The sequence below is a fragment of the Bacillus sp. CPT56D-587-MTF genome, from assembly GCF_058792335.1.
Window position 1 is genome coordinate 3,598,492 of record NZ_JBYTEF010000001.1, and the last position, 57,671, is coordinate 3,656,162.

General features: G+C 34.6%; 50 protein-coding genes, 8 pseudogenes and 1 riboswitch (2 of these 59 only partly in view). Of the genes and pseudogenes, 23 read left to right on the top strand and 35 right to left on the bottom strand.

The window, feature by feature from the left end; translation table 11 throughout:
• A protein-coding gene (gene pdhA / locus AC3WVZ_RS18415; protein ID WP_000536895.1) for a pyruvate dehydrogenase E1 component subunit alpha crosses the window boundary here: on the bottom strand, window positions 1-399 show its 5' portion. Its footprint begins 717 nt before the window's first position; only the first 399 of its 1,116 coding nucleotides appear in the window; it begins with the start codon at window positions 397-399; the stop codon falls past the left edge of the window.
• 514 nt (window positions 400-913) lie between these two features.
• Here pdhA and AC3WVZ_RS18420 point away from each other — a divergent pair.
• Window positions 914-1,060: a YjcZ family sporulation protein gene (locus AC3WVZ_RS18420; protein WP_000274562.1), complete on the top strand. Its 147-nt coding sequence runs from the start codon at window positions 914-916 to the stop codon at window positions 1,058-1,060.
• A 146-nt stretch (window positions 1,061-1,206) separates the two neighbouring features.
• On the opposite strand, the pseudogene AC3WVZ_RS18425 reads toward AC3WVZ_RS18420, so the two are convergent.
• A pseudogene (locus tag AC3WVZ_RS18425) lies at window positions 1,207-2,576 on the bottom strand (IS1182-like element ISBth7 family transposase); the annotation flags it as partial.
• Window positions 2,577-2,819: 243 nt separating this feature from the next.
• Between AC3WVZ_RS18425 and def the strand changes: the two are divergent.
• Entirely contained in the window at window positions 2,820-3,374 is a 555-nt protein-coding gene (gene def / locus AC3WVZ_RS18430) for a peptide deformylase (RefSeq protein ID WP_000957048.1), read from the top strand.
• 60 nt (window positions 3,375-3,434) lie between these two features.
• Here the strand turns inward: def and AC3WVZ_RS18435 are convergent, their stop codons facing one another.
• Window positions 3,435-4,208, bottom strand: a complete 774-nt coding sequence (locus AC3WVZ_RS18435) for a Cof-type HAD-IIB family hydrolase (protein WP_000998268.1) — start codon at window positions 4,206-4,208, stop codon at window positions 3,435-3,437.
• 547 nt (window positions 4,209-4,755) lie between these two features.
• Between AC3WVZ_RS18435 and AC3WVZ_RS18440 the strand changes: the two genes are divergently transcribed.
• Both AC3WVZ_RS18440 and rnjA read left to right on the top strand, forming a co-directional pair.
• Window positions 4,756-4,968: a DNA-dependent RNA polymerase subunit epsilon gene (locus tag AC3WVZ_RS18440; protein WP_000576435.1), complete on the top strand. Its 213-nt coding sequence runs from the start codon at window positions 4,756-4,758 to the stop codon at window positions 4,966-4,968.
• Window positions 4,969-4,972: 4 nt separating this feature from the next.
• On the top strand, window positions 4,973-6,640 hold the full coding sequence (gene rnjA, locus AC3WVZ_RS18445) for a ribonuclease J1 (RefSeq protein WP_233935244.1): 1,668 nt from the start codon (window positions 4,973-4,975) through the stop codon (window positions 6,638-6,640).
• A 43-nt stretch (window positions 6,641-6,683) separates the two neighbouring features.
• Here the strand turns inward: rnjA and AC3WVZ_RS18450 are convergent, their stop codons facing one another.
• From AC3WVZ_RS18450 to AC3WVZ_RS18495, 10 genes are all read right to left on the bottom strand, one after another.
• Window positions 6,684-7,349 (bottom strand): potassium channel family protein, encoded by a 666-nt coding sequence (locus AC3WVZ_RS18450; RefSeq protein ID WP_000504032.1) that lies wholly within the window; start codon window positions 7,347-7,349, stop codon window positions 6,684-6,686.
• An 82-nt stretch (window positions 7,350-7,431) separates the two neighbouring features.
• A complete protein-coding gene (locus AC3WVZ_RS18455; protein ID WP_001167324.1) occupies window positions 7,432-8,298 on the bottom strand; it encodes a cytochrome c oxidase assembly protein in 867 nt (288 codons plus the stop codon).
• Between the two features lie 246 nt (window positions 8,299-8,544).
• On the bottom strand, window positions 8,545-9,675 hold the full coding sequence (locus AC3WVZ_RS18460; protein ID WP_000218672.1) for an N-acetyldiaminopimelate deacetylase: 1,131 nt from the start codon (window positions 9,673-9,675) through the stop codon (window positions 8,545-8,547).
• A gap of 63 nt (window positions 9,676-9,738) precedes the next feature.
• A complete protein-coding gene (dapD, locus tag AC3WVZ_RS18465) occupies window positions 9,739-10,461 on the bottom strand; it encodes a 2,3,4,5-tetrahydropyridine-2,6-dicarboxylate N-acetyltransferase (protein ID WP_000783241.1) in 723 nt (240 codons plus the stop codon).
• A 71-nt stretch (window positions 10,462-10,532) separates the two neighbouring features.
• On the bottom strand, window positions 10,533-11,417 hold the full coding sequence (gene ccpC, locus AC3WVZ_RS18470; RefSeq protein WP_002026259.1) for a transcriptional regulator CcpC: 885 nt from the start codon (window positions 11,415-11,417) through the stop codon (window positions 10,533-10,535).
• 175 nt (window positions 11,418-11,592) lie between these two features.
• On the bottom strand, window positions 11,593-12,036 hold the full coding sequence (gene cbpB, locus AC3WVZ_RS18475) for a cyclic-di-AMP-binding protein CbpB (protein ID WP_000623579.1): 444 nt from the start codon (window positions 12,034-12,036) through the stop codon (window positions 11,593-11,595).
• A 168-nt stretch (window positions 12,037-12,204) separates the two neighbouring features.
• Window positions 12,205-12,396, bottom strand: a complete 192-nt coding sequence (abbA, locus tag AC3WVZ_RS18480) for an antirepressor AbbA (protein WP_001188692.1) — start codon at window positions 12,394-12,396, stop codon at window positions 12,205-12,207.
• Window positions 12,397-12,516: 120 nt separating this feature from the next.
• On the bottom strand, window positions 12,517-13,035 hold the full coding sequence (locus AC3WVZ_RS18485; protein WP_000348488.1) for a ribonuclease H-like YkuK family protein: 519 nt from the start codon (window positions 13,033-13,035) through the stop codon (window positions 12,517-12,519).
• A 74-nt stretch (window positions 13,036-13,109) separates the two neighbouring features.
• Complete coding sequence (locus AC3WVZ_RS18490) at window positions 13,110-13,259, bottom strand: hypothetical protein (RefSeq protein ID WP_000440540.1); 150 nt, start codon at window positions 13,257-13,259, stop codon at window positions 13,110-13,112.
• 241 nt (window positions 13,260-13,500) lie between these two features.
• Window positions 13,501-13,737, bottom strand: a complete 237-nt coding sequence (locus tag AC3WVZ_RS18495; RefSeq protein ID WP_000055151.1) for a YkuJ family protein — start codon at window positions 13,735-13,737, stop codon at window positions 13,501-13,503.
• A 233-nt stretch (window positions 13,738-13,970) separates the two neighbouring features.
• Here AC3WVZ_RS18495 and AC3WVZ_RS18500 point away from each other — a divergent pair, with 233 nt between their 5' ends.
• On the top strand, window positions 13,971-14,207 hold the full coding sequence (locus AC3WVZ_RS18500) for a glutaredoxin family protein (protein WP_000717875.1): 237 nt from the start codon (window positions 13,971-13,973) through the stop codon (window positions 14,205-14,207).
• A 103-nt stretch (window positions 14,208-14,310) separates the two neighbouring features.
• Window positions 14,311-15,680 (top strand): annotated as a pseudogene (locus tag AC3WVZ_RS18505) (IS1182-like element ISBth7 family transposase); the annotation flags it as partial.
• Window positions 15,681-15,858: 178 nt separating this feature from the next.
• Here the strand turns inward: AC3WVZ_RS18505 and AC3WVZ_RS18510 are convergent.
• From AC3WVZ_RS18510 to fadH, 3 genes are all read right to left on the bottom strand, one after another.
• Window positions 15,859-16,347, bottom strand: coding sequence for a DUF3993 domain-containing protein (locus tag AC3WVZ_RS18510; protein WP_001233804.1), 489 nt, complete (start codon window positions 16,345-16,347; stop codon window positions 15,859-15,861).
• A 182-nt stretch (window positions 16,348-16,529) separates the two neighbouring features.
• Window positions 16,530-17,747, bottom strand: a complete 1,218-nt coding sequence (locus AC3WVZ_RS18515) for an EAL domain-containing protein (protein ID WP_000564306.1) — start codon at window positions 17,745-17,747, stop codon at window positions 16,530-16,532.
• Between the two features lie 255 nt (window positions 17,748-18,002).
• Window positions 18,003-18,767 carry a 2,4-dienoyl-CoA reductase gene (gene fadH, locus AC3WVZ_RS18520; RefSeq protein ID WP_000660913.1) on the bottom strand — a complete coding sequence of 255 codons (765 nt, stop codon included), beginning with the start codon at window positions 18,765-18,767 and terminating at the stop codon, window positions 18,003-18,005.
• 232 nt (window positions 18,768-18,999) lie between these two features.
• Here fadH and AC3WVZ_RS18525 point away from each other — a divergent pair, with 232 nt between their 5' ends.
• The 3 genes and pseudogenes from AC3WVZ_RS18525 to AC3WVZ_RS18535 form a co-directional block, all read left to right on the top strand.
• Window positions 19,000-19,857: a metallophosphoesterase gene (locus AC3WVZ_RS18525; protein WP_002026257.1), complete on the top strand. Its 858-nt coding sequence runs from the start codon at window positions 19,000-19,002 to the stop codon at window positions 19,855-19,857.
• 97 nt (window positions 19,858-19,954) lie between these two features.
• Window positions 19,955-20,191 (top strand): hypothetical protein, encoded by a 237-nt coding sequence (locus AC3WVZ_RS18530; protein ID WP_030027733.1) that lies wholly within the window; start codon window positions 19,955-19,957, stop codon window positions 20,189-20,191.
• Window positions 20,192-20,439: 248 nt separating this feature from the next.
• Window positions 20,440-21,809 (top strand): annotated as a pseudogene (locus tag AC3WVZ_RS18535) (IS1182-like element ISBth7 family transposase); the annotation flags it as partial.
• A 133-nt stretch (window positions 21,810-21,942) separates the two neighbouring features.
• On the opposite strand, the pseudogene AC3WVZ_RS18540 reads toward AC3WVZ_RS18535, so the two are convergent.
• Both AC3WVZ_RS18540 and AC3WVZ_RS18545 read right to left on the bottom strand, forming a co-directional pair.
• A pseudogene (locus AC3WVZ_RS18540) lies at window positions 21,943-24,052 on the bottom strand (polyphosphate kinase).
• Window positions 24,053-24,161: 109 nt separating this feature from the next.
• Entirely contained in the window at window positions 24,162-25,736 is a 1,575-nt protein-coding gene (locus AC3WVZ_RS18545) for a Ppx/GppA family phosphatase (RefSeq protein ID WP_002198132.1), read from the bottom strand.
• 141 nt (window positions 25,737-25,877) lie between these two features.
• On the opposite strand from AC3WVZ_RS18545, the gene AC3WVZ_RS18550 reads away from it, so the two are divergent.
• Complete coding sequence (locus AC3WVZ_RS18550) at window positions 25,878-26,336, top strand: YkyB family protein (protein WP_000804864.1); 459 nt, start codon at window positions 25,878-25,880, stop codon at window positions 26,334-26,336.
• Window positions 26,337-26,367: 31 nt separating this feature from the next.
• Here AC3WVZ_RS18550 and AC3WVZ_RS18555 read toward each other — a convergent pair whose 3' ends face one another.
• Both AC3WVZ_RS18555 and AC3WVZ_RS18560 read right to left on the bottom strand, forming a co-directional pair.
• Window positions 26,368-27,030, bottom strand: coding sequence for a YkyA family protein (locus AC3WVZ_RS18555; RefSeq protein ID WP_000922498.1), 663 nt, complete (start codon window positions 27,028-27,030; stop codon window positions 26,368-26,370).
• A gap of 614 nt (window positions 27,031-27,644) precedes the next feature.
• Window positions 27,645-28,298: a diguanylate cyclase domain-containing protein gene (locus tag AC3WVZ_RS18560; RefSeq protein ID WP_000680820.1), complete on the bottom strand. Its 654-nt coding sequence runs from the start codon at window positions 28,296-28,298 to the stop codon at window positions 27,645-27,647.
• 162 nt (window positions 28,299-28,460) lie between these two features.
• Here AC3WVZ_RS18560 and AC3WVZ_RS18565 point away from each other — a divergent pair, with 162 nt between their 5' ends.
• On the top strand, window positions 28,461-28,694 hold the full coding sequence (locus tag AC3WVZ_RS18565) for an SPP1 phage holin family protein (RefSeq protein ID WP_000939448.1): 234 nt from the start codon (window positions 28,461-28,463) through the stop codon (window positions 28,692-28,694).
• A gap of 31 nt (window positions 28,695-28,725) precedes the next feature.
• Here the strand turns inward: AC3WVZ_RS18565 and AC3WVZ_RS18570 are convergent, their stop codons facing one another.
• Complete coding sequence (locus tag AC3WVZ_RS18570) at window positions 28,726-29,232, bottom strand: hypothetical protein (protein ID WP_079004393.1); 507 nt, start codon at window positions 29,230-29,232, stop codon at window positions 28,726-28,728.
• 411 nt (window positions 29,233-29,643) lie between these two features.
• On the opposite strand from AC3WVZ_RS18570, the gene AC3WVZ_RS18575 reads away from it, so the two are divergent.
• The 3 genes from AC3WVZ_RS18575 (at window position 29,644) to metE (ending at window position 34,634) form a co-directional block, all read left to right on the top strand.
• Window positions 29,644-31,185, top strand: coding sequence for an MDR family MFS transporter (locus AC3WVZ_RS18575; RefSeq protein ID WP_000449910.1), 1,542 nt, complete (start codon window positions 29,644-29,646; stop codon window positions 31,183-31,185).
• 89 nt (window positions 31,186-31,274) lie between these two features.
• The gene (locus AC3WVZ_RS18580; RefSeq protein WP_139846722.1) at window positions 31,275-31,832 is read left to right on the top strand and encodes a PadR family transcriptional regulator; all 558 of its coding nucleotides are present in this window, start codon (window positions 31,275-31,277) and stop codon (window positions 31,830-31,832) included.
• A 197-nt stretch (window positions 31,833-32,029) separates the two neighbouring features.
• Window positions 32,030-32,217, top strand: a riboswitch (cobalamin riboswitch).
• Window positions 32,218-32,345: 128 nt separating this feature from the next.
• Window positions 32,346-34,634 carry a 5-methyltetrahydropteroyltriglutamate--homocysteine S-methyltransferase gene (gene metE / locus AC3WVZ_RS18585; protein WP_001007608.1) on the top strand — a complete coding sequence of 763 codons (2,289 nt, stop codon included), beginning with the start codon at window positions 32,346-32,348 and terminating at the stop codon, window positions 34,632-34,634.
• A gap of 38 nt (window positions 34,635-34,672) precedes the next feature.
• Here metE and comJ read toward each other — a convergent pair whose 3' ends face one another.
• Together comJ and nucA are read right to left on the bottom strand one after the other, a co-directional pair.
• Window positions 34,673-35,062: a competence protein ComJ gene (gene comJ / locus AC3WVZ_RS18590; RefSeq protein ID WP_000424030.1), complete on the bottom strand. Its 390-nt coding sequence runs from the start codon at window positions 35,060-35,062 to the stop codon at window positions 34,673-34,675.
• A 36-nt stretch (window positions 35,063-35,098) separates the two neighbouring features.
• Window positions 35,099-35,533 carry a DNA-entry nuclease gene (gene nucA, locus AC3WVZ_RS18595; protein WP_000811494.1) on the bottom strand — a complete coding sequence of 145 codons (435 nt, stop codon included), beginning with the start codon at window positions 35,531-35,533 and terminating at the stop codon, window positions 35,099-35,101.
• A 226-nt stretch (window positions 35,534-35,759) separates the two neighbouring features.
• On the opposite strand from nucA, the gene AC3WVZ_RS18600 reads away from it, so the two are divergent.
• Window positions 35,760-36,509 carry a DUF3967 domain-containing protein gene (locus tag AC3WVZ_RS18600; protein ID WP_233936591.1) on the top strand — a complete coding sequence of 250 codons (750 nt, stop codon included), beginning with the start codon at window positions 35,760-35,762 and terminating at the stop codon, window positions 36,507-36,509.
• A 38-nt stretch (window positions 36,510-36,547) separates the two neighbouring features.
• Here the strand turns inward: AC3WVZ_RS18600 and kinB are convergent, their stop codons facing one another.
• Window positions 36,548-37,822 (bottom strand): sporulation sensor histidine kinase KinB, encoded by a 1,275-nt coding sequence (kinB, locus tag AC3WVZ_RS18605; RefSeq protein ID WP_000420370.1) that lies wholly within the window; start codon window positions 37,820-37,822, stop codon window positions 36,548-36,550.
• A 310-nt stretch (window positions 37,823-38,132) separates the two neighbouring features.
• Here kinB and AC3WVZ_RS18610 point away from each other — a divergent pair, with 310 nt between their 5' ends.
• Together AC3WVZ_RS18610 and AC3WVZ_RS18615 are read left to right on the top strand one after the other, a co-directional pair.
• Window positions 38,133-38,333 (top strand): hypothetical protein, encoded by a 201-nt coding sequence (locus tag AC3WVZ_RS18610; protein WP_000929278.1) that lies wholly within the window; start codon window positions 38,133-38,135, stop codon window positions 38,331-38,333.
• Window positions 38,334-38,455: 122 nt separating this feature from the next.
• Window positions 38,456-39,619 (top strand): aminotransferase A, encoded by a 1,164-nt coding sequence (locus tag AC3WVZ_RS18615; RefSeq protein ID WP_233935245.1) that lies wholly within the window; start codon window positions 38,456-38,458, stop codon window positions 39,617-39,619.
• Between the two features lie 107 nt (window positions 39,620-39,726).
• On the opposite strand, the pseudogene AC3WVZ_RS18620 reads toward AC3WVZ_RS18615, so the two are convergent.
• The 5 genes and pseudogenes from AC3WVZ_RS18620 to AC3WVZ_RS18640 form a co-directional block, all read right to left on the bottom strand.
• Window positions 39,727-41,096 (bottom strand): annotated as a pseudogene (locus AC3WVZ_RS18620) (IS1182-like element ISBth7 family transposase); the annotation flags it as partial.
• 129 nt (window positions 41,097-41,225) lie between these two features.
• On the bottom strand, window positions 41,226-42,248 hold the full coding sequence (gene malR, locus AC3WVZ_RS18625; RefSeq protein WP_000219053.1) for a maltose operon transcriptional repressor MalR: 1,023 nt from the start codon (window positions 42,246-42,248) through the stop codon (window positions 41,226-41,228).
• A 269-nt stretch (window positions 42,249-42,517) separates the two neighbouring features.
• The gene (malD, locus tag AC3WVZ_RS18630; RefSeq protein ID WP_001022608.1) at window positions 42,518-43,360 is read right to left on the bottom strand and encodes a maltosaccharide ABC transporter permease MalD; all 843 of its coding nucleotides are present in this window, start codon (window positions 43,358-43,360) and stop codon (window positions 42,518-42,520) included.
• Entirely contained in the window at window positions 43,361-44,662 is a 1,302-nt protein-coding gene (gene malC / locus AC3WVZ_RS18635) for a maltosaccharide ABC transporter permease MalC (protein WP_001194993.1), read from the bottom strand.
• A gap of 76 nt (window positions 44,663-44,738) precedes the next feature.
• Window positions 44,739-45,998: an extracellular solute-binding protein gene (locus AC3WVZ_RS18640; protein WP_000709923.1), complete on the bottom strand. Its 1,260-nt coding sequence runs from the start codon at window positions 45,996-45,998 to the stop codon at window positions 44,739-44,741.
• Between the two features lie 323 nt (window positions 45,999-46,321).
• Between AC3WVZ_RS18640 and AC3WVZ_RS18645 the strand changes: the two genes are divergently transcribed.
• Window positions 46,322-48,082, top strand: a complete 1,761-nt coding sequence (locus AC3WVZ_RS18645) for an alpha-glycosidase (RefSeq protein ID WP_000471782.1) — start codon at window positions 46,322-46,324, stop codon at window positions 48,080-48,082.
• Window positions 48,083-48,122: 40 nt separating this feature from the next.
• Here the strand turns inward: AC3WVZ_RS18645 and malL are convergent, their stop codons facing one another.
• Window positions 48,123-49,799: an oligo-1,6-glucosidase gene (gene malL / locus AC3WVZ_RS18650; RefSeq protein ID WP_000415175.1), complete on the bottom strand. Its 1,677-nt coding sequence runs from the start codon at window positions 49,797-49,799 to the stop codon at window positions 48,123-48,125.
• A 262-nt stretch (window positions 49,800-50,061) separates the two neighbouring features.
• Between malL and AC3WVZ_RS18655 the strand changes: the two genes are divergently transcribed.
• Window positions 50,062-51,162 carry an ABC transporter ATP-binding protein gene (locus AC3WVZ_RS18655; protein WP_000818931.1) on the top strand — a complete coding sequence of 367 codons (1,101 nt, stop codon included), beginning with the start codon at window positions 50,062-50,064 and terminating at the stop codon, window positions 51,160-51,162.
• A 64-nt stretch (window positions 51,163-51,226) separates the two neighbouring features.
• Here the strand turns inward: AC3WVZ_RS18655 and AC3WVZ_RS18660 are convergent, their stop codons facing one another.
• The gene (locus tag AC3WVZ_RS18660) at window positions 51,227-51,736 is read right to left on the bottom strand and encodes an SDR family NAD(P)-dependent oxidoreductase (protein ID WP_000218413.1); all 510 of its coding nucleotides are present in this window, start codon (window positions 51,734-51,736) and stop codon (window positions 51,227-51,229) included.
• A 71-nt stretch (window positions 51,737-51,807) separates the two neighbouring features.
• Window positions 51,808-51,897: a hypothetical protein gene (locus AC3WVZ_RS18665; RefSeq protein WP_000145638.1), complete on the bottom strand. Its 90-nt coding sequence runs from the start codon at window positions 51,895-51,897 to the stop codon at window positions 51,808-51,810.
• Window positions 51,898-52,201: 304 nt separating this feature from the next.
• Between AC3WVZ_RS18665 and AC3WVZ_RS18670 the strand changes: the two are divergent.
• Window positions 52,202-53,571 (top strand): annotated as a pseudogene (locus AC3WVZ_RS18670) (IS1182-like element ISBth7 family transposase); the annotation flags it as partial.
• 133 nt (window positions 53,572-53,704) lie between these two features.
• On the opposite strand, the gene AC3WVZ_RS18675 reads toward AC3WVZ_RS18670, so the two are convergent.
• The gene (locus AC3WVZ_RS18675; protein ID WP_000769080.1) at window positions 53,705-54,160 is read right to left on the bottom strand and encodes an RDD family protein; all 456 of its coding nucleotides are present in this window, start codon (window positions 54,158-54,160) and stop codon (window positions 53,705-53,707) included.
• 131 nt (window positions 54,161-54,291) lie between these two features.
• On the opposite strand from AC3WVZ_RS18675, the gene AC3WVZ_RS18680 reads away from it, so the two are divergent.
• Window positions 54,292-54,723 (top strand): DUF3997 domain-containing protein, encoded by a 432-nt coding sequence (locus AC3WVZ_RS18680; protein WP_000758789.1) that lies wholly within the window; start codon window positions 54,292-54,294, stop codon window positions 54,721-54,723.
• A gap of 29 nt (window positions 54,724-54,752) precedes the next feature.
• Here AC3WVZ_RS18680 and AC3WVZ_RS18685 read toward each other — a convergent pair whose 3' ends face one another.
• Together AC3WVZ_RS18685 and AC3WVZ_RS18690 are read right to left on the bottom strand one after the other, a co-directional pair.
• A complete protein-coding gene (locus AC3WVZ_RS18685) occupies window positions 54,753-55,514 on the bottom strand; it encodes a hypothetical protein (RefSeq protein ID WP_000973899.1) in 762 nt (253 codons plus the stop codon).
• A gap of 118 nt (window positions 55,515-55,632) precedes the next feature.
• Window positions 55,633-56,279: pseudogene (locus AC3WVZ_RS18690) on the bottom strand (DUF4184 family protein); the annotation flags it as partial.
• 215 nt (window positions 56,280-56,494) lie between these two features.
• On the opposite strand from AC3WVZ_RS18690, the gene AC3WVZ_RS18695 reads away from it, so the two are divergent.
• Together AC3WVZ_RS18695 and AC3WVZ_RS18700 are read left to right on the top strand one after the other, a co-directional pair.
• On the top strand, window positions 56,495-57,247 hold the full coding sequence (locus AC3WVZ_RS18695; protein WP_000568006.1) for an AAA family ATPase: 753 nt from the start codon (window positions 56,495-56,497) through the stop codon (window positions 57,245-57,247).
• A gap of 129 nt (window positions 57,248-57,376) precedes the next feature.
• Window positions 57,377-57,671, top strand: a pseudogene (locus AC3WVZ_RS18700) (IS1182-like element ISBth7 family transposase) (its annotated part continues 1,075 nt past the right edge of the window); the annotation flags it as partial.

Genomic DNA, 57,671 nt, shown 5'->3' on the forward strand with positions numbered 1-57,671 from the left:
TTGGTTACCCATGAAGTGTCCACGAGAGAATAAGAATGCTTGGTATAATGGTAATCCGTGCCATACTAATTGTGGTACATCACGGTATCCTGGTAAGATGAAGTCTTCTGCTTCAAGTGCGAAATGACTTGCTAATTGAGAAGCTTCTTGTCCAGCTGTAGGTGCGTAGAAACCTAAACGTCCTTGACGGTTTAAAGAAATAGAACGTTGATCTAATACGCGAGTATACACCATACGACGCATTAATTCTTTTAATTGATCATCAGATAATTCAGGCATAGCTGCTTCATTCACAACTTCACCGTTTTCATTTAAAATTTGTAATGTTTCAAATTGAGCTGCGATAGCTTTCATTTGCTCATCAACATTAAATAGGGTCTTTTTTGTTTTAGTACCCATTCCGTTCACCTCTTCCTCTCTTGAACCATATTCTGAAACGCTTTCACTGGCTATTTTCCAGTTTAAAAAGCGCAACGATGTAAACCAACATGTTTGTATGTCGGTTGAGAATAATTTTGTGTACCTAACAATCTGTACTAATGTTTTTTCAGAAACATATTAATACAATCTTGATCACGTTTTTTAGTTTACAACTATTCTAATTACGATGTCAATTACTTTGAATACGTTTTTTTATAAATAATATGCAGGTTTCTACTACACAAACGTGTTTTTATTTTTTACATCTGTATTAGTAAGCATTGACCTACTGTTATATTATTCCCTTTTTCACTTATTTTTTCTCTTAGAATAATATGTAAACGATTTAATTCTCTTTAGTTTTTCTCTCTTCGTAACAAAAATATACAAACTACTCTTCCTTTTTTAGGTAAATACCTATACATTTCTACCCTCTCTTCCATACATTATAGTAACCGCAGTATTAGCGGGAAATGATAAAGGAGGTCATCTCATGTACGGATACTCATATTGCTATCCAACTTGTTCATATCCTTCCTACGGTTATGGCGGTTCTTGTGGCGGGTCTGGACGCGGCTTCGCCTTAATCGTTGTGTTGTTTATTCTTTTAATTATCGTTGGTGCTGCTTGCATTCGCTAATTGTAAAACGAAACAACTATGGAAAGAAAAAGACGGCTTTGCCGTCTTTTTCTGCAGAGTGTTGGGAAACCCTTTAGGGTTCCCAACACTCTGGAATCTTTTTTGATTTTAGCGAATAAAAACAACATAAAATAATAGAATTTTAAAAAATAGCCCTCCACCTGACCCTTTTTGGTCAGGTGGAGGGCTATTTTTTTCATGTTTTGACAAGCTGCGGTGAGATAAGCTTGCATTTGGACAGACTTCAGCCCTCGAAACCGGGCATAGCGGTAGCCATGTAGTTCTTTGGCGTCTGCAAAGCTTCGCTCTATAGTGGAACAGCGTACTTTATACAACCTTTTCCCTGTAGCTGTTAGCTTGTTTTTTCTAGCAATATCCTTATATTTCTCCCACACATGATGAGTGATAACTTTTTGTTTTTGTTTCTTTGAAAAGCACACCTCACGTAACGGACAAACAGCGCAGTCTTCTGGATTCGATTTGTATTGACGGTATCCTTCACGATCAGTTGTTACATATTCTAGAATACATCCCATCGGACAAGCGAAAACATTCATTTCTTCTACATATTTAAATTGGCTTTTCGGTACTTCTTTATTCCGTTTTCCAAATCGGCGATACCCCATCACCATAAATATATTCCGTTCTGATAGTTTCTTACAGATATATCCTGTAAAATAGCCAGCATCAAGGGCAACAGCTTCTACTTTGAAGTCGAATTTATCAATCTGAGCTTGGAGGCGTGCTAAATACGGCTCGGAATCTGCCATATTTCCAGCCGTTACATAGGTATCTGTAATAATATTGTACTTCGCATCAGTCGTACGATGATCCAAGAAATGAAAACCATTTGGTTTTCCATCTCTCATTAAAAATCCACTATCTGGATCCGTTGTACTTATACGAGTTTTTTTGGTAGGGGTATCACTTTCCTTTCTAGGTTTTAATTCTTTTTTCCATGTACCTCACGATCTTCGATTACCGCAGCTTCTAGCTCGTCTATATAAAACTTTGCTTTTTCTTTTTTATATTTATGTACAAATTTATTTTTATTGGCATTGGCCTTAATATGTGTAGAATCTGTCATCAGTGCACGTCCTCCTACCATCCGGTGCTCCGTCGCTTGTCTCACAATCTCATCAAAAATTTCTTCGAAAATATTTGTATGAATAAAACGAGTACGACGATTCCAACTGATTGTAGAGTGATCCGGAATAGTATCCGATAGAGAAAACCCTAAAAACCAACGGTAGGCAATATTCGTTTTAATTTCCTTTTCCAATTGACGCTCAGAACGAATACCGTAAAAATATCCAATAAACATCATCTTAAATAAAACAATAGGATGAATGGACGGGCGTCCATTGTTTTCACAGTAATAAGGGCGTAACTTCTCTTCAATAAAATCAAAACTAATTGTCGCTTCAATTGCACGAAGGAAATGATCTTGTGGAACCAACTCTTCTACAGAAACAGATACACGCTCATCACGATGATTTTTTAAAGCACCCATCATAAAAAATCTCTCCTTTTCCTCTTTTTTATCAGTGTTGACACATAAAAAGAGGTTCAGACACAAAAACAGGCTGTGGAGAAGACTTTCTCCACAGCCTGAGAAAAAGACGGCTTTGCCGTCTTTTTCTGTTTATCACATACATAACTACTCTATAATAGAACGATTTCCAAAATGCCTTCCCTTTCTTGCCGATGACTTTTTCCATCTCCTTTGGTAGACTAAAGAGGAAAGGAGAGATTACATATGCTTACAATGAAAGATGTTATTCGCGAAGGAGATCCTATTTTGCGCAACGTTGCAGAAGAGGTGTCCTTACCGGCAAGCGAAGAAGATACAACTACCTTAAAAGAAATGATTGAATTCGTAATAAATAGCCAAGATCCTGAAATGGCTGAAAAATATAGTTTACGCCCTGGAATCGGATTAGCGGCTCCGCAAATCGGTGTTTCAAAAAAAATGATTGCAGTTCATGTAACCGATGCGGATGGTACATTATATAGCCATGCATTATTCAATCCAAAAATCATTAGCCATTCTGTTGAACGTACATATTTACAGGGTGGTGAAGGCTGTCTATCTGTAGACCGCGAAGTACCTGGTTATGTTCCTCGTTATACAAGAATTACAGTAAAAGCAACTTCTATTAACGGAGAAGAAGTAAAATTACGTTTAAAAGGTTTACCAGCAATCGTATTTCAGCACGAGATTGACCATTTAAATGGCGTTATGTTCTATGACCATATCAATAAAGAAAATCCTTTTGCCGCTCCTGATGATTCCAAACCTCTAGAGCGATAATAATAAAAAGGCGGAAGTTAATCTTCCGCCTTTTTATTATGAAATGGGTTCCATATTCACTTATAGCAATCCAGCCCACTTTAGTCCATGATATATACCGTCTTCATTAACATCCTTTGTCACATGATTTGCAAGTTTTTTCAAGTCTTCATGGCCATTTCCCATCACAATACCTGTGCCAACGGCTTCGATCATTTCTAAATCATTTAAGCCATCTCCAAATGCATACACTTGATCACGATTAAAACCTAACTTTTCAATGTATTTCTCAATTCCTTTTGCCTTAGAACCACCATTCGGAATGATATCCATTGAATATGCATGCCAACGAATAAAATGAAAATCTGGATAATGATTAATAAACTTTTCCTCTTCATTTACTTCACAAAAAAGTAGTGTTTGATAAATATTACGTTCCTCATAAAAATTAGGCTCATATGCTGGATGCTCAAAGTTTAAGCTTCCAAAGCCTTCTTTCACATAATCATGATATTCCACTGATGCTCTCATATCTTGATGGTCAAGATATACAAGTGGATATCCTTCTTGTTTTGCAAACTGAGTAAACTTATGTAAAGCATCTGGATGTAACGGATTATTAAATATTACCTCATCTTCAAAGACAACATATTGTCCATTAAAACTAACATAATTATGTATATCAAGTTCCTTACGAATATCTTCGAACATAAATGGCGCGCGCCCTGTCGCAATTGCTACATGTACACCTTTTTCTTGTAACTGTTTTACTGCATCTCGTGTAGATTGCGGAATTTTTTTATCATGATCTAATAATGTTCCATCAATATCAAAAAAGACAATTTTATCATTCATTTGTCAAAATCCTTTCTGAGACTCTATATTCCTATTTTGAATATCACTTTTCAAATTCTAAAAAAAAGTATAACATATTAAACATCTGTGAAGAAAGCGTTCCCTTTCTGACCTTATTTGTAAACTTTGCATATATATATTAGTAAAACATGTAGATACTTGTTCGGATGAATTTTCTTTTCCATTCTTCCTCATACTATACCTATAACTAACGGCTACTGATCGTTACTATAGAATAACTTTCACTGTATGGGAAAGGACAAGATTCACCATTCACTTTTGTCCTATCTCTTATATCAGAGATAGAGTTTTCACTAGTAATAGGCATGTTTAAAATAAGGAAAGGAAGGAGTAATCATGCTGAAGAAGCTGAAGAAAAAGCTCAAGCGTTATTTAAATGGTCTAGTCCGTAAAAAGACAGTCGCTTAAATTGTGCCCATTTCGGGCTTTTTCTTCATTCTCATTCGAAAAAACATGAAAATCGTGACTGTTTGCTTTATAATAAGTAACAGATAATGCAAAACATAGACAAGGAGAGGTTTTCCAAATGATTTTTAAAGTATTTTATCAAGAAAAATTAACTGAGGTTCCAGTACGTGAAAATACAAAAGTTTTATATTTAGAGGCTACGTCTGAAAAGGATGTTCGTACAAAATTAAATAAGTTCGCATATAATATCGAGTTTGTTCAGTCTGTTACTGGCGCTCATCTTGAATATGAAAAAGAAAACGCTGATTTAACATTAGCGGAAATCGTATAGCGATATGAAATTTCTAAAAAACGACCAAGTTGCTGTATTTGCTCTCGGTGGGCTTGGTGAAATCGGTAAAAATACATACGCTGTTCAATTTCAAGATGAAATTATTATAATTGATGCTGGAATTAAATTTCCAGAGGACGAACTTCTCGGAATCGATTATGTAATACCAGACTACACTTATTTTGTGCGAAACGAAGATAAAATTAAAGGGTTATTCATTACACATGGTCACGAAGATCATATCGGCGGAATCCCTTACCTATTACGTCAAGCGAACATTCCAATTTACGGCGGAAAATTAGCAATTGCACTCATCAAAAACAAATTAGAAGAACACGGCTTACTTCGTAAAGCAAAACTTTACGAGATTCAAGAAGATGACGTTATTAAATTCAAAAAAACGTCTGTATCCTTCTTCCGTACAACTCACAGTATTCCAGATTCGTACGGCGTTGTTGTGAAAACACCTCAAGGTCAAGTTGTTCATACAGGTGACTTCAAATTTGACTTCACACCAGTTGGTGAACCAGCTGATTTAACAAAAATGGCTGAAATCGGTAAAGATGGCGTACTATGTCTATTATCTGATAGTACGAACAGTGAAGTTCCAAACTTTACTATGTCTGAGCGTCGCGTTGGTGATAGCATTCAAGACATTTTCCGTAAAGTAGAAGGACGGATTATATTCGCAACCTTTGCATCAAATATTCACCGCTTACAACAAGTTGTTGAAGCTGCTGTTGAAAACAACCGTAAAGTAGCTGTGTTTGGTCGAAGTATGGAAGCAGCGATTGAAATTGGACAAAACCTTGGTTATATTCGTTGCCCGAAAGATACATTCATAGATGCATCTCAACTAAACCGCTTACCAGCTAATAAAGTTGTTATTTTATGTACAGGTAGTCAAGGTGAACCGATGGCAGCACTTTCACGTATTGCAAACGGTACACACCGCCAAATTCAAATTATTCCTGGAGATACAGTTGTTTTCTCTTCTTCACCAATTCCAGGAAATACAATTAGCGTAAGTCGTACAATTAACATGTTGTACCGCGCTGGCGCTGATGTAATTCATGGGAAACTTTCAAATATCCATACAAGTGGACACGGTGGACAAGAAGAACAAAAATTAATGTTACGTCTAATTAAACCGAAGTACTTCATGCCAATTCATGGTGAATATCGTATGCAGCGTATGCACATGAACATAGCAAATGATTGTGGCATCCCTGAAGAAAATTGCTTCATTATGGATAATGGCGATGTTCTTGCTTTACGTTCGGATGAAGCTAGCGTAGCTGGAAAAATCCCATCTGGTTCGGTCTACATTGATGGAAACGGTATTGGAGATATTGGCAATATCGTATTACGCGATCGTCGTATCCTTTCTGAAGAAGGACTTGTAATTGTAGTTGTAAGCATTGATATGAAAGAATTTAAAGTTGCAGCAGGACCTGATATCATCTCACGCGGTTTCGTTTACATGCGTGAAAGTAGCGATTTAATCAATGATGCACAAACATTAATTACAACTCATTTAGAAAAAGTAATGGAGCGTAAAACAACACAATGGTCTGAAATTAAAAATGAAATTACAGACACATTAGCTCCATTCCTATATGAGAAAACGAAACGCCGTCCAATGATTTTACCAATCATTATGGAAATATAAGAAAAAGGACAATGCCATGAAGGCATTGTCCTTTTCTTTTCTCTTATCTTAAAAAGTGTTTAAATCGATCCACTTCATCGTCATGACCAATGACAATTAATATATCTCCTGCTTGAATATTCTCCGTAGCTCGAGGGGATACGATAACTTCTTTGCCTCGTTTAATTGCTACAATATTCAATCCAAACTTCGCACGAATATCTAATTCAATTAAAGAGTGCCCATCAATTTTTTTATTCGCAATAATCTCTACAATACTATGCTCATCTGAAAGCTCAAGGTAGTCTAGCACATTGCTTGATGCAATATTATTAGCAATCCTTTTTCCCATATCACGTTCTGGATGCACAATATGATCTGCACCTATTTTACTTAACACTTTTTCATGATAATCATTTTGAGCTTTTACAGTAATATTTTTTACACCCAACTCTTTCAAAATCAAAGTCGTTAAAATACTTGAATTTAAATTATCTCCAATAGCAACGACTACGTGATCAAAATTTCGAATACCAAGGCTTTTTAATACCATCTCATCTGTTGAATCTGCAATTACAGCATGCGAAGCTATATTTGCAAATTCATTAATTTTATCCTCATCTGAATCGATTGCCATTACTTCCATTCCTAATTGAGCTAATTCTCGGCAAATACTTCCACCAAAGCGACCAAGTCCAATGACAGCAAATTCTTTTTCTTTCTCACCCACGGGAATTCCTCCAATAACTTCAAGTACTATTTATTTTCAGTGTAACACACTTTATATGCGTCACAAAAACTGTAATTAGCTCTTATTTTTGTTTTTGTATATAAAAATATTGTTGCAAGTAAAAAGCGATACCAACAAGTAGCATAGCAAATACAAATATATTTCCAAAAGAACTAAATGTTTCAAAAACGAATAATAATGTTTCTTGACCAAAAAAGGCAAATAGAAGCTGTGTGAATGCAAATAACAACGCCCATATGTAATGATGTTGATGGAATAAATAATGCGTTGCACCTAAAAAAGCAATAAACGAAAAGATAAAGATCCACCAATTTTCTAAAAATAGTTGCCAATTAGAAAATTGATATCCATTTACTAATATCGCAATAAGCGCGATAACTACCATCGTCGGCACACTCCAAAATAATGCCCGTCCTCTAAAGAAACGAGTGCCTTTAACATCTCCTTTTTCATGTGCAATATATGTTAGTACTACTGTGCTTATATACAAAACAGAAAGAATTGTTAAAACGATAATAAGCCAAAAATGTAATTGATAATATTCATGCTCTATATTTGTCACGATTGCAGCTAACATGCACGGAATTAACATTCCCGTCCAACCATCTACTTTTCTTTCATTCCAAAAGACCGTATTACCAATCCTTATTCCTAACAACATAAAAATAATGATACCCAATACAAATAACGTAGTTTTATTCCCTACTAAACTCGTTGAAAAAGCAATTAATCCAATAAATAAAAAGAGCACAAACCCATTCATAATTTCTAGTACAGGTGATAAATATCTCTTCACCCATTTGTATGTTTCGTCATATTCATTATTATCTACTAGACGATAGGCATAAAAACTTATCCCAAAATAAACCGCCGCAATAATAACGTACGCATATAAGACGAAACATAAAATCGCACTGCTAATTTGCACGTAATTCCCCACCCTTTTTTCTATGTTTCACATTGATTTTACACACTTTTCATACTAAAAGTAAACATATATAAGTTAGTCAAATAATTAATAATGAGCAGTGGCTAACCCCCCTGCTCATTATTAAAACAGTACAATTAACTTTAATTCTTCCATTTGTATGTCAATGTCTAAAATCAATCTATACGAGCGTTACTTACACCTCAGAACAAAAAGTTTTTTGGAACCTTCAAGAAAGTGGAAGTTTTATTTTCTATTCCCTTTCCACTTTACATATTGGCTTAAAAATGTAATTGCCTTTTCAATCACTTCTTCGTCTGGTTTTAATTTTGCATGATGTAAACCATATTCTGAATTTACTCCAAGCCAAAACATAAATCCAGGGATTTCTCGAAGCATATAACCAAAATCTTCACCCGTCATTGCCTCAGTACATGTAATAACATTCATATCAGTTTGTTTATGTACAAATTCCATAAACTCTCTCGTTAACTCTTCATGGTTATATACTTGATGATACATTGCTCCGTAATCTATAATCGCCTCACACTGGAAAGAAGCTTCGATACCTGCAACAATTGACTCAATTCTGCTTTTCACACGCTTCATTGATTCCACTGATAATGTTCGAATCGTTCCTTCTAAACGAGATTTTTCTGCAATAATATTTTGAACCGTACCACCAGTAATTTTCCCGATTGTAATTACTGCACTATCAAGAGGATTTACATTGCGACTAATAACGGATTGAAGCTGTGTAACAAGATGACTCGCTGCAACAATCATGTCATTTGCAGTATGTGGATAGGCAGCATGGCCACCTTTCCCTTTTAAATCAATATATAATTCTGAAGTATTGGCAAATAACAGTCCTTCTTTCGTTGCAATTGTCCCCACAGCGTATTCTGGTGCAATATGAAGACCAAGAATTATATTTGGTTTCCATTCTTTTAACTCTTCACTTTCTAACATAGGAAGAGCACCGCCTGGTCCTTCTTCTGCTGGCTGGAATAGAAATACAAGGTCATCATCTATTCTTTCGCTCACAGCTTTCGTTAGAAGGCCTAAACCGATTGTTGTATGTACATCATGGCCACATGCATGCATCATTCCTTCATGAATAGAAGCAAACTCGTATCCAGTTTCCTCTGTAATTGGTAAACCGTCTATATCTGCACGATAACCTATTATTTTTTCGGGATTTTTTCCATTTACTTTAACGATTACACCCGTTTTCCATGTCTTCACTTCCACAAATTCATGAGAAAGTGTTCCTATATAATCTAAAATATACTGTTGTGTTTTCCATTCCTTAAATCCGATTTCTGGAATTCTATGTAGATCTCTACGAATTTGGACAAATTTGCTTACTGTCATTTTTGCACCTCTATCTATAAAAAGCGTAAGAGCCCATTTACGCTCTTACGCTTTTTTTACTTTTTATTTCTCTGGGTTTAATTGACGAAGCTCTTGTTTAATTTCTGTTTTTGCTTTTGTCTTCTCATCAATTTCTTTAATTACACGTGCTGGAGTACCTGCAACAACTGTGTATGGAGGCACATCTTCTGTTACAACAGCTCCCGCTGCTACAACTGCACCTTTACCTACTGTAACACCCTCTAAAACAACTACATTTGCACCGATTACTACATCATCTTCAACGATAACTGGTTTTGCAGAAGGTGGCTCAATAACACCTGCAAGTACAGCACCTGCACCTACGTGACAGTTTTTACCGACTGTTGCACGTCCACCAAGTACTGCGTTCATGTCGATCATAGAACCTTCACCAATTACAGCACCAATGTTAATTGTTGCATTCATCATAATTACAGCGTTGTCACCAATTTCAACATGGTCACGAATAATAGCACCTGGCTCGATGCGAGCTTTAATACCTTTTAAATCAAGCATTGGGATTGCAGAATTACGACGATCGTTTTCTACAACGTAGTCAACGATGTGCTTATTATTCTCATCAAGAATTGTCTTAATTTCAGACCATTCTCCGAATAATACACCTGATTTTTTATTCACAAATGCTTGTACTGTTTCAGGGAATGTTACTTCTTTTAAATCCCCTTTTATGTATACCTTTACAGGAGTTTTCTTTTCACTTTTTTGAATAAACGAAATAATTTCGTTAGCGTCCATCATTTTCATTCTTGTTGCCTCCTAAATCCATTTATAATGTTACTCTACCAAACGAAAGAGCGAGTAGCAAGATAATAATCTTATTTTCCCCTTTGAATTTCTTCTATAATTTCTAAAAATGCTTGTACTTGCTTCAACTGCCTTGCCGAGTCACTTGTTAACAACCATGTTTCTCTCGTCAGTTGAACAGGTGTTTTATACATATTTTCCTGTACTTCCTTTAAAACAGTAGAAGGTAAAAGGGCATAACCTATACCATTTAAAACAAGTTGTTTACATGTTTCAATTTGGTCAACTACAATCGTTCGCTTAGGCGGATTAGAAAATAAACCATACCACCAATTTTGTATTTGTCCATAATAAGTCGAGTCACTTTTAAATTGAATGAACGGCCTATTTGTTTCTTTTAACATCGAAATATCTTTTATTTCTTTATCAACTAAATACAGTTCATCTTCAAATAATTGTTGCTTCTGACCTTTATATTCTTGTGTTCCCCTCAGTATAGCAACATGCACGTCTCCTTCATAAAACTGCTTTTGCACTTCACTACTCCATCCAGTAAACAGCGATATCTTTACAGAAGGATATTTATGCACAAACTTTTTCAAAACAGGAGGGAGCCAATATTGACCAATAACTGATGCAACAGCTATTTTTAACGTTCCATGAGTTTCCGTTCTGAAAACAGCCAGCTCACTTTTTATATCTTCTTCCCTTTGCAACATTTCTTTGGCATAATTTGCAACTTTTTCCCCTTCAGGTGTAATTGTCAATCCTTTTTGTGAGCGAATAAAAAACTTCATTCCCCATTGTTTCTCCATAGATTGTAATCGTTGACTCAGCGCAGGTTGGGAAACAAATAAACGTTCCGCCGCTTTTCTCATATTTGATTCCTGAGCTAACACAACCATCATTTGAAAATCATCAATTTGCAACTTTCTCCCTCTTTCCTTAGCTTCCATACACCTTATTTCAATAAGCTTTTCATCCTTAATTTACCCGAATGCTTTCATTCAGAAAATACAATTGTCCAGCACAAACTTTCCTTATGTTTTCTTTTTAAATATAATACATACACAAGTGATATGCACGAAAAAAAAGTGACTTCTTCGTTTCTATGAAGTCACTTTTTTCACTTTATCGATTATGTTGCCTTACTTTCTTATTCAACAATTTTAAAATAGCCCGACGTGTTAAAATCCCCTCAAAATAGCCTTCTTCATTAACAGCGCAAATAAAAGGATGATCAATTGTCATTTCTAAAGCCTTTGCAAATGAATCGTCTAATTTAAGAACAGGTATATCTTCTTTCATCACCTGCTCTACTTTCATATCATCGAGCCTTTCAAACTCAATACGTTCTAATCCTAACATACCATCTAATATCATGGCAGTACTAATCAAACCATGTAGTTTATACATTGGATCTAAGACAGGTATCGCTGAATATCCAGATTTTACAAGAACGAGTAAAGCATGTTCTAAACTATTTCCAATTTGGACATGAGCTACTTTTTCCGATGAAATCATTAAATCCTTCACAAGAATTTGTTGAAATTCGTCTTTCGGAATACTAATCATATTACATCCCCCATTTTCCCTTTTTCCTGCTTATGTTCACAACTCTATTCACATTTTATGACAGCGTTTTCATATTATTATTTTGTCCTAAATTTATTTCAATAAAAATACAATCACACAGCTATTTTAGCATACCGCACAAAAAAAAGACTACCATTCCGGTAGCGCTTAATACCCTTTATTTTTTAATCTGTAAAATAACCTTGTGATTTTTTTATATTGCATCACATCTGTCTGTTTCAAACCATTCTCAATATCTGTAAGTTCCACAGCTAAAATTTCACTTGCGTAATTTTGCTGAAATAAAATATCTAGTAGTAAACTTTCTTCTTCCTTCGTTAAAACAACTTCCCTTTGCATATACCCCTCTCCTTACACTCGCATCGTTACTCTTATTATATAAAAAATTCAACCTATTTAATAGATGTAATATTCAGTTTTCGTTTAAAGATATGTAACAATCGTACACATACAAAAAAATCATTTCGTATATCGATTTGCATAGCTAAACGCCGCATAAGCATCCGGCTTAATTTTTGCAGTTAATCCCATCGCCCGAATTTTTTCTGTCATATCTAAAATAAATTCTTTTGTTAAGCCATCATTCCCAATGTCTAAATGAATTTCCATTATGAATCCAGCCCCATCTTGAGCATAAGGATGCAATAACTCCCATATTGTTTGTATATGAGTAGGCGTAAATAGACATGCGATTTCTTGACTAAACTGCGTTTCTAAATATATTTTCTCACGTAAGGTCGCTGGCTTATCTTTTACTGATTTATGGTGTAAACAACCCCAGGCACCTTTTCCAACACGATGAATATGGATTGCTGTAATAAACCTCGTATCCTTTTGATGCGCTTGCGAGTCTGTCCCAATGGATAATCGATACAAATTTCGCGGATCCTTTTCAATGAAACTACAAATACGGTTAAAGACCATATCAAAATTTAAATGTCTCTCTGAAACATTGTAAAATTTATGTGCACCGTCCACAGAGTCACGTCCTTTCAATTAGACAGACTTTTCGTATTCTCATTGTATGGGACAAAAACTAAAATTATAACTTCCTATCCTTTATTCGTTTCAATATTTCGAATTACAAAGTGACAAACTTGGCACGTATAAATTACATTTTGATTAGATTGAGCCGTTAATACATGAATAATCTCAGCAGAACTTTGACAATTAGGACAAATCACAACTGGTAAACGTTCCATACGATAACCTCCTAGTTATATTTCTCCCGCTATTTGCAAAACCCAGAGATAGTGAGAAGTTTAGCTTCACATATTCACCCGGTTGACGGGACTAATTATCCACATGGATAAGCAAACTTGCACGGATTAAATTTTCATTTTAATACCATTGTAGGAAAAATAAAAAACTTCTATACATTATGCTAGAAAGTAATAGAACTAAAAAAGGTACTGCCATGTGGCAGTACCTTTTTTATATGTATCAAGAAATGATATCGTAAATCTCAATTGCAACCATGTCGATATTATCGAATTGATATACTTGAGGTTTTTCACCTTGTTGATACACTTCTAACTCATACATTTCACTTTTATCGAAAAATTTCACGCTACATTTGCGCTCACCGTTCACTTCAAAATAGCGTTGTGCTACTTCACCGCTTTCAGCTTGTTCTTGTAGACTAACAAGTCGAGTTAAAATTCCTTGGAGTAGAGACATGAAATCTCTCCTTTCTCTGATCTTCCTACCAATAGGTTTTACAGCTATACTCATTCTATCCGTCATAACAGAAAAAATGTTCCACACTCTAGGATAAAGGTTATTGGCCAGAAACTCAACTAAAAATTTGTCGAAATGCGAAGGAAAAAATAGAAAGAACATATTTCTCCTTCATTATTGCGGTTTTTATACTGGAAGAATATAATAAAAAACAGAAAAAAGGAGGAATTACAATGAAAAAAATTGAGGTTTATACACAACCCGATTGTCCGCCATGTGTTATTGTAAAAGAATTTTTGAAGCATAATAACGTTGCATATGAAGAATTTGACGTAAAAAAAGACGCTGCTGCTCGCAATCGTCTTTTATACGACTATGATTCTTATTCAACTCCAACAGTCGTAATTGATGGCGAAGTAGTTGCAGGTTTTCAAATTGAAAAGTTACAACAACTACTCAATATAGAATAGGAATAGGTAAATACCTATTCCTATTCAGGCTGTGGAGAAAGTCTTCTCCACAGCCTGTTTTTGTGTCAACACTGATAAAAAAGAGGAAAAGGAGAGATTTTTTATGATGGGTGCTTTAAAAAATCATCGTGATGAGCGTGTATCTGTTTCTGTAGAAGAGTTGGTTCCACAAGATCATTTCCTTCGTGCAATTGAAGCGACAATTAGTTTTGATTTTATTGAAGAGAAGTTACGCCCTTATTACTGTGAAAACAATGGACGCCCGTCCATTCATCCTATTGTTTTATTTAAGATGATGTTTATTGGATATTTTTACGGTATTCGTTCTGAGCGTCAATTGGAAAAGGAAATTAAAACGAATATTGCCTACCGTTGGTTTTTAGGGTTTTCTCTATCGGATACTATTCCGGATCACTCTACAATCAGTTGGAATCGTCGTACTCGTTTTATTCATACAAATATTTTCGAAGAAATTTTTGATGAGATTGTGAGACAAGCGACGGAGCACCGGATGGTAGGAGGACGTGCACTGATGACAGATTCTACACATATTAAGGCCAATGCCAATAAAAATAAATTTGTACATAAATATAAAAAAGAAAAAGCAAAGTTTTATATAGACGAGCTAGAAGCTGCGGTAATCGAAGATCGTGAGGTACATGGAAAAAAGAATTAAAACCTAGAAAGGAAAGTGATACCCCTACCAAAAAAACTCGTATAAGTACAACGGATCCAGATAGTGGATTTTTAATGAGAGATGGAAAACCAAATGGTTTTCATTTCTTGGATCATCGTACGACTGATGCGAAGTACAATATTATTACAGATACCTATGTAACGGCTGGAAATATGGCAGATTCCGAGCCGTATTTAGCACGCCTCCAAGCTCAGATTGATAAATTCGACTTCAAAGTAGAAGCTGTTGCCCTTGATGCTGGCTATTTTACAGGATATATCTGTAAGAAACTATCAGAACGGAATATATTTATGGTGATGGGGTATCGCCGATTTGGAAAACGGAATAAAGAAGTACCGAAAAGCCAATTTAAATATGTAGAAGAAATGAATGTTTTCGCTTGTCCGATGGGATGTATTCTAGAATATGTAACAACTGATCGTGAAGGATACCGTCAATACAAATCGAATCCAGAAGACTGCGCTGTTTGTCCGTTACGTGAGGTGTGCTTTTCAAAGAAACAAAAACAAAAAGTTATCACTCATCATGTGTGGGAGAAATATAAGGATATTGCTAGAAAAAACAAGCTAACAGCTACAGGGAAAAGGTTGTATAAAGTACGCTGTTCCACTATAGAGCGAAGCTTTGCAGACGCCAAAGAACTACATGGCTACCGCTATGCCCGGTTTCGAGGGCTGAAGTCTGTCCAAATGCAAGCTTATCTCACCGCAGCTTGTCAAAACATGAAAAAAATAGCCCTCCACCTGACCAAAAAGGGTCAGGTGGAGGGCTATTTTTTAAAATTCTATTATTTTATGTTGTTTTTATTCGCTAAAATCAAAAAAGATTCCAGAGTGTTGGGAACCCTAAAGGGTTTCCCAACACTCTGAATAGGAATAGGTAAATACCTATTCCTATTCTTATCCCGCTATTTGTAGGTAGTAAAACTCCCACCCACTGATTAAAAGTTTCACTTTATAATTGTTGCAACCTTTTTATTTCAGTTAAAAGTTCCTGACTTTCATGATATCCTGCTAACTTCCATTTATCTTGATCCCTTTTCAATGTTACAATTTGATATTGTCCACTTTTTGTCCGCTCATATACATATAAATTTTTATGTTCTTCATCATACGACATTTTCGTTTCTGAATTAAAAGAAAACGGTGCTTCTTTTGCCGGAAGTAAATATTCACCACTTTGTTTATCACTTCTGCTATTTTCATCTGTAAATACTTGAAGGAAATTATCTGTAAAATACGGTGATAACGTCTCTATCATCTTATTCATCGGCAAATGCTTCCCACGAATTGAAAACTGGGTTTCATAGCCTTTTTGTATCGTTGTAAATACTTCTTTCCGATCGACTTCCACTTCCTCTTTTCCTAAAACAGTCGTAACACTATAACCAACTAGAAAGGCAACACATACAAATAGAACAAGCCATATTCCATATTTCCTCATTTTTTCACCTTCCTTTTAAAAGAACTTGTCTTTGTAGTATTCATTGTAACAATGATTATGCAAAGAAAGGACAGATTTCGTTCGTAAAATCTTTACAACGATAGACAGCATTTTCATCACCATTTTCACTATTACCAATTTATGATAAAAACAAACAAAAAATGCACGAATCTCTTCGTGCATTAAAATAAAACATCTTCTTCATATAAATATTCATAAGATAAATCTATAAATAAAAAGTTGTCATCATCAATCGGGAAAGAAAATGTTCGTACCATTTCTCCCGTTTCAATATCTGCATATAAATCTGAAAGCCTCGCCTTATTCTCAAAACGCATTTTCATTATATTCTCGAGAAAATACGGGCGCCAGCTCCAGTTCTTCATATAATAATCCGGCATCACAATCCATTCTCCATCTTTTTTCATAACATTTCCTGATTGTTGGAAACCATCTTCATTACAAATAAATATACGAAAACTACACTGTGATACACTTTGACTAAATTGTAATAACCAATCATTTATATCTTCATTCTTTTTTTGTTTTGATAAAACATCGCCAATGCGATCGCGTAACATCTCTGTTAAATTATAAATTTTTTGTAACTTCTTCTTTTCATGCTGAATAAACTGATGACATTCATTACCTAGTCGCTCTTTCAAAACATTCGTTTCAATAAAATCAGGTAAACATTCTTTTAAATAATTACCTTGATAATATCTTCCGCCGTTCTTCCAAGCATATTGCAGTTGATAAAAAGCATCTATTTCTTCATATAATAAAGTTGCACCAATTCTTCTAGCAAGTAATGATAAAGAATATAAAATATCTTGATAAGATTGTAAAAGTGCTGTTTGCCTTAAGTTCGTTAAATCTACTTTTAAAATATCAGGTGCTAACACGCTAATACGCTCTAAATTACTTGTACCCGTTCCTACTTTATTAATCGAAATTTGAATACCATATGTACGATAATACATAAGCAAATGATTAAATTGCTCTATATCTTCTTTACATTCATGCTCTGTAATCTCTAAAACAATTTGTTTTAAATTTAAACCTTGTTCTTCATACCTCAATAAAAGTTGAAGCAAGCTTTCATCATCATCATTCATTAATACATTAGCATTCCGATGTATAAATAATAATAATTTTTGATCGCTTTCTAAATAACGATTTAAAGCTTTTTCTACTATAATATTATCCGCTTCCAATTGAAATTCACTTGGAATCGAATCATCGTGAAAGAAAGAAGCTAAACTTTGTATGCCCTCTTCTGTTTGAATACGTCCTACTACTTCATATCCAATTACAGTATGCTCATCAGCACTAAAAATAGCTTGATAATAAGGAAGGACTTTATCCAAGTTACTCATTACATCTAATGCATCTATCAACGTGCTTCCCTCCCTTTACTTTTCAAAAATTATAACATGATATTTACGGAAAAATAATAAAAAATCCCTTCAGTTTTCCTGAAGGGATTAGAGGGGTAAAATGCTAAGGGGAATTAGCAATTCTACTATGAAGAAAAAAGAGGTCTTAAATATAACGTATATATGACCTCTTGTAAACACTTTTCTTTCATATGTCACAATTCCGTCACATTTAACCGTAAAAAAATGAATCAAACATTCATTTTTTTATCCCTTTTAAAATGGATATTGATGTAAATGTTGTCCTCCATCCATTGTCATGCAAGTTCCATTTATGTACGCAGCTTCATCTGAGCATAAATAATAAGCTAGACCAGCGATTTCTTCTGGCGTACCCAGCCTTCCAAGCGGAACACTTTGTATCGTACGCTTAGCCATTTCTTCTGAAATCCATAATTTATCAGCACCGCCCGTACGTTCAATTGGTCCTGGAGCGATAGCGTTAACTCGTATTCCATATTTACGTCCCCACTCAACAGCGAGCGTCTTCGTCATCGCTAATACTCCTGCCTTCGCTGCAGCCGAATGAATAACTCCTGGACCTGCATCCCATGCATATGTTGCTACCATGTTAATGATATTCCCTTTTATACCTTTTTCAATCCAATATTTTCCGACAGCATGGCTACAGTAAAATGTACCGTTTAATACAATATTAATGACCGAATTCCAGCCATTCACGGATAAATCTTCTGCTGGACAAATAAAGTTTCCAGCTGCATTATTTATTAAAACATCAATTCGACCAAACTTCTCATCAATCTGTTCAATCATTTTCTGAATGTCATCCGTATTTCTTACATCCATTTGTACAGGTAATACTTGCCCTGGAAATTGTTCAATTTCCAACTTTGTTTCCTCTAGTTTTTCTTTTGTACGTCCTGTAATAACAACTCGTGCCCCTTCTTTTGCAAAGCGAGTCGCCATTCCTTTTCCCATTCCACTCGATCCACCTGTTATAATAACTACCTTTTCTTTCACATACATCCCCTCCAAAAAAATGAATACACATTCATTTTATCACTTTATTTAATAGAAATCTTTATATTTTTAAACTTTTCTGATATTTTAATGTAAAGAACTTTCTTTTTATTCATTTTTTTCGTAATCTATACTAATTTTTTATTATGTAAAGTATATTTTTAAATAAACTGAAAGGAGATTTGAGTAGCCTGTAAATGGAATAAAAACATTGAGGTATACTCATATTTTTATGACGCACATTACAAGAAGAAATTTTTTAAAAATTGGTATGCGTACTTGTCTCTATTCATTTATAACCAGTGGCATCGGATACTACTATGCTAAATATATAGAACCCCATTTCATTTCTTTTACACAGCACACATTAAAATCACAACTCATCCCAAAAAGTTTTCATGGTATGAAAATTCTTCAATTCAGCGATTTACATCTCGGATACTATTTCTCGCTTCAACATTTATCTCAAGTTGTTTCTAAAATTAATGCTGTAAATCCAGATATTGTCCTTTTTACCGGAGATCTCATTGATAATTATCAAACGTATACTGACACTCCTTTTGTCGCGTCCATTTTAAAAAATATACAAGCCCCCTTCGGTAAATTCGCTATTTATGGTAACCATGATCACGGTGGATATGGAACTGAATACTATGAGCACATCATGCGTGAATCAGGATTTGAACTATTGCTAAATAGTAAAAAAAGAATTCGTCTAATGGATAATAGTGAAATTTCTATTTTCGGTCTCGATGATATACTACTAGGCAAACCAAAAATAGAGAAAACATTACAACATGCACGGCAAAATACTTATAACATCGTTCTTGTTCACGAGCCAGATATCGCGCCGCAAATTTCCAAATATCCAATCAACTTGCAACTTTCTGGTCATAGCCATGGCGGACAAGTACAAATTCCTTTTTTAGGGGCTATTATTACACCATCACTCGCCAAAGACTATATTGAAGGCTTCTATACGATGCAGGATTTAACTCTCTATGTCAATCGAGGCCTCGGAAGAACACGTGTCCCATTTCGTTTCATGTCAAAACCTGAAATCACAATTTTCACACTCCAACATTCGTAATAATTCGCCTATTTTCTTACATATCCTTTCTTGTACGCGCTCATCCATGTTTCGTTTACCATATGATAAAAGTGAGTCCAATAAAGGAGGTATGTTCATGTATCCATATTATCAACCAATTCCAGTCCGTTCAGCACCTATTGGTCCAGTAGGCGACTCACGCTTCTTCCCGTTTTTTGGCGTTCCCTTTCTAGCTGGAATTGCTGGTGGATTGCTCGGCGGAGCATTAGCTTTCGGCCCTCGACCATTTTATCCACCTTATCCACCACCTTTCCCGCCGCCAGCACCTTATCCTTGTTACGGTGGAACATGTCAGCAACCCTACTATTACTAGGTTAAAGTAACGATTCTTTCAAATATTATTCTCTCAACGAGCCATCTCATTACACGCTTATAATAAAACTATTGTTTCTACTCATCCTTCTATTTTTGGAGCATATGAGTAGAAAAAAGTAAAAACCTCTTATGGACATAAGAGGTTTTTCAGGCTGTGGAGAAAGTCTTCTCCACAGCCTGTTTTTGTGTCTGAACCTCTTTTTATGTGTCAACACTGATAAAAAAGAGGAAAAGGAGAGATTTTTTATGATGGGTGCTTTAAAAAATCATCGTGATGAGCGTGTATCTGTTTCTGTAGAAGAGTTGGTTCCACAAGATCATTTCCTTCGTGCAATTGAAGCGACAATTAGTTTTGATTTTATTGAAGAGAAGTTACGCCCTTATTACTGTGAAAACAATGGACGCCCGTCCATTCATCCTATTGTTTTATTTAAGATGATGTTTATTGGATATTTTTACGGTATTCGTTCTGAGCGTCAATTGGAAAAGGAAATTAAAACGAATATTGCCTACCGTTGGTTTTTAGGGTTTTCTCTATCGGATACTATTCCGGATCACTCTACAATCAGTTGGAATCGTCGTACTCGTTTTATTCATACAAATATTTTCGAAGAAATTTTTGATGAGATTGTGAGACAAGCGACGGAGCACCGGATGGTAGGAGGACGTGCACTGATGACAGATTCTACACATATTAAGGCCAATGCCAATAAAAATAAATTTGTACATAAATATAAAAAAGAAAAAGCAAAGTTTTATATAGACGAGCTAGAAGCTGCGGTAATCGAAGATCGTGAGGTACATGGAAAAAAGAATTAAAACCTAGAAAGGAAAGTGATACCCCTACCAAAAAAACTCGTATAAGTACAACGGATCCAGATAGTGGATTTTTAATGAGAGATGGAAAACCAAATGGTTTTCATTTCTTGGATCATCGTACGACTGATGCGAAGTACAATATTATTACAGATACCTATGTAACGGCTGGAAATATGGCAGATTCCGAGCCGTATTTAGCACGCCTCCAAGCTCAGATTGATAAATTCGACTTCAAAGTAGAAGCTGTTGCCCTTGATGCTGGCTATTTTACAGGATATATCTGTAAGAAACTATCAGAACGGAATATATTTATGGTGATGGGGTATCGCCGATTTGGAAAACGGAATAAAGAAGTACCGAAAAGCCAATTTAAATATGTAGAAGAAATGAATGTTTTCGCTTGTCCGATGGGATGTATTCTAGAATATGTAACAACTGATCGTGAAGGATACCGTCAATACAAATCGAATCCAGAAGACTGCGCTGTTTGTCCGTTACGTGAGGTGTGCTTTTCAAAGAAACAAAAACAAAAAGTTATCACTCATCATGTGTGGGAGAAATATAAGGATATTGCTAGAAAAAACAAGCTAACAGCTACAGGGAAAAGGTTGTATAAAGTACGCTGTTCCACTATAGAGCGAAGCTTTGCAGACGCCAAAGAACTACATGGCTACCGCTATGCCCGGTTTCGAGGGCTGAAGTCTGTCCAAATGCAAGCTTATCTCACCGCAGCTTGTCAAAACATGAAAAAAATAGCCCTCCACCTGACCAAAAAGGGTCAGGTGGAGGGCTATTTTTTAAAATTCTATTATTTTATGTTGTTTTTATTCGCTAAAATCAAAAAAGATTCCAGAGTGTTGGGAACCCTAAAGGGTTTCCCAACACTCTGAAAAACCTCTTATGGACATAAGAGGTTTTTACTTTTTTTCATTATTCAGCGTCTGTATTTTGATACGCCATCTTAAACAACTTCACTTGGCTATCAATTTCTTCTGTACTACCATTAATAACATAATAGTAATCACCATCTTTATTTTGTTCACGTGTTTTCACATTATCAGCTAATATAAGCTGTAAAATCGCCTTAATTCGTGCCTTCATTTCAATATCTAATATCGGGAAAGATATTTCCACTCGCTTCTCCATATTTCGCGTCATCAAATCAGCTGAAGATAAATATATTTTCTCCTCCCCATTATGATGGAAATAATAAATACGGCTATGTTCTAAATATCTTCCAACAACACTAACTACACGAATATTTTCACTTACATTTGGAATACCAGGTCGTAGGCAACATGTTCCTCGAACAATGAGCTCTACCTTTACTCCAGCTTGTGATGCTTCGTACATTTTTTTTATTAACGGTTTATCTGTTAATGAATTCATCTTAGCGATAATATATCCATTTCCATATTGCCTATGATAACGGATTTCTTCATCTATTAAATCCATAAATTGCTCTCTTATATCAAATGGAGCAACCGATAAATGATGAAAATGTGGCTTTGTTGTATAACCACTTAAATAATTAAAGAAATTGGTTGCATCGACCCCAAAATCTTTTCTTGATGTAATATATCCAAAATCAGTATATAACTTCGCTGTTGCATCATTATAGTTCCCAGTTCCGAGATGTACGAACCTTTCGATTTTTCCGTTTTTTCTCCTTACAACTAGCGTAATTTTACTATGTGTTTTCAAGTGACTGACACCGTAAATAACATGACAGCCTGCCTGTTCCAATTCTTTAGCCCAGTGAACATTGTTTTCTTCATCAAACCTTGCCTTTAATTCAACTAATACCGTCACTTGTTTTCCCTTTTCAGCCGCTATCTTTAACGCCTGAATAATCGGTGAATCACCACTTACACGATATAACGTTTGTTTAATCGCAAGTACATTCGGATCGTCTGCCGCATCACGGACAAAATCAACTACCGGCTGAAATGATTCAAAAGGATGATGTAATAAAATATCATGCTCAATTGCTTTTTCAAATACATCTTCTTCATCACCTAAATCTTGAGGCGGTTGCGGAATAAGAGCTGGATATACAAGATGTTCATATAAAGGAGCTAGTTTTTTATATAAAGAAAACAAACATGTTAAATCTAATGGGCCATCCATTATATATACATCTTCATCTTTTACTTCCAGAACCTCATATAATAATGCTAATACTCTTTTCATCAATGTGTTCTTTCCCAACTTCTAAACGTACAGCAGCCCCCCACTTACGCTTTTTTAATTCTTTTTCAATTACCTTTAATAAATCTCTCGCACCTTCTTCATGAATCGTTAAATCTGCATTGCGTGTAATACGGAAACGAGTAACAGATGATACTGTATATCCCGTAAATAATTTATGAGTAAAGCTACTAATTACGTCTTCTAATAAAATAAATTTATGCTTTTGCCCTTCACTCGGTAAAATTATGAAGCGCTCAAGTAATGAAGGAACTTGCACAATCCCTAACTTCGTCCTGTTTTCTTCTTCTGCTTGCTTCTCATCATATAAAAGAGTAGCCAAATTCAAACTTTTGTTTAATAACATTGGAAATGGGCGATATGCATCAATAGCTACAGGAGTTAACACCGGAAAAATTTGCTCGTCAAAATACTCTTCTATAAATTCTCGCTGCTCTTTCGTCAAATCATTGAATGTTAAACGTTCAATTCCCTCTAACTCAAGCGCTGGTAATACATAATTTTTAAATGTATCATATTGTACTGTCATTAGTGCATGGGCTTTTATCGCAATTTTATTTAATTGCTTTTTCGGTGTTAAGCCAGCTTTATTTTCTGGTTGATTAAATCCAGCACTCACTTGATCCTTTAATCCCGCTACACGTACCATAAAAAATTCATCTAAATTCGAACTAAAAATACTAATAAATTTCAATCTTTCCAAAAGTGGATTATTTGCATCTTGCGCTTCTTGTAAGACACGTTCATTAAATGCTAACCAACTTAACTCTCGATTATTGTAATAAGCTGTATCATTTAAATTTACTGCATTCCCCTTCAATAATTCCATTCTCTTCACACTTCCCCTTGAAACTTTTTTACTATAATTTAGTTAATTTCATTTTATCAAATTACAATATTACAAAGTGTAAATTTTTCGTAAAGACATCCGTACAACCCTAATGTTTTAGTTCAAATAATAAATTAATATTCGTTTTTAATACTCTTTCTAACTGTTTTTTTTGTTTTTCAGCTTGTACTTTTTCTGCTAATGCCGATTGTTCACATAAAACTTTAAACGTTAATCCCTCTTCGCTTTCTGTTATAGATATGGTATCAATAAGCGATCGTTGCCTTACATTTAAAGTAGCTGAAAATTGTAAAACAGCTCCTAACAGGCGGATTTTTTTTTGTTCGCTTTTATCAAACCAACCTTCAAATGGAGATAAATGTTGTTTAAATAACATTTTTGATTTATACGATGCAATAAGCGCTAGCCTTACTCGATCTTTATGCATCATGCCATCAATTGTCTTATTCGCTAATAAATAAAACGTATGTAAACGGCTTGCTTCTTCGTCTATATATTTGCCTATATTAAATACTTTCGCAGCTTGATGGAACACTTCCCAGTCTTTTACTGACATAGAAATAAGCCCTATTTCCTCAAGTTGTTTGCAAATTAGTCTTCCATGTTTAATAAGTTGAATAACAAATTCCATGTCCATTTCGTATTCATGTGATAGTAAATGCAAACTTTCTTCAACTACGTTCGGATAATATGAAATCCCCAAATCTTTTGTCAACTCTTCATAGAAAACACCTTCTCTTAACCCTTTTCTACTTAATACAAATGCCGGTGCCTCTATAACATGAACAAGTGTATGAAATACTTCAACCGCTGGAATAATCGTATCTGCTCGATCTTTTGCTAATCCTTCCAATTTCTGAAGTTCTATGAACGACAATTTTTCCAATTCCTCTTTTACACTTTCAACATCTTCTTCTTTCATCTTGTATAAATGTAATCCTGCTATAGGATAACATATTAAATTTTGATGGATTTTTACTAAGTTCCTAGCACTACCACCAATTGCAATAAGAGGCAATTTCTTATTGATTAACCATGGTAACGTTCGAAATTGAAACTCTAAATACTGTTGCATTCCCTCTAACTCATCTTTAGTAGGAATATCACCTTTAATAAATTGTTGCTTTAAAGAAAGTGCCCCAAAAGGAAAACTATGGTACTCTAAAATCTCTCTATTTCTAAAGTATGTAACTTCCGTACTTCCCCCACCAATATCTACCGTTATTCCTTCTGAAAACGATGTAGAATTCATAACCGCCAGGTATCCGTAACGCGCTTCCTCATACTCTGATAATACTCTAAGAGTAAAGTCCGTTTGTCCTTCAACAAGCTTTTTAATTTCCTCTTGATTCTCCGACTGTCTAATTGTTGCTGTTGCAACACAAAGTACATGATGCAACTGATGGAATCTTGTACTTTCTTGAAATTGAAATAATGTCTGTAATAATACTTCTATTCCCTCTTCATTCAATACACCATCAATTAAGTAATTCCTTAACCTAGCAACAACTTTCGTATTTTCAATCTCTTTATAAAAACCTCCATTTTGCTTTTCATAAATAACTAAACGCATTGTATTAGATCCAATATCTATAATGGCATACTGTTGTTTTAATATTTCTTTCAAACTTCTCACTCTTTCATTATCAAATTTCAAAAACATATTTTATGACTATTATACAAAATAGTTGTTTTTTGTAACAATATTGCTTTAATATTGAAAATATATACAATCACTTTTTGCGTATAATAAATACCTATTTTATTTATGGTATAATAATGAAAAATTGAAAGGAGATTCAATATGAAACCTTCACAACCACAATCTCAATTACAAAACCAACATTCTATTAATCGACTAGCTCAATCTATTTTCGTTGTGAATCGTCATGCTAAAGCAGCTACTAATCCTAAATATTTATACTGGTTAAAAAAGACAGCTTTAGAACGTTTGATTGCTGAAAAAAAAGCAATTAAAGAAGGATTGCATTTTTCTAGAAACCCACGTTTTAGCCAACAACAATCTGATGTCCTTATACGTTTAGGCGATTATTTTTTCCACATCCCTCCTACGAAAGAAGATTTTCGAATTCTACCGCATCTTGGTCATCTTGAATCCTCCTATCGAAATCCGAAAACAACCTTATCTTTAACAGTAGCAAAAAAAACACTTCAAGATTATATTGGTCCTGAAGCATTAAAACAAGAAAAAAAATTAAGTGAGCCTGTTCCATGGTATAGTCGTACTTATACAAAAAAATAAAACAGTTTGGCCAAGTGTAGGCCAAACTGTTTTATTTTTTCTCTTCTTTAATTTTAATATTTGCTTGTTTATAAAAAGCTACTTTTTCTGTATTATAAGACTTTGTAAATTCATTAAATTTATCTTTTTCTGACTCAATATCCTTATAAGATTGATTTACTACTTTTACTTTTTCACTAATATCTTTTAATTTAGTACCTTTATCTTGTAACATTGTATATAACTCTTTTTCTTGTTTTAAAGATTTGTTATAGCTGTCATACATTTTATTAAATGAATCGTGGCGTTTCTCATACGTGCTTTTCACTTTATCAGCTTGATCTTTCAATTTCTTATCTTCAATTTTCTTCACATACTTATCAGCTGACTTCACTTCTTCTTGCGCTTTATTTAAAACTTCTTTTTCTTTTGTAAGCACTTTTTCTCGTTCAGTTGTATTTTTCACTGCTTGATTCAGTTTTTCTTTAACAGTTTGATTATTATCTTTTCCTTCTTGAACAATCTGGTTATATAATTCTTGTCCTTCTTTCTCTAAAGTCTCAAGTTTTTTTGCATCTTCAAACATTGTTTTTTCTTGTTTAGCAGCGTTTTCAAACGCTACATATAATTCTTCTTCTGGTTTCGGACCGAAACAACCGGCTAATAAAATCATTGATAATGTAGTTACAATTGCTAATTTACTATATTTCAACATCTCTTCCTCCTACTTATAAACGACCATCGTGTAATATAAAAAAGTTATAAAATATGTAATTGTTCTATACACTCGCATCTTTTTTACGAAGATCATTAATATTGTTTGTACAAATTATTACTTGATATTACATTATTCTTTTTGAATTATTTAGCAATTCCATATCCATTTTTAAGTATACTACTTCGTGTTTTTTAAGGCCTGTTCACACTATGTATTACTTTAATATCCACGGAATTTCACCTCAGTCTTAATAAGACTATAATAGTTCACCTGATAAAAGGTGATCGCTCCGCTCTCACGTCTATCATTCCCTTTCCAGCTTTCTATCAATTAATCTCTTTGTTCATTTTACACAGTACAATCGATATCTCGCAACAACTTACAAATATTCTTTTCATTTCCTAAAAAGGAAAAGTGTAGAGCTTGCTTTCCTCTACACTTTTAAAATAAAACACACTGTGCAAATTGCATTGGCACTACCATCATAATTATATGCTTATTTCATATATTTTTAAAGACTTTTATTACAAACGTGGCGTTTTTTTGTAATAAAAGTCAAAAAAATGTTACAAATAAAACATCTTCCTATCATATATCTTCAAATCAAAGCTTCACTCATTTTCTTGCAAATTTCTATACTGGTACAATTGATTTTGCGACTTTCTCAACAGTTCTTCAAACGTTTTTCCTTCTACTGGATAGCTAGCTGCTCCAAATAAAAGAGTGACACTGAGTAAATCACCTTCTATTTCACTTTCAATATTTTTCATTAATCGTTTTGTTATTGTTGATGTTTCATGACCATTATCAATTGCTACAATAACGTACTTATTTTCATCCCACTTTGTAACAACATCGCCCTTCCGAATTGTCTTTACAATGGTACTCTCTAATTTTTGTACTAACACTCCCAACTTTTTTTCTTGCAACGTGTCTTTTAACCCTTCCCATTCTTTTACAGAAAGAATGTACACTGTAATATTACGAGAATCTCTTTCAGATAAAGCAGCTACTTTCCCAAAAAAATCAACAACAAAATCATTGCTTGCCATTCCTCCTACTTCCATACCCATACGCTCGTTTGTTCTTTTATCGTACCAATGTCCAAAATAATAACTTAGTATCATTTGCAATATATAAATAATAAAGACGGTATAAAATGATCGTGAATCCAGTTTTGCAATTACATCCTGAAGTGCAATCCATTCTGTAACTGCCACAGTATTGCCAAGCAATAATCCACTAATTTTTCCTTTATGTTTCATACTTTCCCCCTTTTATACCAATATATGTTTCTATATCAATAATGTTTTTCTACAAAATAAAAAATGTACATATGCAATGTACATTTCTGCTTAAGCTTGTATACCTTTTCTACTCTATTTCATATATATAATATATAACTTTTATAGAAAGGAGTAATCTATATGCTACAAAAAGAGAATCTATCAGATGCTATGCGTTTGCTAGCTGGTTTTCTATTATCATTAAAATTATTATTTACCTCTTTCGGGATACACTTTATTACAAACGATCAAATCGACGCTATTGTTAATGTTGTTTCATTTTTATTTATTCTATACTTTGGCTACAAAAATAACTATGTAGGAAAAAAAGGAATGGAGCAAAAGAAAATACTCAAAAAACACAACCTTCACTAAAAAAGGAACCTTTTGTACAGGTTCCTTTTTATCATTGACGCACAACAACTTCATTTGTTTGCAGTGGGCCATATGATATCTCTTTATCTTGAAATGTATATGTAGCCTGAAAGAATGTTTGTTTAAGAGCTTTATCTTTATTAGCTTTTATTTTACAACGTAGTTCCACCTTCTCATTCGGTAACAAATCATCAATTCGCCATCTAACAAGCTGGAATAAAAACTCACTTATCCCCTTATCAACTTTTAAAGAATTAGGAATATAAGCAAAGTAATCTCGAATCATATGACTTACAACAACTCTCGAAATCATTTCTACCCCTTTATTTTCCACTTCAATTCTCATAATAAGTATGTCGTTTACATCGTAGGTCAATTCATACGAAAATTGTTCTGTATACATACTACCAATTTGTAATGTAACGGCTACTTGAGGAAATTCGTTTTCGTTTTCCTTTTTCGATCCGTCAATCCACAATACTGGTTGTAGCGGTATTGAATACTTTCCTGTATCCGAAATTCGTCCCCATATTTTCATAATATATATTCACCTCATTTCAGATGTAACATACACACAATGAATTCCCCAAATTCCTAAAGCTTGCTACAAGCAATGTTTAATATTTCTCTTCCTTTTATCCTATTCGACAATATGAAGAAAAAACCATTTTTCATCTATTAACAGAAGGTGTTCTTTATGAAATTTTTTTACAATTTACTTCATTCCCTTCATAGCAATATTCGTATGGCTCACTCGTTCTCTACTCATACGAAAGAATATTTTGACGGAAGAAAAAATTTGCCTTATAGTCAAATTTGACTATAATATTCTTTATGGCATATAAGTGCACTTATGGAAAAGAAATTAACATCAACTATACATTTAAATTTTTTATCCACTGCACTCAAAATTTAATATAGTTTACTTATTTCTAAAGGAGGGTTATATTTGGAAACTCAACCATTAAAAAAAGAAGCCAACAAGACAAAATTTGTTGTTGCTGGTTTACTGCTTGGTATATTAATGGCCGCAATGGATAATACAATCGTTGCAACCGCAATGGCAACAATCGTTGGAGACCTGGGAGGATTTGATAAGTTTGTTTGGGTCACATCAGCTTATATGGTAGCAACCATGGCAGGGATGCCTATCTTCGGGAAACTTTCTGATATGTACGGGCGGAAACGTTTTTATATTGGTGGCCTCATTCTTTTCTTATTCGGTTCTGCGCTCTGCGGAACAGCTTCAAGCATTGAGCAATTAAGTATTTATAGAGCTATTCAAGGGATCGGTGGTGGTGCCCTTATGCCTATCGCCTTCACAATTATGTACGATATCTTCCCACCAGAAAAACGCGGGAAGATGACAGGACTATTCGGTGCTGTTTTCGGGACATCTAGTGTATTCGGTCCTTTATTAGGTGCTTATATTACAGACTATATAAGTTGGCATTGGGTCTTCTATATCAATATTCCATTAGGACTTATCTCCTTTTTCTTCATTACTAAATACTACAGTGAGTCTCTAGAATTTAGAAAACAAAAAATTGATTGGGCTGGTGCTATTACACTTGTCATAAGTATCGTTTGCTTAATGTTCGCATTAGAACTTGGTGGTAAGGAATATGCCTGGAATTCTACTGTAATTATTGGCTTATTTACAACAGTAGTTATTACGCTTATTATTTTCTTCTTTGTAGAACGAAAAGCAACCGAGCCTATTATTTCATTCCATCTATTTAAAAAACCTTTATTCGCAGCTAGTCAAGGAGTTGCCTTTTTCTATGGTGCCGCTTTCATTATCTGTACAGTTTATATTCCAATCTTCATTCAAGGCGTCCTTGGAGGTTCCGCCTCTAATGCTGGATTAATTTTAACACCAATGATGGTTGGTTCTGTAATTGGAAGTCAAACGGGAGGACAATTAGCTTCTCGAACAAGCTATCGTAACATTATGATGGTATCTGGTGTCTTCTTCGTTCTTGGTATTTATTTATTAAGTACTTTAACAATAGACACACCTCGTTTACTCGTAACACTATTTATGATTCTCGCTGGGCTTGGTGTTGGTTTCTCATTCTCAGTATTAAGTATGTCTTCTATTCACAAGTTGGAAATGCGGGACCGTGGTTCGGCGACATCAACAAACTCATTCTTCCGATCACTCGGTATGACTCTTGGTGTAACGATTTTTGGTACAATTCAAAATCATATTTTTACAGATAAACTAAACTCTGTATTCCCCCCTGAACTAGCAAAATTAGCTCCAAAAGGCGGAGACACAAGTTTCTTATTATCACCAGGCGCTACCGCAAAAATTCCTGCTGAAATATTAGCGGGTATTAAGGAAGCTCTCGCTACATCTATTGCGAACACATTCTTCTGGGCACTCATCCCGGCTGTACTAAGTATTATTTGTATTTTACTTATGGGAAATGAACGCCTCTTTACAGGCCCTAAAAAGAAAGAAAAACAAAAGCAAGTTAGTTAATATAAAAAAGAAGCGGCATATCCCTTTATGAAAAAGGATATGCCGTTTATAATATGTATAAAGTTTTTATATACAGGAGTTGAGACAGCATGAGCATGAAATTAGTCATTCTCGGCTTACTACTCGAAGGAGATAAACATCCATATGAAGTGCAGCATATTATGAAAGAACGACAAATGGATTGTTACATTAAATATGCTAAAGGATCACTTTATTACGCCTTCGAGCAATTAGAAAAGCAAGGGGCAATTCATATTACAAATGTAATTAGAGACACAAATCGACCTGACAAAACGATTTTTCATATAACAGAAGAAGGCAAAAAACTATTCCACACTTTACTATTAAAACAATTCGAAGCCAAAAACCAAATATATAAACCTATTTATTCAGCCTTATCTTTCGCTCACTTTAGCAATGATTACGAATTAGTTCCTATTTTAGAAAAAAAGAAAAACGATACTCTTCAATATTTACATACTATGCAAACGATATATGATTGTAATAAAGGAAAGGTTCCACGTGCACAACTATATATTTTGCAAAGTGTAATTGAGCATATTACAGTTGAATTACAATGGCTAAACACCCTCCTTAAAGATGCTATAGCAGGCCAACTTTCAGAAGTTGCTATAGATGAAGATTGAGCTATGAAAGAAGACATCCCTACTTCTTTCATAGCTCAATTTCTCTTTTCATACTGTAATATTATTCGTTACTCCAGAATATAAAAAGTCAGAATACTAAGAAATAAAAACTTTAGAATTTTCTTATTTTAAAACAGTAGACAAAATTCCAAAAATTATGTTAAAATTTGTTTCAATATCATATCGCTTGTTAAATTCCTTTCAAAAGGAAAATAGGTACACGAAAGTTTCGTTTCGTGTTTAAAAGGGAAGCTTGGTGAAACTCCAACACGGTCCCGCCACTGTAAATGCTGAGATTTCTTTTTGGTGCCACTGTGAAAACGGGAAGGTGAAAGAAATTATATGAAGCATAAGTCAGGAGACCTGCCTGTTTTAACAACACTGATAGATTCACGGATGATGATGAGGTGTTAAAACAAAAAGGAAGGCTTATTTTCTATGTCTTTGTACTTTTTGTTATAGGTATTTCCTAGTAAACGGAAATGCTTACTTTCAATTAGGGAGGAATTTAAAATGGCAATTCAAACAAGTAACTTAGGTTATCCACGTATCGGACTACAACGAGAGTGGAAAAAAACATTGGAAGCTTTTTGGTCCAATAAAATCGATGAAGAACAATTTTTAACAACAATGAAAGAAATTCGCCTTCAACACGTAAAAGTACAGCAAGAAAAAGGGATTGAACTCATTCCAATTGGCGACTTTACATATTATGATCACGTTTTGGATACTGCCTATATGCTAGGATTTATTCCATCACGTTTTTCTGAGTTTACATCTTACCTTGATGTATATTTCGCAATGGCGCGTGGCTCTAAAGATCACGTAGCTTCCGAAATGACAAAATGGTTTAACACAAACTATCACTATATCGTTCCTGAATATGAAGAGGGATTACAAATCTCTTTAAAAGATAATCGTCCACTTCGCTTATACGAAGAGGCAAAACAAGAATTAGGAGTAGATGGAAAGCCTGTTATTTTAGGACCATATACTTTCTTAAAATTAGCTAAAGGCTATACACAAGAACAATTTCCTACCATTTTAAAACAGTTAGTTGCACCTTACGTACAACTGCTTTCAGAACTACATGCAGCTGGTGCACCAGCCATTCAAGTTGATGAACCGATTTTCGCTTCTTTAACTAAAAAAGAAGTTCAACAAGCAAAAGAAATTTATGAAGCTATTCGTAAAGAAGTTCCAAATGCGACTCTTCTTTTACAAACATATTTTGATAGCGTAGAAGAAAACTATGAAGAAATTATTACATTCCCGGTATCCGGTATTGGATTAGATTTCATTCATGGTAAAGAAGGTAATCTAAATGCTATTTCAAAATATGGATTCCCAGCTGATAAAACTTTAGCTGTCGGTTGTATAGATGGCCGTAACATTTGGAGAGCTGACCTTGATGAAGTTCTTGAGTTATTTACAACGTTACAAAAACAAGTCCAAACGAAAGATATCATCGTTCAGCCTTCTTGTAGCTTATTGCATACACCAATCGATAAAACAGAAGAAACTCACTTATCGACTGAGCTGTTTGATGCGTTAGCATTTGCAAATCAAAAATTAGAAGAATTAGTTCTTATTCATTCCGCTCTCACTCAAGGTACAGAAAGCATTAGTAATGAGCTGGAAACATATCGAAACGTACATCATACAATTCGTTCATCTGCTGCACGTAACCGAGAAGATGTCAAAGCAGCACGAACAGCACTAAAAGAAGAAGATTTTTCACGTCCTCTTCCATTTGAAAAACGATACGAATTACAACAAGTTGCTCTAGAGTTACCGCTATTACCAACAACGACTATTGGTAGCTTCCCGCAAACAACTGAAGTTCGTCAAACGCGAAAAGAATGGCGTAACGGTGTTATTTCAAATGAACAATATGAACAATTTATTGAAAAAGAGACAGAAAAATGGATTCGTTACCAAGAAGAAATTGGGCTTGATGTCCTTGTACATGGTGAATTTGAAAGAACTGACATGGTCGAATATTTTGGTGAGCGCCTTGCTGGTTTCTCATTCACTAAAAACGGTTGGGTACAATCATACGGTTCCCGCTGCGTAAAACCACCTGTTATTTATGGTGATGTAGCCTTTATTAACGGCATGACTATTAAGGAAACAGTTTATGCGCAAAGCTTAACAGAGAAAGTTGTAAAAGGAATGTTAACCGGACCTGTTACAATTTTAAATTGGTCCTTCGTTCGAAATGATATTCCAAGAAAAGAAGTTTCGTATCAAATTGCACTAGCTCTTCGTCACGAAATTGAACTACTTGAATCTTCCGGAATTAGAGTAATCCAAGTCGATGAGCCCGCACTTCGTGAAGGAATGCCACTAAAAGAAAAAGATTGGGATGCTTATATTACATGGGCAGTACAATCCTTCCTTTTAGCAACTTCTTCTGTAGCAAATGAAACACAAATTCATACTCATATGTGTTACAGTAACTTCGAAGATATTGTTGACGCGATTCGCGCATTAGATGCAGATGTAATTTCTATCGAAACATCAAGAAGTCACGGAGAATTTATTGATACATTAAAACATACAACATATGAAAAAGGCATCGGCCTAGGTGTATATGATATTCATAGCCCACGTGTACCGAGTAAAGATGAAATGTATAAAATCGTAGAACAATCTTTAGAAGTATGTGATCCTAAATATTTCTGGATTAATCCTGATTGTGGTTTAAAAACGAGAAGAACAGAAGAAGTTATTCCAGCTTTAGAACATATGGTGCAAGCAGCGAAAGATGCTCGTTCCCTTTTAAAAACAAACGCATAACAAAAATGGGTTATCCTTTTCTCAGGATAACCCATTTTTTATTCTTTACTTTCAAAAAAGAATTCATATTGTATTTTATATAATTCATCATCCGTTGGCTCTTCAAGAGGAATTGCTTGTAATACAACTGTATACTCACCATTTGGAATAGGTATTTGAAATTTATTAGAAAGAATACTCGTTATAACGATACTTTCATTTTCAACTGTAAAAGGAACCGTAATCGTTCTAACTACTTCTTCTTTTTCAATATGTTTCCCTGGGGTCACTTTCACTTCACAAGTATAATCAGAAAGTGCTTCAAAAATAACAGTTCCATCTGCCTTAGCATAACCTCTTTCAAAATCTTCATCAGTCCAATCTACATAAGGCTGCTCACCGTCATAGTTCATCAACATTAATTGCGAATAAGAAATCGTTAACTCCATAGTTCCCCTTCTCCTTCATTATGAAATATACAACTACTACTTCACTTCAAATTTTACTCGCGTACCATCTGGGTATTTATCTAACTTATTCCCTACCCAAGAACCTGCTCCGCGGTTATCCGCCGGACTTATATATTCAATATGTGCTCCTTTTCCGCCTTCCTTGCACATCGCCATTGGCCATTCATCACGATCATACCCTTTTTTTGATGGATATGGTGCTAACGACAATTTCCTTCTATCTGCAGCACCACCACGATCGATTGTACAAACTTCTGAATGCCCTTCTTTTATAGCATCCGTAATATGTTTTCCTGTCTCTGGATAACGTTCTTTCGGAAATTCTAACACTTGATCATACGTATTCGTTTTCTTTACACTTGTTTCCTCTGGCACAAGTACTTCATAAACTGCTACTAAAATAGACAGAATTGCGATAATTGAAATGATAATACCTTTTAATTGCTTCATGTATACCTCCATGTTTCTACCAGTTTCTTTTCCTCCGTTATTATAACAAACTTCTCCTGTATATGTTTTCAGACATTATTTTAGTTATTCCTTGCCATTCCGCCAAAAATTTTCATTTTTTCACTAATGCTGTAGAAAACTAATAGCCTTCCGACATTCTTTTTCAAAGGAAGTCCTCATAAAAGATTGAAATGATATATACGATACTTTTTGGGGAGGAAATATGATGGAAGCTACCTATAAAACGAAAGATGTCACGAATAAAACAGGCATCCCAAAACATATAGTTCGCAAATATAGTCAACTGTTAGAAGAACATGGTTATATGATTTCCAAAACAGCTGATGCTCGTATTTATAAACTTGATGATTTAAAATTATTGAAATCTATACACGAAAGAGCTGCTACATTACAAGAAGATATTTCAGAAACGATACCGATTATTTTAAAAGAAAAAGAGGCCCCACCTGTACCAGTTATACAAGATAAGCAAGAGATACAAACGAAAGAAAAAGAAGATGGGCGTAACTTTGAGGAGTTCATGTTAAAACTTGAAATGCTAGCTCAATTAAATGAGGCAATTATTCATCAAAATTCTACTTTAATTACACAAAATCGTTTAAAGGATGAGAAACTAGACGAATTGATGCAACAAGTTTATGTAAAAGAAGGCTCTCAAGAAAAAATGCTTCAAGAGTTAGTCGATCACGCCGCTCAAACAGATGCACTGCAAAAAGAAAAGATGGACTTATTAATGAATCATATGTATAAACGAGAATCCAAACAGGAAGAAAAAATGAATAAACTTGTTAGTCAAATGTATAATAAAGACAGTAACCGTGATGCACAGCTTATGCAAGTTATTCGAGAAATTCAAGAAACAAAAAGAATGGTTGCTGCCTCAAAAGAGCAAAGCTTCTTTCAATCATTTAAAAGTTTATTTAGCCGAGCAAAACAAGAAAAAACAAATGAATAAACAATATAAAATAAAAAGTTACCTTTCATCGGTAACTTTTATTCCTTATTTTGTACAGCTGGTAATATAATAATTGCTTCAGTGCCTTTTCCACTTTCACTCTTATATTCCAATGTACCATTATGCGCTTGTAAAATACTAAATGTTACCATAAGTCCTAATCCTGTCCCTTTTTCTTTTAAAGAATAATATGGTTGCCCAAGCCTTGCTAACTGTTCATTCGTCATACCAACACCACTATCTTTAACTCTTATTATGATTGTTTCGTCTTTTTGAATAGCTGTTACTTTTAAATATCCTTTATTTCCTTGAATTGCTTCAATACCATTTTTAACAACATTCATAATAGCTTGCTTCAATTTTGTCTTATCACCAATCGTATAAAGACTTTCTGAAATTTCAACTTGTAAATATACACCTTGCATCGCTGCAAATGACGACATGAGAGTGGTCATTTCTATTAATTGGGCTGATAAACAAATGTGTTCTTTTTTCTCAATTTGCGGCCTTGCTAAATTTAAGTAATCTGAAATAATTTGTTCCGCCCGATCCAATTCAGCTAATACGAGACGCATATAATCCTTATTCTTCACATCTTCCGTACTTTCTAGCAATTGGATAAATCCACGAACAACAGTTAGTGGATTTCGAACTTCATGTGCCACACTTGCTGCTAACTCACTTACAATATTAAGCTTTTCTGATTTTTGCATCTCTGTACGTAGCAATGCATTTTCGTTTAAATATTCAGTTAAATACACCTGAAATACCATTGTCATGACCATGATAAGCGAGGCAAATATAAATCCGCTATATATTTGCGAAATATACGGTGTAAATCCTGTTTCCAAAAGAACATTAATCATGCCTAATACTAAAGAAACAAGCACATAAAATGATGAAATCATAAATGCTAAAATTAATTTCTTATCCCTTGAAAAAAGAGACCATTTCTTTGATAAAAATAGCGGAACTATCAATAAAAATATTACTTCTAAAACTGGAAGAAAGCTCATTCCCTTTAGTAACCATTCATATGCAACAAAAATAACCGCTGGGATTAAACCAACAATCCCACCATATAAAAAACCACTGACAATTGGAATGGGGTGAAAGTTATACCCACACACATTGCCAAAACAAATAGAGTATGTCATGGAGAGAACGAGCGTAACGCTAGATAAAAACATAATAAAGTAACGATTTGGCTTCGGAGGCATTTCTTGATAGCGATTTAAACGAATCGCTTCATATAAAAATAGTGGCAAAATTATGATGGCAATTTGAATCAATAAATCACGGATAAGCTCCATAACCTCTCATCCCCTATATGTATTTTGATATGATTATATCATTTTATAGGTGTATTTGTTTTAAAATTTTGATTTTTCTTAACATATTTGTTAATTCTTTGTTAACAACTCATAATAATTGTTACAGATTTTCGAAATGATTGTAAACCCTGTACCAAATTTCCTTCGTGCAGTATACAATGAATACGGATTACAAAGAAAATATAAAAATACTTTTTTAGACGGACAACTATAGCAAAATACAGCATATAATCCATACTATCTATGTTTACAAATAAGTGATCATTACTTTAGTAGGAGGAAGATAAATATGGCGGGTACTACGCTTGTTTTAAAAGAAGAAAATTTGGTTGTTCTAGAAAATGTTGAAAAATCAGTATATGAAGAGTTACAGCATAAAGCGGGAGATGAAAACTGCACATGTGCTGTGAACCAATCAGTCGTTCACCTTGGCAAGGTATCCTCTGTACTCTGGAATGAAGATGAAATAGATTGGGAATACGGATATTAAAAAGTCGCTTATAGCGGCTTTTTTTCTCTTTTCTCTCTCTTTCTAAATAACATATACAAAGCGTAATCATAGAAAATATGATAAAATGAACTTAATTTTCAAACGGAAGAAAGGGAGATACAATGGAACAATTCATTAACCCTAGAGTGAAGGACATCCAAATTTCTGGAATCCGTCAATTCTCTAACATGATTCAAAACTATGATAATTTGATTTCTTTAACAATTGGACAACCCGATTTCCCTACACCTTCTCTCGTAAAAGAAGCGGCAAAACGGGCGATTACAGAAAACTATACAAGCTATACACATAACGCTGGTTTACTAGAATTACGTAAGGCAGCTTGTAACTTTGTAAAAGATAACTACGATTTACATTACTCACCTGAAAACGAAACCATCGTTACAATCGGTGCTAGCGAAGCAATTGATGTTGCATTCCGAACGATTTTAGAGCCAGGAACAGCAGTAATTTTACCTGCTCCTATTTATCCAGGTTACGAACCCATTATTCGATTATGCGGTGCAACGCCTGTTTTTGTAGATGTTCGTGAAACTGGATTTCGTTTAACAGCTGAAGCGCTTAAAAATGCTATTACAGAAAAAACAAGATGTATCGTACTACCGTATCCTTCTAATCCAACTGGTGTAACTTTATCAACAGAAGAGCTAAAAGATATTGTAGATGTTTTAAAAGATAAAAATATTTTCGTCCTTTCAGATGAAATTTATAGCGAGCTTGTATATGAACAAAAGCATACATCTATCGCTCATTTCCCAGAAATGCGTGAAAAGACAATTGTCATTAACGGTTTATCTAAATCACATTCTATGACTGGCTGGCGTGTTGGACTTTTATTTGCACCAAGCTATTTAGCAGGACACATATTAAAAGTTCATCAATACAATGTAACGTGTGCTACTTCAATCGCTCAATACGCTGCAATTGAAGCATTAACAGCAGCTAAAGACGCACCAAAAATGATGCGCCACCAATATAAAAAACGCCGTGATTACGTATATAATAGACTCACTCAAATGGGATTAACAGTTGAAAAGCCAACAGGTGCATTTTACTTATTCCCATATGTTGGTCATTTGACATCTTCATCATTTGATTTTGCACTTGATCTTGTCAAAGAAGCGGGACTAGCTGTAGTTCCTGGAACAGCATTCTCTGAATACGGTGAAGGCTACCTTCGCTTGTCCTATGCGTATAGTATCGAAACTTTAAAAGAAGGCTGCGACCGATTAGAAGCCTTTCTAATGAAAAAAGCTAAGAGTTAAACTCTTAGCTTTTTTCAGAGTGTTGGGAAACCCTTTAGGGTTCCCAACACTCTGGAATCTTTTTTGATTTTAGCGAATAAAAACAACATAAAATAATAGAATTTTAAAAAATAGCCCTCCACCTGACCCTTTTTGGTCAGGTGGAGGGCTATTTTTTTCATGTTTTGACAAGCTGCGGTGAGATAAGCTTGCATTTGGACAGACTTCAGCCCTCGAAACCGGGCATAGCGGTAGCCATGTAGTTCTTTGGCGTCTGCAAAGCTTCGCTCTATAGTGGAACAGCGTACTTTATACAACCTTTTCCCTGTAGCTGTTAGCTTGTTTTTTCTAGCAATATCCTTATATTTCTCCCACACATGATGAGTGATAACTTTTTGTTTTTGTTTCTTTGAAAAGCACACCTCACGTAACGGACAAACAGCGCAGTCTTCTGGATTCGATTTGTATTGACGGTATCCTTCACGATCAGTTGTTACATATTCTAGAATACATCCCATCGGACAAGCGAAAACATTCATTTCTTCTACATATTTAAATTGGCTTTTCGGTACTTCTTTATTCCGTTTTCCAAATCGGCGATACCCCATCACCATAAATATATTCCGTTCTGATAGTTTCTTACAGATATATCCTGTAAAATAGCCAGCATCAAGGGCAACAGCTTCTACTTTGAAGTCGAATTTATCAATCTGAGCTTGGAGGCGTGCTAAATACGGCTCGGAATCTGCCATATTTCCAGCCGTTACATAGGTATCTGTAATAATATTGTACTTCGCATCAGTCGTACGATGATCCAAGAAATGAAAACCATTTGGTTTTCCATCTCTCATTAAAAATCCACTATCTGGATCCGTTGTACTTATACGAGTTTTTTTGGTAGGGGTATCACTTTCCTTTCTAGGTTTTAATTCTTTTTTCCATGTACCTCACGATCTTCGATTACCGCAGCTTCTAGCTCGTCTATATAAAACTTTGCTTTTTCTTTTTTATATTTATGTACAAATTTATTTTTATTGGCATTGGCCTTAATATGTGTAGAATCTGTCATCAGTGCACGTCCTCCTACCATCCGGTGCTCCGTCGCTTGTCTCACAATCTCATCAAAAATTTCTTCGAAAATATTTGTATGAATAAAACGAGTACGACGATTCCAACTGATTGTAGAGTGATCCGGAATAGTATCCGATAGAGAAAACCCTAAAAACCAACGGTAGGCAATATTCGTTTTAATTTCCTTTTCCAATTGACGCTCAGAACGAATACCGTAAAAATATCCAATAAACATCATCTTAAATAAAACAATAGGATGAATGGACGGGCGTCCATTGTTTTCACAGTAATAAGGGCGTAACTTCTCTTCAATAAAATCAAAACTAATTGTCGCTTCAATTGCACGAAGGAAATGATCTTGTGGAACCAACTCTTCTACAGAAACAGATACACGCTCATCACGATGATTTTTTAAAGCACCCATCATAAAAAATCTCTCCTTTTCCTCTTTTTTATCAGTGTTGACACATAAAAAGAGGTTCAGACACAAAAACAGGCTGTGGAGAAGACTTTCTCCACAGCCTGAAAAAAGCTAAGAGTTAAACTCTTAGCTTTTTTATGCATAATGATCACAAGTTTGACGTTTTAGTAATTTATGAGGAATAATGATACACTTTGCAGTGGATTCTGCATTCTCTACTTTATCAACTAAAGCTTTTGCCGCCTCATATCCTAGCTGATAAATATTCACATCAACTGTCGAAAGTGGAGGGCTCGCAATTTCCGATAATAAAGCATTATTAAAGCTTACAATAGAAACATCTTTCGGTACAACAAATCCTTTTTTAGAAAGAGCACTTAACACACCAAGTCCAATTAAGTCATCCGTTGCCATAATTGCCGTTGGCGGTTGCTGCAGTCCCATTAATTCCTCAACAGCTTGTTGACCACTTTCCCTCGAAAAATCAAAATGTAAAATATATTCTTTTGGTAATACAATGTCTGCTAATTTCAAGGCATCACTCATACCAGCTAAACGATCTCTCGTTACAAGTAAATCTGATCCACCACCAATGAACGCGATTTGTTTATGCCCTAATGAAATTAAATATTCTGCCACTTCTCTTGCAGCTGTATAATTGTCATTATCTACATATGTAATTTCATCTTTTCGATCATATGGTTTTCCTATTAAAACAAACGGGAAATTTTGTTCATGTAAATATTGAATAATCCGATCATTCTCCCTTGAATATAAAAGAATAATGCCACCAATTTGGCGTCCTTGTACCATCTTTACGACACCATTAAAAATTTCTTCTTCCGTTTCACCTGTCGACATGTAAAGCGCATAACCTTCTACGTGTGCAAATGAACTAATCCCTCTTATAACTTCTGGGAAAAATGGATTTTGAAAAGCTTTACTTGCAGAACTTGGCATAACAAGACCAAGTGTTTTCGTCGTTTGGTTCGCAAGATTTCTCGCATTTAAATTGGGATGATACCCTAATTCACTCATCACTTTCCTAACACGGCGCTTTGTCTTTTCACTTATACTTGGATTATCAGCAATTACACGAGAAACTGTTGATGGTGCAACATTCGCTTGCTTCGCCACATCTTTAATTGTAACTGTCATAAAAATCCCCCTCCTCTCATTTCTCTGCCATTTTTCATATATTTTATCTCGCACTCATTGCAAGTCATAAACTTTCATTTCTTATATCTTGCAAAACTAATCCTATTCTCCCTCTTCATGTATTGTAAGGGATATAGCTATTTTTTCCTATACTATAATATACTATTTATTTCACTTCTTTTCACATGTGATGTCAAATCTCTTTTCATCTCCCTATAAACTTATTTATAGGGAGATGAAAAGAAAAATGGGACGTAATGTCCCATTTTTCATCCTTTTGTACCTCCAGCTGTTAAACCAGAAATAAAGTATTTTTGTAGTGATAGGAATAAAATTGAAATTGGGATCGCAATTAACACAGAACCCGCTGCAAACGTTGTAAATTCATTACCGAATTTCTTCGCAACCATTTCATATAATCCAACTGCTAAAGTATAATTTTCTGGTGTTCGCAAAATAATACTCGCTAAAATGAAATCTGTAAATGGACCAATGAAAGTAAATAACGCTACAACCGCTACGATTGGCTTTGCAAGTGGCATAATGATTTGCCAAAAAATACGAAAATGCCCTGCTCCATCCATTCGAGCTGATTCATCTAGTTCTTTCGGAATCGTATCAAAATACCCTTTCATAAGCCATGTATTCATCGGAATAGCCCCGCCTACATAAATTAAAATTAATGCAAGGTGTGTATCAATTAATCCTGTTAATTGAGCTAATACGTATAAAGCAATTAACGCTGCAAAGTTTGGAATCATTTGCAGAATTAAAAATGTTAATAAACCATTTTTTCTTCCAACAAAACGATATCTCGAAAATGCATAAGCAGTAAAGCTAATTGCTAACACTGAGAAAATCATCGTTAAAACACTTACTTTTAATGTGTTTTTATACCATAGTAAGTAATTACTATTCTCTAGATCTAATAACTTACGATAATGATCTAACGTTGCATTTTGTGGAATAATACTTGATCCAGATAAACTATCACCCGGATTAAACGATGAGCCAATAATCCATAATAACGGATAGAAAATGATGGCACACATTACGAAAATAACTAAATAACTTAATGAGAGACGTAACATCTTCTGTCTTTTAATATTCATTTACATCATATCCTCTTCTTGGAATGATTTTGTTCTCTTAAATTGCCATAACGCAACTGTAATAACGATTAACGATAATATCATTGTAAGAGCTGCTGCTTTTCCGTACTGCGCTGAAGTCATCGTTAACTTATAAATCCATGAAATTAAAATATCCGTTCCACCTGCGTCTTGTCCAGCTACAGCAGGACCTCCACCGTTAAATAGATAGATGATACTAAAGTTATTAAAGTTAAACGTATATTGCGTAATTAATATTGGTGCTGTTGCATATAACACAAGTGGCAATGTAATTTTACGAAACTGTTGCCAAGCTGTCGCTCCATCTACTGTAGCCGCTTCATATAATTCTCCCGGAATCGATTGCAGTATACCCGTTGTCATCGCAAAGATAAACGGGAACCCAAGCCACGTTTGAATCATAATTAAAGCAATCTTCGCCCAAAATGGATCTGTCATCCAAGCAATTTTTTCAATTCCGAATAAAGCTAATACTTGATTGTTAATCGCTCCGAATGTTTCATTAAACATACCAGAGAAAACAAGAATAGATACGAATGCTGGAACCGCCCACGGTAAAATGAAGATTGTTCGAATAATTGCCTTTCCTTTAATACCGGGCTGATTTACGATAATCGCTAAGAAAATACCAAGCGCAACTTGTAATGTTGTTGCAACGAATGTCCAAATGACAGTCCAAGAGAATACACTTACAAATGTCTCTCTCCACATCGGTAAAGTGAAAATATCAATAAAGTTTTTAAAGCCCACCCAATCTACTAATTTTGCTGGAGGAGAATGATATAAATCATAGTTTGTAAATCCAATTAAAATTACGAAGATGATTGGAAATACGACAACAAAGATAAGTAGTAGAAAACCTGGTGAAACCATTAAATAAGGAAAACCTTGATCTAACAAATTACGGTATTGCTCTTTTACAGAATTTAACGGTGTTCCGATATCACGTTTCTTTCCATTTTGGTATGCATCGTATAAGTTAAATGCATATATGCCGAGCCCAAAAGCGATAACGATAAGGGCCAAGATTCCTTCTACTAATAGAAAGACAGAATGGTCACGTGGAACTTCTGTACCAAGCGTTACAATACCCCATAATCCCATATTTAATAAATCAGCAAAGGCTACAATAAATGAACCTGTTAATACTAGAAAAATAAGACCTTTTACAAATTGTTTATTATACATTTGGCCCACGCCTGGAATGATTGATAACATGGTTGCCATTTTTCTATGCTTTGAATGGTTTAACCCATTTGCTGGTTCCATAGATGTTTGCATGTTCCTTCCCCCTTTTTTCTTCCTACATGGAAGGGAGAGAATTCGTGCCTCTCATATTCGAGGCACGAATTTCACCTTATTTTTTCTTGTTATGATTTGCCTCAATATTACCTTTAATTTGTTTCACTGCACTATCAAGCGCCGCTTTTGGTGCCTCTTTATCTGTAACAACTAATTGAAGCGCATCTCCAGCTGGTTTCCAAACTTCTTGCATTTCTGGAATGTTTGGCATTGGAATTCCATTTTCAGATTGCGTTGCAACTGCTTTTGCAGCTTCGTTATCTTTAATAATTGGATCTTCCATTACTGATTTTACTGGAGGAATTTCTTTTGTTTTCTCAAATCGAATTTTTGCGTTTTCTTCATTTGTTACCCACTCAGTGAATTTTGTAGCTAAATCATTTTGTTTAGAGAAACTTGTTACATGCCATCCTTTAACCCCAACAAACGTTTTCATTGGTTGACCATTTGGTAATTTCGGCATTGGAGCAACGCCATAATCAATCCCGTTCTTTTCCATTGCTTGGAACGCCCATGGGCCATTCATGATAGAAGCTGCTTTTCCTTCATTGAATAGTCCATCAGCAGCAGGCCCACCTGATTCACCGATAATACCTTTTGGGAATAATTTTTCCTTGTACCATTTTTGAAGATATTCAGCACCTTGTACTGCTCCGCTATTATTTAATCCAACATCACTTGCATTTGGTTTTCCATCTTTTTCACCAAATACATAACCGCCCATACCTGCCATGAATGCATTAGCAAAGTAGAAGTTATCTCCTAATGCTAAAAATCCGTACTTGCCATCTTTCGTAAATTCTTTTGAGAAGTTAAACAGCTCGTCCATCGTTTCTGGCGCTTTTGGCATTAGTTTTTTATTGTAAATAAAGACTGGTGTCTCAATTGCTTTTGGTAAACCATATAATTTTCCATTATATGTCTGTGCTTCTATTGATGAATTAGTAAATTTACTCTTTACAGCATCATCTGCTTTCACTTCAGAAAGTAAACCTTCTGTTACTGCATTTCCGATTTGATCGTGTGGCAATGTTACAACATCTGGTCCAGTCCCCGCTGGTCCATCAAGGCGTAACTTCTTCACTTGATCTGTCATTTGCATTTCAACAACTTTTACTTTTACTTTATATTTTTCCTCAAAGCTTTTCACTGCTGGTTCTAAACCAACACCTTTTTTATCATCTTCCCAAACAAGAAGATCATAGTCTTTTTTCGCTTTACTTTCCTCTTTTTTCCCTGAATCTTTCGGTCCACATGCAGATAACATACCAATAGATAATGCTGAAACCGTTAATAATGATAATGCTTTCTTCATCCCAAAAACCTCCCTAAATTGTCTATGTACCTCAGTAACTGAAAACGTTTGCATTTAATAGTTTAATTGAAGCGCAAACAATATCTCAATCTATGAAAACGTTTGCGCTATTTGTCTATCATTATACATTCTTTTATTCATTTTGCAAATATTAATTTAAAAATTATGTCATTATACTCTTTATACATTGACTTTATATGAAATGAATACTACTCTTATAAGCAATATTAAAGCTACGAGAAAGGCAATCGTTTGCAATATAGGCTTTATTATTACACTTAAGGGAATACTATGTATAGAGATATTGAAGGGGGATTTTCTATATGTTTAAAGAAGCTATTTATCATAGGCCGAAAGATAATTATGCATACGCTTATGATGAACAAACAATTCACATCCGAGTACGTACTAAGAGAGATGATATTCAAAGCGCCGATCTTATTTACGGTGATCCTTACGAATGGAAAGACGGGAAATGGATATCAGCAAGTACACCCATGAAAAAAACGGGTTCTACTGCATTATTTGATTATTGGTCCATTTCAATCGAACCAAAATTTAAGCGCTTACGTTATGGGTTTGAATTAAAATCTGAAACAGACACTCTTATTTATGCAGAGCGAGGATTCTTTTCTAGCATTCCAAATGATGATGTTGGTAACTTTTTCTGTTTTCCATTTATTCATGCAGATGATGTATTCAAAGCACCATCTTGGATTAAAGACACCATTTGGTATCAGATTTTCCCTGAGCGATTCGCTAATGGCGATAGTACGCTGAATCCAGAAAACACCCTTCCTTGGGGAAGTGCGAATCCAACTCCAACTAATTTTTTCGGCGGAGATTTTTCTGGTGTTATTCAAAACCTTGATTACCTTGTTAAGCTTGGCATTTCCGGAATATATTTCACACCTATTTTCAAAGCTCATTCAAACCATAAATATGACACAATTGACTATATGGAAATTGACCCACAATTTGGGACGAAAGAAACTTTTAAAGAGCTCGTTGAAGAATGTCATAAGCACGGTATAAAAGTAATGCTCGATGCTGTGTTTAATCATAGTGGATACTTTTTCGAGAAATTTCAAGACGTACTAGAGAATGGTGAGAAGTCCGCATATAAAGAGTGGTTCCACATTCATGAATTTCCGATTATAACCGAACCACTTCCAAATTATGATACTTTCGCCTTTACACCGTATATGCCTAAATTAAATACAGCTCATCCAGATGTAAAAGAATACTTACTTGAAGTAGGACGTTATTGGGTACGAGAATTCAATATAGATGGCTGGCGCCTTGATGTCGCCAATGAAGTCGATCACAACTTTTGGAGAGAATTCCGAACTGAAATAAAGACACTAAATCCTGAAGTATATATTTTGGGAGAAATTTGGCACGATGCCCTTCCGTGGCTACAAGGCGATCAATTTGATGCTGTCATGAGCTATCCTGTTACAAACGCTCTACTTTCTTACTTTGCTAACGATTCCATTAAAGCAAGTGAATTCATGAAGCAAATTACAGAATCTCTACATTCCTACTCTATGAATGTAAATGAAGCAGCATTTCATTTATTAGATAGCCATGATACTCCAAGAATTTTAACAACATGCAACGGAGATAAAAATAAGTTGAAATTGCTCTATGTATTCCATCTTTCTTTCATCGGCTCTCCTTGTATTTATTACGGAGATGAAATTGGTATGGATGGCGGCATGGACCCTGATTGCCGTAAATGTATGATTTGGGATACTAAAGAACAAGATCATGCATTATTTACCCATATACAAACATTGATTTTATTACGGAAACAACATAAAGCATTTGGAGGACATGGTACTTTTCAATTCATCGAAGCAAATGATGAACATAATTATATTTCTTATACGAAAACATATGAGGATGAAACTATCTTTTTCGTTTTAAACCCTACTAATAGTGAAGTTACAGTTTCACTCCCTCTTCATGTTACTGGTAAGAAAATAATTAACATTTATACAAACGAAGAATTTTCAGCAGAAGCAAGTGTATTACAAGTTACACTTCCTCCATATGGATTCTCCATATTAAAATGGTAACCCAAAAAATCCTTATGCCAAGGTGGCATAAGGATTTTTCTTATTTCAATTTGAATACCATCGCTTCATACGGACGTAATGTAATGTTATCTATCAATCCGATTTCTACATCGTAATTGTGTATGAATAATTCTGATTCACTATAACTAATATCCTCAGGCATTTCAAATACACTTTCATCCGCAGTAAAGTTTGCAATAACAAGTAGTTTTTCGTCTCCATATGTTCTTACATAAGCAAAAATAGAAGGATTATTCTCTAATATTAAATCATATGATCCATATACAACTATTTCATTATTTTTGCGTAGTTCAATTAATTTCTTATAGTAATAAAAAATTGAACCTTCATCTTGGATTGCTTGTTTCACATTAATCTCTTTATAGTTAGGATTTACAGTAATCCAAGGTTCACCTTTTGTAAATCCAGCGTGATTCTGATCATTCCACTGCATCGGAGTTCTAGCATTATCACGACCCTTTATATAAATAGATTCCATTACTTTTTCTATATCTTCACCATGGTCTATCACTTTTTCTTTATACATATTTAACGTTTCAATATCTCGATATTCATCAATTGACTCAAATCGGACGTTCGTCATTCCGATTTCCTCTCCTTGATAAATATATGGCGTTCCTTTCATCATATGAAGAACTGTCGCTAACATTTTTGCTGATTCAATGCGATACATTCCATCATTACCAAAACGAGATACAACGCGAGGCTGATCATGATTATTCCAATAAAGGCTATTCCATCCGGTATGCTCTAATGCTTTTTGCCACTTTGTTAAATTCTCTTTTAAAGTAAGAAGTGAGCATGGTTTTACATCCCACTTTCCACCTTCTCCTGAATCTAAATCCATATGTTCAAATTGGAATACCATTTGCAATTCTTTTCGTTCTTCTCCAGTATACAATTTCGCTTCTTCTGTCGTTACACCAGGCATTTCACCAACCGTCATAATATCATAATGCGATAATACTTCCTCATTCATTTCATGTAAATATTTATGAATGTTTGGACCGTTCATAAAATGCTTATGACCTGAAACATACCCCTCTGCTTCTGTTTCAACAGCTGGTAATCCCTCTTCTTTAGAAATAAAATTAATAACATCCATACGGAAACCATCAATTCCTTTTTCTAACCAAAACTTCATCATTTCATAAACATCTTGTCTTACCTTTTCATTATCCCAATTTAAATCTGGCTGTTTTTTAGAAAACAGATGTAAATAATATTCATCTGTCATTTCATCATACTGCCATGCAGATCCACTAAAAGCAGCTCCCCAGTTGTTCGGTTCTTTTCCTTCTTTTCCAGGGCGCCATATATAGTAATCTCTATATTTATTATCTTTTGATTTACGTGATTCAATAAACCAATTATGTTCATCAGATGTATGATTAACAACTAAATCCATCATCAATTTCATATTACGTTCATGCATTTCATGTAATAGCTCATCCCAATCTTCCATTGTTCCGAACTCGTTCATAATTTTACAATAATCGCTTATATCATAACCATTATCATCATTTGGAGATTCATAGACTGGTGATAACCAAATCACATCAATCCCTAACTCTTTTAAGTAATCTAGCTTTGAAATAATCCCTTGAAGATCTCCTATACCATCACCATTACTATCCATAAAGCTACGAGGATAAATTTGATATACTACACTTTCTTTCCACCATTGTTTTTCCATTATGCTACCCCATTTCATTCATCATTCATTTTTCTCTTTTTTAAGGCGCAAACGTTTTCATTAATGAATGATAACAGATTCTATCTCAATTTAAAATAGCGCTTACAATTTTTATTGTTCTTTTTCTAAGAAAACATGCGAAAATCACTAATAACTCTCCAATATATGAAAACGTTTTATTTTTTTATTTATTTTTTGAATCTATTCGTTTATAATGAACTCAAAGAAAACGTTTGCATAATTATTTCTAGGGGGAAATACCATGGCAGAACTTAAATTAGAAAACATTTATAAGATATATGATAATAACGTAACAGCTGTAACTGATTTTAATTTACACATTCAAGATAAAGAATTTATCGTATTTGTCGGTCCTTCTGGATGCGGAAAATCTACAACGTTACGAATGGTAGCTGGACTCGAAGATATTTCAAAAGGCGAGTTTTCAATTGATGGTAAACTAATGAATGATGTTCCTCCAAAAGATCGAGATATCGCAATGGTATTCCAAAACTACGCTCTTTATCCACATATGAGTGTATATGATAATATGGCATTTGGATTAAAACTTCGAAAAATACCAAAAGATGAAATCGATCGTCGTGTAAAAGATGCAGCAAAAATTTTAGGACTTGAACAATATTTAGATAGAAAACCGAAAGCATTATCAGGTGGACAGCGCCAACGTGTTGCGTTAGGTAGAGCAATCGTTCGAGATGCAAAAGTTTTCTTAATGGACGAGCCATTATCAAACTTAGATGCTAAACTCCGTGTTGCAATGCGCTCAGAAATTTCTAAGCTACATCATCGCCTTGGAACAACAACAATTTATGTAACACATGATCAAACAGAAGCAATGACTATGGCTTCGCGTCTTGTCGTTATGAAGGATGGAAAAATCCAACAAATTGGAACTCCAAAAGAAGTATATGAAACACCAGAAAACATCTTCGTGGGTGGATTTATCGGCTCACCAGCTATGAACTTCTTCCGTGGTAAATTGACTGAAACCGATTTCGTTATAGACAATACTATAAAAATTAAAGTATCTGAAGGAAAAATGAAGATGCTACGTGAACAAGGCTATGTAAATAAGGAAATTGTTTTAGGTATTCGTCCAGAGGACATTCATGATGAACTACTATTTTTAGAAGCTTCACAATCTACTGCCTTCACAACAAAAATTGAAGTCGCTGAGTTATTAGGTGCTGAATCCATTTTATATATGAAACTTGGGAATCAAGATTTTGCGGCACGTGTAGATGCAAGACATACGTTTTCACCTGGTGACCAAATTAAATTAGCATTTGATATGAATAAAGCGCATTTCTTTGATAACCAAACTGAACAACGTATTCGCTAAAAAATTTATCTTTACTATACACATATAAAAAACCGTCCACATATATTGAGGGCGGTTTTCATTATTATACTAGGGCTTCTACTGTATGAAATGATTGTCCTTTCGTGCCAATAATACCGAAAATCGGTAAATCACTAAGCACCACTTCTTCTTGCTGTTTCATAAAAGATGACGTTAATTGTTTTATCTCTATCCAAACGTCATTAATACAAAGTACATTGGAATCGTTCTCTTGTTGGCGAGAAAAAATAGAATCTATTTTATATAAACCAGCATTTTGAAAAAGCATGTCAATGCGACTGAATGCATTCAAAGTAATGCTAATAACGCGTTGCCAATCTCCTTGCTTTTCCATATCATAGAATACAAAAAGGGCTTCTCCGCCTAGATTCGTAATTTCCTCCACTGTTGCTTGTCCACTCTCTTGATCAATGTCCGTCACAATAACTTTTGCGCCTTGTTTAGCCAACAAAAGAGCTGTATTACGTCCAATACCGATGCCACCGCCAGTTACGATAGCAACTTTTCCTGCAAGCTTCATTTTCATTACCCCTTCTATAAGTCTTACCGTCATTCAGTATACTCCTTTATGAGATTATTCTGCAAGCAAGAAAAATTGCCATTCGATTTGTAAACGTTTACTTTTTATCCTTCTTTTTTCTTACTCTTACGCTGATCAAGAACTAGACCGATAAAAATGAGAATGCCCCAAAAAATTATGCTACCTCCTGTCATCTCAACTTCCCCCTTATTATATAAAGTAAAACTTTAATCAGCCCCAAATGGTGAGATAAAGATATTATTTTTAATTATTATACTATTATCTTAATTTTCAATCTATTATAAATAGAAATGACACATTTTAGTTTTTCCTTACTGTAAATATTCACAATATACTTATAAAATAAAAAAAGACCCTTTTATATATAAAAGGGTCTTTTCAGGCTGTGGAGAAAGTCTTCTCCACAGCCTGTTTTTGTGTCTGAACCTCTTTTTATGTGTCAACACTGATAAAAAAGAGGAAAAGGAGAGATTTTTTATGATGGGTGCTTTAAAAAATCATCGTGATGAGCGTGTATCTGTTTCTGTAGAAGAGTTGGTTCCACAAGATCATTTCCTTCGTGCAATTGAAGCGACAATTAGTTTTGATTTTATTGAAGAGAAGTTACGCCCTTATTACTGTGAAAACAATGGACGCCCGTCCATTCATCCTATTGTTTTATTTAAGATGATGTTTATTGGATATTTTTACGGTATTCGTTCTGAGCGTCAATTGGAAAAGGAAATTAAAACGAATATTGCCTACCGTTGGTTTTTAGGGTTTTCTCTATCGGATACTATTCCGGATCACTCTACAATCAGTTGGAATCGTCGTACTCGTTTTATTCATACAAATATTTTCGAAGAAATTTTTGATGAGATTGTGAGACAAGCGACGGAGCACCGGATGGTAGGAGGACGTGCACTGATGACAGATTCTACACATATTAAGGCCAATGCCAATAAAAATAAATTTGTACATAAATATAAAAAAGAAAAAGCAAAGTTTTATATAGACGAGCTAGAAGCTGCGGTAATCGAAGATCGTGAGGTACATGGAAAAAAGAATTAAAACCTAGAAAGGAAAGTGATACCCCTACCAAAAAAACTCGTATAAGTACAACGGATCCAGATAGTGGATTTTTAATGAGAGATGGAAAACCAAATGGTTTTCATTTCTTGGATCATCGTACGACTGATGCGAAGTACAATATTATTACAGATACCTATGTAACGGCTGGAAATATGGCAGATTCCGAGCCGTATTTAGCACGCCTCCAAGCTCAGATTGATAAATTCGACTTCAAAGTAGAAGCTGTTGCCCTTGATGCTGGCTATTTTACAGGATATATCTGTAAGAAACTATCAGAACGGAATATATTTATGGTGATGGGGTATCGCCGATTTGGAAAACGGAATAAAGAAGTACCGAAAAGCCAATTTAAATATGTAGAAGAAATGAATGTTTTCGCTTGTCCGATGGGATGTATTCTAGAATATGTAACAACTGATCGTGAAGGATACCGTCAATACAAATCGAATCCAGAAGACTGCGCTGTTTGTCCGTTACGTGAGGTGTGCTTTTCAAAGAAACAAAAACAAAAAGTTATCACTCATCATGTGTGGGAGAAATATAAGGATATTGCTAGAAAAAACAAGCTAACAGCTACAGGGAAAAGGTTGTATAAAGTACGCTGTTCCACTATAGAGCGAAGCTTTGCAGACGCCAAAGAACTACATGGCTACCGCTATGCCCGGTTTCGAGGGCTGAAGTCTGTCCAAATGCAAGCTTATCTCACCGCAGCTTGTCAAAACATGAAAAAAATAGCCCTCCACCTGACCAAAAAGGGTCAGGTGGAGGGCTATTTTTTAAAATTCTATTATTTTATGTTGTTTTTATTCGCTAAAATCAAAAAAGATTCCAGAGTGTTGGGAACCCTAAAGGGTTTCCCAACACTCTGAAAAGACCCTTTTATATATAAAAGGGTCTTTTTTTATTTTATTATACAAGACTTATTATTTTCGTCTTTGTAATTAAGTCCTGAAAACCGCAATTGTCTTTGCGGAACAACATCATATATACGTTACATATTAATGGAATTCCTAATAGCAATACGTTCGGTAATAACACTACAAAAAATCTTATAATTAATGTTTGCAACGTTAGCTTTTCACTCTTCAATGAAATTAATTTTATTCTCGTTACCTTTTTGCCAAGTGTAACACCGTTCCAAATAAAGGGTAATACAATAAAATATATCGCCATTAATATGAAAACTACTGCGAAATCATATCTAAAATCACCTAAGCTTATATTAAAGCGCTTAAACATAGCACTATAGTTTCCGGTCATAATAGCTACTACTGCACCATACATAACCGAGATTAAAAACATGTCAATTAGGGAAGCACCTATGCGATTCATTACAAGCGCTGGACGATGCATCTTTAACTTCATTTTATGTCGACTCCTTCATATCCTTCTTTACCCGTCTCATCGTACCACTTCTAAAAAACATTGTAAACTAGCGTTTCTCTTACTTTTCTTGTACAATTTGTTACAATAGCATTATAAAGGAGGTTCCCATATTGAAAAAATGGATAATCCTATTCGTCGCCTTCCTATTAACTGGTTGTGCAGGAAACACAAGTCACTTAACTTATACGGTTAACGATGAATACGAACTCATACGTACTTCTGGAAATGCATTTGAACTTTTCCCCTCGCAAGATGCTGTATATGCCACACAATACATCCCTGCAAAAATTACAGACATTGCTTGGGATGATAAATACATTATTGCAAAACAAACTGAGGAAAAATCAGATCCAAATAACCCTGACGCAGCAATTGCAAATAAAAAAAGTGAACATTATTGGATTATTGATGTAAAGCACAATAAACGTTTCGGTCCCTACAATGAAAAGCAATTTAATGAACAAAAAGATGCGTTTAAAATTAAGGTGCCTTTTCAAAATGTAGATTCATACATAAAAGAAATAAAAAAACAGTCAGCATAATATTTGTATGCTGACTGTTTTGTCTTACATTATTTTAGTGAGATGTTAAACGTTTGTGGCTCTTTTACAACATCTTGTGTTTCTGAATCTCCTGCAAGTAAATCATCAGTTGTAAACTGAATATCCTTTACCTTGTCTTTTCCATCGTCAAGTATTAAACCAATAATACCATCTCTTATTTCACCAGGCTTATAGTCTTCTCTTGATACATTTTTTGTACCAACTAACGTATCTTCGTCATATAAAAAGTTTTGAGTGGCTACTTTAAAATGTTGCTTACCATTAATCATAACATCATTCATAGAGAAAAATTGCATATTTTTATTCCCGCTATTCTCCACTTTATATGTAATCTCAACGTAACGAATTGTATTACTAATCTCTGTTCCACTTAGCGATGCATATAATTCTGCATCTTCTTGGCTTACTTTATCCCCTAATCTACGTTTTACTTCTTCAGGAGTTAGTGCCGTGTATACTTTCAATGTATTTTTTGCCTTTTCACTCATTTGTGATAAAGAGATTACTTTCACATCTTGTACGTGAATTTTCATTGGCGCTACTTCAAATGTTTGATTCACAGAATGCATCTGCTCTAACTTGAAAGTACCCCATCCTGTTTCTTTCACTTTTTGTCCTACTTTTTTCAGCTCACGCCCACCATATTCTTTCGTTTCAGGAATAGATTCTTTCTTCTTCGGTTCAGCTTTCTTTTCTTCTTGATGGAAGCAACCACTTAACATAAGAAGAAAACTACATAAAACAAAAATACTTTTCCATGCTTTCATCATTTCATTTCTCCTAACGCTATCATTCATGAATATAAAATTAGTCCCTTGCTTTGTAAACTATAGAAACAATGACAATTCCACAAAATGAACTTGTCAGTCCAGATACTATTATACCTCCAATTTGGAAAATATGAAAATAGGGGTCTAGGAACGCATGCACGATAAATATAAAAGCTGTCACAATGATTATCGAAACCCAATACTTTCTTTTTTCTAAAGCTACAATCATATCTTTCCCTGTTTCATCTTTATACTTCCATAGTACGTATAATAGCAATAATAAGCCAACACATGTACTCCCATGTTGCATATATTTATACAATGGAATACTGTGTAATTCAATTTGTAACAATGCTATTTTCATAACGAAATAGCCTGTATTATGAGTAAATGCATCCCAAACGACATGCGTGAGCATACCGAATAATGCAGAATAGCAAAATACAAAGAATTCTTTCCAGGTATGTAGCCCCACCTCTCATCTATTGCATATGAATAATAACCAGCAAACGGTTTAGGCAAATGCGTTATAAACGGCTTTTTTAAAATGTAATGATATATGTATGCGATTAGAAATACAAGCGGTAAATTTAAATATAAGAACCCAAGCCATGTATGGCCAATAACACCATAGGGTCTAAAGTGCAAAAAATATTCAAAGTCAGGCGCCATACTACCTAATATAAGAGCCGTTACTGAAATATGTTTAGAGTGCTTTTTCGCAAAAGGAAGAACTGCTGCTGGATGTGCAAATGTAAACGGCATACTTTAACTCCTTCTCACATTTTCAATAGAATACCATATATCATAACGAGAGAATGAATCTTCATGCAATATTTATTTTCACATTGGAATATGATAGTTTAAATGATATAATCCACATAAAATATTCAGAAAACAAGAAGGGATTCAGGTGTCATTAACACTTGTATTTGCTGCCTTTTTAAATTCAAAATCCGTTATGAATTGAGGTTTATATATTGATTGACGTACCCTTTTTACAAAATGTCACATTAAAAAAAGAAAATATCCCTAGTTTTTCCGCATATCCTTACTGCTTACCCGCTATTCGAACATTACAATCACTAGATTTCCATCCAAATGTAACATTCATTATTGGAGAAAACGGAACAGGTAAATCAACATTACTTGAAGGAATTGCAATTGCGTTAGGTTTTAATGCAGAAGGTGGAACGAAGAACTTCCGCTTTAGCACAAACGATTCCCATTCATCTTTACATGAATACCTTCGAATTTCAAAAAGTTTCAATACACCAAACGACGGTTTCTTTCTTCGCGCTGAATCATTTTATAACGTTGCTTCTTATATTGATGAAATAGATGCTGATAGAGAAGCACGTGGGAATCCGGTTATCAACTCTTATGGTGGTATCTCACTACACAAACAATCACACGGTGAATCATTCTTCTCATTATTTATGAACCGTTTTTCAGGACAAGGTTTATACATTTTAGATGAGCCTGAGGCAGCTTTATCACCAATGAGACAACTTTCCATGCTCATTCGAATGCACGAACTAGCTGAACAAGGTTCACAATTTGTTATCGCGACGCATTCTCCTATTTTAATGGCTTATCCTGAATCCACTATATATTCTTTAACACAAGAGGGAATTCACGAATCCACATTAGAAGAAACTGAGCATTACCAAACGACGAAACTTTTCTTTGAAAATCGCGATCGATTATTCCATCATCTATTTGAGTCGTAAAAAAAGAAGCAGCAATAGCTGCTTCTTTTTTCAGGCTGTGGAGAAAGTCTTCTCCACAGCCTGTTTTTGTGTCTGAACCTCTTTTTATGTGTCAACACTGATAAAAAAGAGGAAAAGGAGAGATTTTTTATGATGGGTGCTTTAAAAAATCATCGTGATGAGCGTGTATCTGTTTCTGTAGAAGAGTTGGTTCCACAAGATCATTTCCTTCGTGCAATTGAAGCGACAATTAGTTTTGATTTTATTGAAGAGAAGTTACGCCCTTATTACTGTGAAAACAATGGACGCCCGTCCATTCATCCTATTGTTTTATTTAAGATGATGTTTATTGGATATTTTTACGGTATTCGTTCTGAGCGTCAATTGGAAAAGGAAATTAAAACGAATATTGCCTACCGTTGGTTTTTAGGGTTTTCTCTATCGG

Coding starts and splice junctions, on each gene's coding strand:
- AC3WVZ_RS18420 (WP_000274562.1), top strand. CDS start 914: ATGTACGGATACTCATATTGCTATCCAACTTGTTCATATCCTTCCTAC.
- def (WP_000957048.1), top strand. CDS start 2,820: ATGCTTACAATGAAAGATGTTATTCGCGAAGGAGATCCTATTTTGCGC.
- AC3WVZ_RS18435 (WP_000998268.1), bottom strand. CDS start 4,208: ATGAATGATAAAATTGTCTTTTTTGATATTGATGGAACATTATTAGAT.
- AC3WVZ_RS18440 (WP_000576435.1), top strand. CDS start 4,756: ATGATTTTTAAAGTATTTTATCAAGAAAAATTAACTGAGGTTCCAGTA.
- rnjA (WP_233935244.1), top strand. CDS start 4,973: ATGAAATTTCTAAAAAACGACCAAGTTGCTGTATTTGCTCTCGGTGGG.
- AC3WVZ_RS18460 (WP_000218672.1), bottom strand. CDS start 9,675: ATGACAGTAAGCAAATTTGTCCAAATTCGTAGAGATCTACATAGAATT.
- dapD (WP_000783241.1), bottom strand. CDS start 10,461: ATGAAAATGATGGACGCTAACGAAATTATTTCGTTTATTCAAAAAAGT.
- ccpC (WP_002026259.1), bottom strand. CDS start 11,417: ATGGAAGCTAAGGAAAGAGGGAGAAAGTTGCAAATTGATGATTTTCAA.
- cbpB (WP_000623579.1), bottom strand. CDS start 12,036: ATGATTAGTATTCCGAAAGACGAATTTCAACAAATTCTTGTGAAGGAT.
- abbA (WP_001188692.1), bottom strand. CDS start 12,396: ATGCAAAGGGAAGTTGTTTTAACGAAGGAAGAAGAAAGTTTACTACTA.
- AC3WVZ_RS18490 (WP_000440540.1), bottom strand. CDS start 13,259: ATGGAACGTTTACCAGTTGTGATTTGTCCTAATTGTCAAAGTTCTGCT.
- AC3WVZ_RS18495 (WP_000055151.1), bottom strand. CDS start 13,737: ATGTCTCTACTCCAAGGAATTTTAACTCGACTTGTTAGTCTACAAGAA.
- AC3WVZ_RS18500 (WP_000717875.1), top strand. CDS start 13,971: ATGAAAAAAATTGAGGTTTATACACAACCCGATTGTCCGCCATGTGTT.
- AC3WVZ_RS18510 (WP_001233804.1), bottom strand. CDS start 16,347: ATGAGGAAATATGGAATATGGCTTGTTCTATTTGTATGTGTTGCCTTT.
- AC3WVZ_RS18525 (WP_002026257.1), top strand. CDS start 19,000: ATGACGCACATTACAAGAAGAAATTTTTTAAAAATTGGTATGCGTACT.
- AC3WVZ_RS18530 (WP_030027733.1), top strand. CDS start 19,955: ATGTATCCATATTATCAACCAATTCCAGTCCGTTCAGCACCTATTGGT.
- AC3WVZ_RS18545 (WP_002198132.1), bottom strand. CDS start 25,736: ATGTTTTTGAAATTTGATAATGAAAGAGTGAGAAGTTTGAAAGAAATA.
- AC3WVZ_RS18550 (WP_000804864.1), top strand. CDS start 25,878: ATGAAACCTTCACAACCACAATCTCAATTACAAAACCAACATTCTATT.
- AC3WVZ_RS18555 (WP_000922498.1), bottom strand. CDS start 27,030: ATGTTGAAATATAGTAAATTAGCAATTGTAACTACATTATCAATGATT.
- AC3WVZ_RS18560 (WP_000680820.1), bottom strand. CDS start 28,298: ATGAAACATAAAGGAAAAATTAGTGGATTATTGCTTGGCAATACTGTG.
- AC3WVZ_RS18565 (WP_000939448.1), top strand. CDS start 28,461: ATGCTACAAAAAGAGAATCTATCAGATGCTATGCGTTTGCTAGCTGGT.
- AC3WVZ_RS18570 (WP_079004393.1), bottom strand. CDS start 29,232: ATGAAAATATGGGGACGAATTTCGGATACAGGAAAGTATTCAATACCG.
- AC3WVZ_RS18580 (WP_139846722.1), top strand. CDS start 31,275: ATGAGCATGAAATTAGTCATTCTCGGCTTACTACTCGAAGGAGATAAA.
- metE (WP_001007608.1), top strand. CDS start 32,346: ATGGCAATTCAAACAAGTAACTTAGGTTATCCACGTATCGGACTACAA.
- comJ (WP_000424030.1), bottom strand. CDS start 35,062: ATGGAGTTAACGATTTCTTATTCGCAATTAATGTTGATGAACTATGAC.
- nucA (WP_000811494.1), bottom strand. CDS start 35,533: ATGAAGCAATTAAAAGGTATTATCATTTCAATTATCGCAATTCTGTCT.
- AC3WVZ_RS18600 (WP_233936591.1), top strand. CDS start 35,760: ATGGAAGCTACCTATAAAACGAAAGATGTCACGAATAAAACAGGCATC.
- kinB (WP_000420370.1), bottom strand. CDS start 37,822: ATGGAGCTTATCCGTGATTTATTGATTCAAATTGCCATCATAATTTTG.
- AC3WVZ_RS18610 (WP_000929278.1), top strand. CDS start 38,133: ATGGCGGGTACTACGCTTGTTTTAAAAGAAGAAAATTTGGTTGTTCTA.
- AC3WVZ_RS18615 (WP_233935245.1), top strand. CDS start 38,456: ATGGAACAATTCATTAACCCTAGAGTGAAGGACATCCAAATTTCTGGA.
- malR (WP_000219053.1), bottom strand. CDS start 42,248: ATGACAGTTACAATTAAAGATGTGGCGAAGCAAGCGAATGTTGCACCA.
- malD (WP_001022608.1), bottom strand. CDS start 43,360: ATGAATATTAAAAGACAGAAGATGTTACGTCTCTCATTAAGTTATTTA.
- malC (WP_001194993.1), bottom strand. CDS start 44,662: ATGCAAACATCTATGGAACCAGCAAATGGGTTAAACCATTCAAAGCAT.
- AC3WVZ_RS18640 (WP_000709923.1), bottom strand. CDS start 45,998: ATGAAGAAAGCATTATCATTATTAACGGTTTCAGCATTATCTATTGGT.
- AC3WVZ_RS18645 (WP_000471782.1), top strand. CDS start 46,322: ATGTTTAAAGAAGCTATTTATCATAGGCCGAAAGATAATTATGCATAC.
- malL (WP_000415175.1), bottom strand. CDS start 49,799: ATGGAAAAACAATGGTGGAAAGAAAGTGTAGTATATCAAATTTATCCT.
- AC3WVZ_RS18655 (WP_000818931.1), top strand. CDS start 50,062: ATGGCAGAACTTAAATTAGAAAACATTTATAAGATATATGATAATAAC.
- AC3WVZ_RS18660 (WP_000218413.1), bottom strand. CDS start 51,736: ATGACGGTAAGACTTATAGAAGGGGTAATGAAAATGAAGCTTGCAGGA.
- AC3WVZ_RS18665 (WP_000145638.1), bottom strand. CDS start 51,897: ATGACAGGAGGTAGCATAATTTTTTGGGGCATTCTCATTTTTATCGGT.
- AC3WVZ_RS18675 (WP_000769080.1), bottom strand. CDS start 54,160: ATGAAGTTAAAGATGCATCGTCCAGCGCTTGTAATGAATCGCATAGGT.
- AC3WVZ_RS18685 (WP_000973899.1), bottom strand. CDS start 55,514: ATGATGAAAGCATGGAAAAGTATTTTTGTTTTATGTAGTTTTCTTCTT.